Here is a 57,671-nt window from a genome sequence, read left to right on the forward strand (position 1 = left end):
CAATTACCGCGTTATCTTTAGATTTTAATTTATTTACACCGTTAGCAACAATACGCAAAGCATCAATATCTAAACCAGAATCTGTTTCATCTAAGATGGCTAATTTTGGCTCTAACATTGCCATTTGAAAGATTTCGTTACGTTTCTTTTCTCCACCAGAAAAACCTTCGTTTAAAGAACGAGATAAAAATTTACGATCTATTTCTAATAATTCAGATTTCTCACGAATCATTTTTAACATGTCTTTTGCAGGCATGTCTTCTAAACCTTTTGCTTTTCTTGTTTCGTTAATAGCTGTTTTTATAAAGTTTGTAACAGAAACACCAGGAATTTCTACTGGATATTGAAAAGATAAAAACACACCATTATGTGCTCTTTCTTCTGGTGCAAGTTCACTAATATCTTCACCATCTAATTCGATAGAACCATTAGTAACTTCATAGTCTTCTTTACCTGCAATAATATTAGCCAAAGTACTTTTTCCTGCACCGTTTGGTCCCATAATTGCATGAACTTCTCCTGCTTTTACTTCTAAATTCAATCCTTTTAAAATTGATTTATCGTCTATACTTGCTTGTAAATTTTCTATTTTTAACATCTTATTTATGCTATTGGCTTTTAGCTTTATGCTATCGGCATTATTTTTATAATTATATATTTTGTGATTGGTTATTATTGATTAACCAACACTTCCTTCTAAAGAAATTTCTAGTAATTTTTGAGCTTCAACAGCAAACTCCATTGGTAACTTATTTAAAACCTCTTTACTAAATCCGTTTACAATTAAAGCAATTGCTTTTTCTGTGTCGATACCACGTTGGTTACAGTAAAATAGTTGATCTTCACCAATTTTACTAGTTGTAGCCTCGTGTTCTATTTGTGCAGATTTGTTTTTAGTTTCTATATAAGGAAAAGTGTGTGCACCACATTCGTTACCCATTAATAAAGAATCGCACTGAGAGAAATTACGAGCGTTTTCTGCTCTAGAATTTATCTGTACTAAACCTCTATAAGAGTTTTGAGATTTTCCTGCAGAAATACCTTTAGAAATAATTGTAGACTTAGTGTTTTTACCTAAGTGAATCATTTTTGTACCAGTATCTGCTTGTTGATGGTTGTTTGTTACTGCAATTGAATAAAATTCGCCTACAGAATTGTTTCCTTTTAATACACAAGAAGGATATTTCCAAGTAACTGCAGAACCAGTTTCTACTTGTGTCCAAGAGATTTTTGCATTTGTTTCACACAAACCTCTTTTGGTTACAAAATTGTAAACACCACCTTTACCTTCTTTATTACCAGGATACCAGTTTTGCACTGTAGAGTATTTAATTTCTGCATCGTCCATTGCAATTAATTCTACAACAGCTGCATGTAATTGGTTTTCATCTCTACTTGGTGCTGTACATCCTTCTAAGTAAGAAACATAACTACCAGCATCTGCAACAACTAAGGTTCTTTCAAATTGTCCTGTTCCGCCTTCGTTAATTCTAAAATACGTAGACAATTCCATAGGGCATTTTACACCTTTAGGAATGTAGCAGAAAGATCCATCAGAAAAAACAGCCGAATTTAATGCTGCGTAAAAATTATCTTTAGTTGGTACAACAGTACCTAAATATTTTTTAACTAATTCTGGATGCTCTTGTATTGCTTCAGAAATTGGCATAAAAATAATTCCTTTTTCTGCAAGAGTTTCTTTAAAGGTTGTAGCAACAGAAACAGAATCCATTACAATATCTACTGCAACGTTTGCTAGTTTCTTTTGTTCATCTAAAGAGATTCCTAAACGCTTAAAAGTGTCTAACAACTCTGGGTCAACCTCGTCTAAAGAGTTTAATTTTGGTTTCTTTTTTGGTGCAGAATAGTATGCAATGTCTTGAAAATTTGGTTTTTCGTAATTTACATTAGCCCATTCTGGTTCTTCCATTTGTTCCCAAACTCTAAAAGCTTCTAATCGCCATTCGGTCATCCATTCTGGCTCATTTTTCTTTTTTGAGATTGCACGAACAACATCTTCATTTAAACCAACCGGAAATGTATCGCTTTCTATATCTGTATAAAACCCATACTTATATTCTTGGGTTTTTAATTCTTGTTCTAAATCTTCTTCGGTATACTTTGACATCTTTTTCTAAATTTTAAAGTGAAAAACTTTCTCCACAACCGCAAGTTCTATTTGCGTTAGGATTGTTAAAAACAAACCCTTTTCCGTTTAAACCACCAGAATATTCTAGAGTAGTTCCTACTAAATATAAAAAGCTTTTTTTGTCGACAATAATTTTAACGTCATTCTCTTCAAAAACTTTATCGTTTTCTTCTTTTTTATTATCAAAAGTTAAATCGTAAGATAAACCCGAACAACCACCACTTTTTACACCAACTCTTATATAGTCTGTTGCTGCATTAAAGCCGTCGTCTGTCATTAGTTCTACGACTTTCTTTTTTGCTGAGTCTGAAACTTTTATCATAATTTTAAATAGATTAAATCTAAACTGTCTGCAAATATACAATATAACTAGAAGAAAAACGAAGAAGTTGTATTATGAAACCTAATAAACCAATTGGTTTTATTGATTATTTTTGAAAGGCAGGATTGTTAACAAATTCGTAGTCTGTTAATGTAAGTAAAAAAGCCTTTAAGTCTGCTTTGTCTTTGGCTGTTAAATTAACGCCACCTTGGTTAATTTTTTTCATTAATGGATCTATTGTAGAAGATCTTTTTAACCCTTCTGAATAGTGATTGATAACTTCGTCTAAAGTTGTAAATCTACCATCGTGCATATAAGGTGCGGTAAATGCTAAGTTTCTGATAGACGGAGATTTAAATTTACCGTTATCATTAGGGTCTCCGGTGATTTTACCTAAGCCTAAATCAGTAAAATTTGTATCTAAACCATTGTTATGGAATTTATTATCTGTCCATAGTGGGTTGTTGTTACTACCGTGGCAATGAAAACAATCACCTCTTTCTTCATCCATAAAAACATTAAAACCATTTGTTTCGCTTTCTGTTAATGTGGCTTCACTTTTTAAGTATTTATCAAATTTAGAATTGCCAGAAATCAATGTTCTTTCAAATTGAGCAATTGCTTTGGTAACAAGAGTAGAATCTATTTTTTCTGAACCAAAAGCTTGCAAAAACAAATTTATATAGGTTTCGTTTTGATTCAATTTTTCTGCAATATTAACCCAGTTAGCGTGCATTTCTATAGGGTTTGTAACTGGTTCTAAAGCTTGAGTTTCTAAGCCAAATTCTTTACCATCCCAGGCAAAAAGTTCATCAAAATTCCATGCCAAATTAAATAACGGCATTGTGTTTCTTTTGCCAAAATTACCGCTTACACCTCTACTAAATTGTTTGTTATCTGTAAAAGCTTTTGCTGCGTTATGGCAAGTAGCACAAGATTGTGAATTATCTCTTGAAAGTATCTTATCAAAAAAAAGTCTTTTACCTAAAGCTATACCTTCTATTGTTAAGGGATTGTCTACAGGAAATATAGGAGCAATTAATTTATCAGAAAAAAGCTCTGGTATTTGTAAATTATATGCAATTGGTGTATATAAATCTTCTTCTTTGGATGCGCAATTCATCAAAAGTAAAAAAGAAAAAAAGTACACGAAATAGGTTTTCATTTTGTTAATTTATTTTGCCTAAAGTAAACACAGATTTACCATTTTCGCTTATCATTTTTTGAGCTTCAAAATTTGGCATTAAAACGGTGTGTAGTTCATTTAAATTCCATGTATTTGGGGTTTTAAACCATTCTGAAACATCCATTTTAATTTCTATAGTAGTGTTTTTTACAATTTCTACAGTGCCCAAATCTACTTCAAAAGAAGTGTCTTCAAATTTTAAATCGTTTGGGTTTGTTCTGTCAACAGCTCTTATTGCATGAAAATTAAAACCAGTTTCTTCATCATTATTATTTAAAAATTTACCATCAAATTGCATGTAATGATAACCACCACCAAGCATTGCCGGAACATTAAAGTTTACAGAATTTAATAATTGATATTCACCATCTTTATTGGCTATGTCTTGTAAGCCAAATGTAAATTTAAGATTGTAAGTACCAGGTGAAATATCTGTTAAAGAAATATTTGTGCCAGAATTTTCGCCGAAGTCTATTAAAAACTGATTATCGCCACCAACTAAACTTAGATTTGAAATTAAATAACGCAGCCTTTCGATACTTATTTTTTCTCCGTTTTCTGTAGTAAATTTAAGTTCGTTTAATTCTTGATTTGTAATTTCTTTACCGTTCCAGTTATGTGTAAAGTTTAGGGTTGTTATTATCTCTTCAGGAAAAACACAACAATCTTTTTCGTCTTTACAACCTGTTAAAAATAGTACAGAAACTAGTGCTAAATAAGTAATTCTTTTTATCATAATTTAATTATTAGTGCGTCTATAAAACCTTTGTTTTCTGGTATGTCTTTATCAAAGCTATTCGACTCGCCAACAGCAATAATACTAGTATTATTTAATACTGTAATATCGTATAAAAAATCGATTTTAGAACCGCCAAAGGTTTGTTGCCAAAGTAATTCGCCGGTATTATTTATTTTTATAATTAACGCATCATTTTGTCCTTTGTTTTCAAAACCGTTGTCTAAACTTCTAGAGCTTCCTGCAATTAAAAAACCGTTGTCTTTGGTTTTGGTAATTGCTCTTGCTACATCAAAATTTGTTGCGCCAATTGTTTTTTCCCAAATAAGATTACCATCTGTAGAAATTTTAAGAACCCAAATATCTGCTGCACCGTTATTTGTAGAAACATTTTTGTCGTTACTTCTTGTGTCTCCAACTATTATAAAATTGCCATCATTGGTTGTAGTGATTGCTCTTGCTTCATCGATTTCTGAGCCTCCAAAACTTTTTTCCCAAATAAGATTGCCAGAATTAGATATTTTAACAACCCAAAAATCATAAGTTCCTTTGTTATCAGAAATATTAAAATCATTGCTATCGCTAGACCCAACAATTATAAAATTATTAGCATCGGTTTCGACAACTCCTAACGGAGTATCTGTAAAGCTACCACCAAAATATCTGCTCCAAAGTAAATTACCAGAATTATCTGTTTTAATTGCCCAATAATCTCCGCCAGCATGCTTTACAGCGGTGGTTTTTGCATTTCCTTGTCCGTTAGACGCTGTTAGGTCTAAAACACCAGTAATTAAGAATCCGTTATCTTTTGTTTCTAACAGAGTTGTGCCATAATCTAAACCTAAATATCCAAAGCTTTTTTCTGATATTAAAATGCCAGAACTTGATAGTTTTATAAACCAAAAATCTTGAGAACCAGCATTTGTAGAAACATCAAAATCGTTACTTTTAGAATAACCTAGAATAGCAAATTCTCCGTTTTTTGTTTCTATAATATCGGCAGCTCTATCATCATCAGAACCACCAAATGTTTTTTGCCATTCTAGTTGATTATCCGAAGAAAATTTAGAGATAAAAAAATCGAATGAAGTGTTAGATTTATCTGTAATATCTAGATTATTACTTTGCGTATAACCTGCGGCAATAAAACCACCATCAGCTGTTTTTTCTACAGTAGTAAAAGCGTCGTTATTTGTACCGCCAATTGTGGTAATGCTTGTGTTGTTTACAACTATATTATCGTTTATAAATAGTCCGTCTTTTTCAGAGCAATTTAAAAGAAGTAAAAAGCAATATAATAGACAGATTTTTTTCATTTAAGTTTTGCTTTTTCTGATAACAAATAAACCTCTGTTAATATCGCTAATAATGATGTTGCCAGATGGTAAATAAGGATACACGTTCCAGGCTCCATTAAATGCAGTATTGTCGTTTTCTGGATAGGTATCAAAAAAACCGACTTCTGTAAAGCTTTTTGCATCGATATTAGAAATATCTATTATTCTAACACCTGCGGTATAACTTGCTTGAAAAAATAAATTGTCTTTTACATAACCGTTGTGATCTATAGCAGCTGTTGGACCAGAATAATCGAAATGATGCTTTGGGTTGTCTAAATCTGTAAAATCGAAAACAATAGTTCTTGTATTTAAGCCTTTATCTCTTTCATCTAGCTCGTCTCCTAAAATAAAATATCTAAAGTCTTCTGTAAACCAACCTTGGTGTGTGTACCCAATATTAGAATAACTAATAGAAGATATTTTAACAGGATTCTGTTTGTCTGTAACATCAGCAATTACAACTTCAGTTTCGTTACTTCCTATTAATATTTCTCTTCCAGAATAATCAGAATCTGGGCCGTTATAGGTTACGGCTTGCGCATCGTGAGCATAATCTTCGAAACCACCTTCGTTTACTGGCTTAAAAGGATTGTTAATATTGATAAACAAAGGGCCACCTTTATACGTTGCACTTCTAGAAGTACCAACAGGATATGCATAACCCGTATCTTCATTAATAACAATATTATGTGCGCTACCAAAAGAAGTAAAATCTCTGTCTGCTGTAAATTCTACCGGAATGTTAACCAAACCTCTTAGGTTATTTAGGTTAAAAATTTGCATTCCGTGATTGTCTGCTTCACTAACAATAAATGCAAAATCGTTATAAACTTTTACATCTCGCCAAAGACTGTTTTCTGTTCTAGTTTTTAAAAAACCAATAATTTTTGCATCTGCCGGATTGGTAATATCTATAAACGAAGTTCCTTTATTTGTACAAACAATAGCGTATTCGTTGTTTGTTACTGGATCTACCCAACCCCAAGAGTCGTTACCTTGTGTGTTTTCGCCTGCAATTTCATCTAAAGTAATGTGTGTAAGTAAATCGTAATCGTTGCAAGGAAACTCGCCCGCAAAACCGTCTTCACATTTTGCAATAGGATTTATAATAGTTTGTTTAACTTGATTTACAACCTCTTTTTTAGAACAACTAACTATAATTAAAACGAATATGAAAAAAGTTTTTTTTATCATTTTTAAATATTTATCAAGTAAAAACCTGCTTTAATTAGTATAACGTAATTATTATTTTTTAGTACATAAAAAGTATAAAATCAAAAATAGTGCTTTTATTTTTACTTCTCTGTTAAAGGAACTCTGTAATTTTTAAGAATGTAAGTATCTTTGCAGCATGTTAGAAGATAAAAATACCCAAAAAACATCATTAGCCGAACTTGGTGAGTTTGGTTTAATAAACCATATTACAAAATATTTTAAAGTAGAAAATGCCACAACAGTAAAAGCAATCGGAGACGATGCTGCTGTTTTAGATGCATCAGAAAAACAAACTTTAGTTACTACAGATTTGTTGATAGAAGGTGTGCATTTCGATTTAAGTTATATGCCTCTTAAACACCTAGGTTATAAGGCAATTATGGTTAATTTATCTGATGTGTATGCAATGAATGGTGTTGCAGAGCAAGTAACAGTTTCTATCGCAGTTTCTAACCGTTTTCCTTTAGAGGCAATAGAAGAGTTGTATGCAGGTATTCAGCTTGCATGTGATACTTATAAAGTAGATTTAATTGGTGGCGACACTACATCTTCTACCAAAGGAATTTTAATTTCTGTAACAGCAATTGGTAAAGCAACAAAAGAAGAAGTTGTGTATAGAAATGGCGCAAAAGAAACCGATTTAATAGTAGTTTCTGGCGATTTAGGTGCTGCATATTTAGGCTTGCAAGTTTTAGAAAGAGAAAAACAGGTTTTTAAAGTAGATCCAAATAATCAACCAGATTTAGATAATTATACCTATTTAATTGAAAGACAATTAAAACCAGAAGCACGTAAAGATGTTGCTGGTATTTTAAAAGAATTAGAAGTAAAACCTACTGCTATGATCGATATTTCTGATGGACTTTCATCTGAAATTATGCACATTTGTTCACAGTCTAAAGTTGGTTGTAAGATTTATGAAGACAAGTTACCTTTAGATCCACAAGTTATTTCTGCTTGCGAAGAATTTGAACTAGATTCTACAATGGTTGCTTTAAGTGGAGGTGAAGATTATGAGCTGCTTTTTACAGTACCAATTGCAGATTTTGATAAGATAAAAGGAAATCCTAATTTTTCTATTGTTGGTCATATCATTGCAGAAAATCAAGGTTTAAATCTTGTAACAAGAGCAAATCAAGAAATTGAATTAAAAGCCCAAGGCTGGAATCCTTTAAAAGGAGAATAAAAATATTTTATAAACAAAAAAGGCGCAAATTTAAAATTTGCGCCTTTTTTGTTTTAATTACTTCTTCTTTGCTCATCATTATTACTAAAAATTCTGTTTTTTACGTTTATTTTCTTGTTTCCGAAGTTATACGAAAGAGAGATTCTAAAATTTCTAGAACTCGCATTTTGACGGTAACTTTGATCGATATTATTTACAGTAGAATTGTAATCTCTTAAACTACCTGTGTTTAAAACATCGCTAAATAACATTGATAATTTGATGTTGTTTTTAAAGCTGTGTTGCAACCCAAGTGATAAATGAAACTGCTGCCCAAGACTAAACAAACCATCATTATGAAAAGAACTATACCAAGCATTGGCTTGTAATTTTGTGTTTTTACTCAATGAAAAAGTATGGTTAGACGCAGCGTAAAATTGAATTCCATCATTTACATCAGCATCTATATTTTTGGTTAATTCTGTAATGTGTGCCAAAAATCTAACATCATTTTGGGTTTTCCACCAAGAAATAGGGCTAAAAGAAAAACTTTCTTGTAACTGATACGTGTACTTTTTAAAATAATTTTCTCTAGTTACAATTTGATCTTGATTGGAAATGTCTGAGTTAAAAAACACGCCAAAACCATCTGTAGTAATATTTACAGAAAAACCTGTATTCCATTTGTTTTTGTATAGGTGAGAAATTTCAAAATTATCTGAAAAAGAAGGTTGTAAAAACGGATTACCAACACTGTAACTATTGTCATTAATGTAAAAACGAAAAGGATTTAAATCTCTAAAATTGGGTCTGTTGATTCTTTTTCCGTAAGAAAAATTGAAATTATTATTGTCGTTTTTAGCATACGATAAAAATAAGGTTGGAAAAAACTTACTGTAATTGTTTTTGTTTTCTTGATTTAAATCATCACTTATTCCAGTTGTTTTTGTGTCTTCAAAACGCAGCCCAAATTGTAGAGTAAGTTTATCATTTAGTTTTGTGTTTCCAGAAAAATAAGCAGCTAAAACATTTTCTTTATATTTAAAACTGGTAGATTGGTTAGAGTCTAAAACCGGCGACCCAGAAAGTGTGTCGAAAAATAAAATACCACTATTTGTATTGGTAAAACTTGCTTTAAATCCGTAAGAAAGATTTACTTTTTTAAGTGGTAAATCTATATCTAATTGAGAACTAAAGTTTTCTATTTTTTGATTAGAAATATTTAAGGCAGATGAACTTATGCCATTAGAATTATCGCTAACATCAAACTGTTCTGTGGTAAAATCTAGATTTCTATCCGAAGTAAATGTAAAATAATCTGCATCAAAAGAAAGTTGCTTGCCTAAAGTGTCTAGTTTTGAAATCAAATGAAAATTAACAGAATGATTATTGTTATCCACCTCATTTTGCGCTACGTTTTTTAAACTTTTTTCTAAATTATTATCGGTATCAAAAATATTAGAACTAGTTACAGCATCTATATTTGGTTCCGTTGTATTTCTTAAATATTGTACGCCTAAAGTTGTCTTCTCAGACAAGGCATAATCCAATAAAAAGCGTCCAGAAAGTTGGTCTGTTTGTTGTTTTCCAGCAATATCAATATCCCAAAGATTGGTTGGGTATTCTATAACTATCCCTTCTAAATTTTCAAAATAACCTTTGTTTGCATTGATACTTGCTGATAATGAAACCTTGTTTTTGTTGTAGAAAAAATTATTAGTAACTGTTGTAAAATTATATTTGTTTTGAATGTAGGAAATGGTTGTTGCATTTTTCCAAGAATTTTGAGTGCCCTTTTTTAAAATAATATTGATTAAACCACCATTACCAGAGGCATCGTATTTTGCTGGCGGATTTGTAATTACTTCAATTTTTACAATATCACTAGCAGATAATCCGCTTAAAAAGGCCACCAATTCATCGCCTGCCAAGGGAGACAACCTTCCGTTAATTAGTATCTGAGTAGCACCTTTACCTAAAATAGATAAGGTGTTGTTTTGTAATTGTACACCGGGAGTTATCCTTAAAACATCAACACCATTTCCACCAGTTGCAGCAATACTTTTTTCAACATTAAAAACAAGCCTATCTATTTTTCTTTCTAAAATCCTTTTTTCTGTTTTTACCACAATTTCATTTAGTGCTTGTGCGTTTTCTCTTAATATTATTGTTCCTAAGTTAAGATTGCCTTTAATATTTATTGTTTTTGAAAACGTTTTATATCCTAGAATGCTAATTTCTAAAATATAATTTCCTTGGTTTGTTTTTAACTCGAAAGTTCCATCGTTTTTTGTGGTTGCACCAGTTATTATTTTTTGCTGATTATCTTTTAAAATTACGTTAGCAAACGGAATAACATCTAAATTGTCTGCTACTTTACCTGTAATAGTTTGTGCAGTTAAGATTCCTGTAAAAAATAATGCAATTAAAATTTGTAACGTTTTTGTTTTCATGGTATTTATTTTTGATGATACAAATGTGCGATTGAAAACAATTTTGTGCGACCGAAAACACAAAGTCGAACTAATTTCTAGATAAGAAATTGGTTCGACTTTATTTTAAAAACGTTCGACTTTACGTTAAGTGTTTGATTTTAAGTATTTTTTCTAAATTGTGTAGGCGTTAAACTTGTATGTTTTTTAAAAGCAGTATTAAAAGAAGATTTTGAATTAAAACCAACTTGATATAAAATTTCTAGGACTGTAAGTTCTTTTTCCTTCGGATTTTTTAAAATCTCTTTCGCTTCCTCAATTCTATATTCGTTTACAAAATCGAAAAAATGCTGATTTAAATGTTGATTGATTAAAACCGACAATTCTCTCGAATTCATTTTTATCAATTCAGCCAAATCTCTAATTGTTAAAGACGGATTTAAATAAGGTTTTTCTGTCAACATAAAATCTTTTAAAAGAGCAATTTTAGGATTGATAGAAACTTCTTCTCTTGTGTTTTTAATTTCTTTAGATGTTTTTAAATCTACATTTATTCCTTTAAATAATCTAGGAGAATTAACCGCTTTTAAAAATAACCAACAGATAAAAAAGACGCCGAAAAGTAAAACAATAGTTCTTATGATGTCTATAGAATTGTCATTAGAATTTACTCGAATATAACTTTTAATAAACGTTAAAACTTGCCCTATAAATAGTAAAATAGATAATTGTTTTAACCAATTGAAGTTTTTAAAAGCATTCTTATCAGTGTAATTTTCTAGCAACAGTTTTCTATAACGTAAAATATAATAGATCTCTGCGGATAGATATGCAATTGATAATACATCGCCAAAATAACTAAGAAATTGTACTTCTGTATTATTAGAATAATTATTTATAAAGGCAGCTTTTTCTATTTCATTTGCTAAAAAAAAGTTAGGTAAAAGCACTAAAATAGTAAGAAGCCAAGGTAGTAAATGGATTAAATGTTTGCACTTTAACCTAAAGTTTGAGTAAATTACCGATAAAATGTATAAGAATAAAAGCGGATTTTTAAATAATGAAATTTTGTTTCTTAATATTTCTAATGTGTAAGGTATTTCTATAAATTGATGATAAAAAAACGCACTAATATCTATTGCTGTAACAATTAAAAAAGCTGCTAAAAGTTGGTTGCTTAATTTTTTTTCTGATTTTACAGAAAGTAAAAAAACAGAAAAAAGTAAAAATAAAATAACTATTATAACCGCTAAAAAACTAATTATGGAATCATAATTCATAATTTCAAATATAATCAAAAAATTAGGTTATTAGATTCTTACAAAGTCTTTTAAAGCGGCAATTAATTCGGTTGTGTTTTCTATATGACTCATATGTCCAGAAGGTAAAACCACATATTCTGAATTCGTTTTTTTAGCCTCTTCAATTAATGTATCAGCATTTAAAATCCGATCATTTTTACCAATAATCATCAACTTTTTAAAAGTACTTTCTTTTAAGAATTCTAAAGAATTTGGTCTGTTTTTCATTCCTTCGTTTGCAGCAATATATCCTTGCAAAGAAGTTTGTAACGCTTCGGTTTTAACTTGGTTAATTTCCTCTTTAAATTTTAATGTATTTTCTTGATGAAATAAATTAGAAACAGACATTTTTATCATGTTTTCAAAATTTTGTTGCACCATTTTATTGGCTCTAATTCTTAATTTTTTTCGTTCTTCAGAATCATCAGCAGTTGTAGAGTTCATCAAACAAATACCCTTTACATTTATTGTTTTCTCTTTTGCCATTGCCAAAGCAACATAACCACCTAAAGAATGACCAATAATAAAGTATTTTCTAATTCTTAAATGTTTTAAAACAGCATGAATTGTTTCTGCAAACAAATCCATAGAATGCACATAACCTAAGCAATCAGAATTACCATGACCTGGTAAATCAATAGTAATAATTCTGTTTTTTTTAGATAACTCATCAGTAATGGTTTTCCACATTTTAGCATTTTCTAAAAAGCCGTGTAATAAAACAATTGCAGTTCCTTTACCGGTATCAGAAAAAGAAATGTTTGCTTTTTTAAATTGAATAGAATCTTGCATCTCGCAAAAATATGTATATTTCGCTCGCTAAGACAATAATTACCATGAACAAAACAAAAGAAATTTGGATTGCAGGGTTTGCACTTTTTTCGCTTTTTTTCGGAGCCGGAAACTTAATTTTACCACCAAATTTAGGTGTAAATGCTGGTGAAGATTGGTGGATTGTTGTTTTGGGTTTTATAGCTACAGCTATTATAATTCCTATTTTGGCAATTTTTGCACATGCAAAATTACAAGGGACCTTGTATGATTTTGGTAAAAAAGTATCGCCAGTTTTTAGTACACTTTTTTGTTTTTTAATATACATTATTGCCATTGCAATACCATCGCCAAGAACAGCTGCCGTAACGCATGAAATGGCAATTCAGCCATTTTTCGATTCGCCAGCAATACTAACAAGTATTATTTACTTTGTTTTAGTGTTTTTATTTTCTGTAAATAGATCTAGAATAATTGGTTTAATAGGTAAATTTTTAACACCAATAATTGTTATAATTTTATTTGTAATTATTGGTATTTCTTTTTTTGTGTCTTCAGGAACTTTAGAAGTTACTTCATTTAAAAACCCTTTTATTGATGGCGTTTTAGAAGGATATCAAACTTTTGATGCTATTGCAGGTGTAGTTGTTGGTGCAGTTATTATTATCTCTTTAGATTATAGTAATCATAACAGTTTTGGTGAAAGAAAAAGGTTGATAAGAAAAGCAGGGTTAATAGCAGGTATTGGATTGTTATTAATTTACGGAGGTTTAATTTTAAGCGGTGCATTATTTGCAAGTTCTTTTGCAGAAAATGCCTCTAGAATAGATGTTTTATCGGGTTTAAGTACACAAACTTTAGGTAGCTTTGGTACCACTTTTTTAAGTGTTTTGGTAGCTTTGGCATGTTTTACTACGGCGGTTGGTATAGTAACGGGTACTGCAGATTATATAAAAGGAATTTGTAATAATTCTAAAGCAGCATATGTAGCAACAGCCGCAATATGTTCTGTAATTGGAATTATAGTTGGTAGCTACAATGTAGGTTTTATTATAGATGTTGCTGTGCCAGCGTTAATGTTTTTATATCCTATAACTATTATGTTAATTTTATTAAATGTTGTGCCAGAAAAATATACGTCTAAAATAGTTTTTAGAGCGGTTATCTTGGTAACATTTATATTTAGTATTCCAGATTTTTTAGGCTTTATAATTCCTCGAGAAAACTTAACAGGTATTAAAAGTATCATTCCTTTAGCAGAACACAGTTTGGGTTGGGTTTTGCCTGCTATTTTGGTTTTTGTAATATTTAATGTTAAGAAATTTGGCAAAGCTTAAGCGTTTTTAAAGTAAAGTATAAACGTTACATTTTACAACACAAAATAGAAAGTTTGTTAAAACTTCTACGACCAACACATTATGGCAGTTCAAGATATTGTAAAGCATACTTTTAAAGATATATTTTCTGTAAGCACAGTTCGGTTCGACAAAGCTTGTACAATCGATCATTCGGTACAACAAAATGCTTATGCAATTTATTGGATTCAAGAAGGTAGCGGAACGTATAATATCGATTTTAAACAATATCAATTTGATGATAATGTACTTTTTTTCTTATCTCCAGGACAAGTTTTTACAGTAGATTCAGAACAAATAAAAACTGCCTACAAACTTACTTTTGTAAAAGATTTTTACTGCATACAAACCCACGATGCAGAGGTTGCCTGTAACGGAATTTTATTTAACAATATTTACGAAACTCCGTTTGTAAAACCATGTAAAAAAGACACCGATAAATTAGACTTTATATTAACAAGCTTACTCGAAGAGTTTCAGCAAAACGAAACAGCGCAGTACGATATGTTACAAGCCTATTTAAAGCAATTTATTATTTCTGCTGTTCGTGTAAAAAAAGAAAACCATGTTGTTAAAGAAGATGTCGAAACACGCCTTTTTAAAGACTTTAGTTTGTTGGTAGAGCAAAATTACAAAACACTTCATTCTGTAACAGATTATGCAAAAAGACTAGGTCTTTCGCCAAAATCAATCACAAAGCATTTTCAAAAAGCAGGTACAACTTCTCCATCAGAATTTATAAAAAACAGAATTTTGCTAGAGGCAAAACGCTTGTTAATTTACACCGATAAAACCGTAAAAGAAATCGCATTCGAATTAGGTTTTAATGATCCAGCATATTTTACCCGATTCTTTACAAAGGCAATTTCAAAATCGCCACTTCAGTTTAAAAAAGACTACTAAAATTATTTTTTTTGGCGTGCCCTTTCAGGTCAGGCTTTCGAAACTCGCTTTTTAAAGTTTTATCAAACTTTAAAAGAGCTCAAACAAATTTCTCAATCCTTCACGCATGCATTTTTATTGGCTTTATTTCAAAGTCCAAACAGTAAGAACTTTTGTCCAATTTTAGAGCTTAATGTTGGTGATACCTTTGCAGTGTCAATCAATAAGAACTAAAAATTAAACATATGAAATCAATAGAAAACACACAATGTCCAAACTGTTGGGGTTACCAAACTTACGACGAGCAAAATCAAAACCAGCAACTTTGCGAATGCAAATAAATTATTTAAAAAAATTACAAATCATCTAAAAATAGAAATTATGAGTACATATAATGTTCCAACAAAAAACGAAGTATCAGAAAACAACCAAGCAATATTTAATCAATTAGAAAAAGGTTTAGGTTTTGTACCAAACTTATACGCAGCATTTGCACATAGCGAAACTGCTTTGGGTAATTTTTTAGCAATAGGAAATGGTAAAACAAGCTTTTCTGCTAAAGAAAAAGAAGTAATAAACTTAGCCGTAAGTCAAGTAAACGAATGTGTTTATTGTTTGTCTGCCCACACAGCCATCGGTAAAATGAATGGTTTTACAGAAGCACAAATTTTAGAATTAAGAGCAGGTAAAGCCTCTTTTGATGCAAAATTAAATGCATTGGCAAACTTTGCTAAAAGTACAGCAGAAAACAGAGGTGCTGCAACACCAGAAACAGTAGAAAACTTATATGCACAAGGGTATACAAAAGGAAATTTAGCAGATGCAATAATCTTAATTGGCGAAATTACAATTACAAATTATTTTCATAAAACAACAGATGTAGCTGTAGATTTTCCGTTAGCAGAAGCTTTATAAATAGTAAAACAATAATTTAATAACTTTAATAAACAACAATCATGAAAAAAGTAATCGCAATTTTAGTATTAGTAATAGGTTTTGCATTTAACACAAATGCACAAGAAGTAAAAACAGTTTCTTTAGAACAAACAAAAGGAGAGTTTACACAAAAACAAATTACGTTATCTGAAGGTACTTATATTTTTGAAATAGCTAACAACAACGTAGGGCACAATGTAGGTTTTGTTTTAGCGCCAAAAGCAGATGTTAAAGCACACATTAAAAACGCTTATGTAACAGCACAAGTAAAAGATAACAGCAAAGAAACTTCTAAAAAAGTGACACTTAAAAAAGGAGAATACGTTTATTTCTGTCCTTTAAACCCAACGCCACAATACACATTAATAGTAGAGTAGTTTTTTAATTCAATTAGTTAAAAAGGCGAACAGAAATGTTCGCCTTTTTTTGTTTTTTAGTTATTTAAATTGAAGTTTAAATAGATAGAAACTGCTTGTTTTGGGGTAACGTTACCACCAAATAAATTATGCGAAATTGGTAGCGTATAATTGGCACCAAAAATAAAATCTTTAGTAGTTATTTCTGCACCCAAAGTTCCGTTAAAAACGTTACCATCTGTATTTGGTACTTCTTCTTTATACTGTTTTATTTTATTATAAATATTACCAGAAAAGCCTACAAAAGGCAATAACATATATTTTTCTTTAGAAATAGCATAAAAAAAGTTAGAAGCGTAACTAAACTGGTTTCCGAACTTGTATTCGTTTTTGTTCTTGTTTTTAAAATAGTAAGTTAAACTAGTATTTACACCAAATTTATTTGCACCATAACTGTGTGCAAGCCCCAAAATACCGTCTAAACTACCAGTTCCTAATTGAAAACCAGGATTTACTCTATCGGCTAAAACTTGTTCAAATTTACCTGTTGGCAATTTGGCACCTAAACCAATTTCTAAAGAATGTCCAGAAGGTTCTCGGGTAATATTTGTGTATAATTTAGATTTTTCTTCATCTACTTTTTTATAAAATTTAAACTTGTACCAACTCATTATTGTTGCGTCTCCAAAGCCGTTTATACTTTCGTTTCTATCTGTATATTCTCTATTTAAATCTTGATATGGTAAAATTGCACTCACATATAAATTTTCATTTATTGGCAACTTTCCCCATAATTGATACGTATGAAAGTTCTCTGTACTTGTTGGAGAATTATCAAAAATACCATCTTTCGATTGAAATTTTTGATAAATATATCTTACGCCTACAAAGCTCGCATTGTTTAAAGTACCCAAACCAAAACTACCGCTACTTGTAGAGCAACCGCATAAATCACAGAAATAATACTCGAAAGAATGGTTGTTGTGTTTGCTGCATATTTCTTTGCCTGTATTAGCAAAACTAGCAATCGTAATTAATACAAATGTTAACAGTATTATTGTTTTTTTTATCTTAAAATTCTGCAAAACGTTTATCATTTAAAAAGGTGTTATCTGTTAATGTGTTTAAAAAAGCAAGTAAAGCTGTTTTTTCTTGGGATGATAGATCGATACCTAAATTGCCATTAGATTTTACTAGCAAAGTATCTACAACGCCACCATTTTGTGTCATTCCATCAGAATAAAAATCTAATACGGCTTCTAAATTTCCAAATCGTCCATCGTGCATGTACGGAAAAGATTTTGCTACATTTCTTAAGCTTGGTACTCTAAATTTGTAAAAATCGTCTTTTAGACCAGAAACTCTTTTTCTTCCTTCTTCCTCTGGGAATTTAGGGTTAGTTGGTAATCCGTTATTTCTATAACTTTGGTCTGTAAAAAGAGCTCCAGAATGGCAAGCTGCACATTTGTTATTAAAAATTTCTAAACCGTTAATTTCTAGTTCTGTAAATGTGGCGTTTTCTTCGTTTCTAATCACTTTATCGTATTTAGAATCTCCAGAAATCATGGTTACCATAAATTGCGATAAAGCTTTTAACATACGTTCTGATGTAGCTTCCCTATCACCAAAAGCATTTGTAAAAAGAACCTCATATTCTTGATAGGAGTTCAATTTAGAAAGCACAGATGGTATGTTTTCATTCATTTCTACATCACTAGTAATTGGTATAATTGGTTGTAGATCTAAATGAATTGCGGCGCCATCCCAAGTAAACTCGCTAAAAAAAGCTAAATTTTGAATGGGTTGTGCATTTCTAAAACCAACTTTACCATCCACGCCATGACTAACTGTGTGGCCATGATGTGTAAAAGCAGAAGCTTGTTCGTGACAAAATCCGCAAGAAATTACTCCGTCGGAAGCCAATCGTCCTTCATAAAACAATTTTTTACCAAGAGCGATACCTTCTTCGGTTAGTAGGTTTTGACTTAAATCGTACAATAATCCCGGAAAATTACTTGGAATTTTTAATTCAACTTTTTTAGGAATTAGCACATATTCTTCTTCGTTTTTTGCACAAGAAAAAAGTGTAATAAAACCTAAATATAATAGTATAAATTTTTTCATAATTGATAGAAAACCGTTGTTAAGATTTTTACTTAACAACGGTTTTATTGATTTAATTATAAACATGATCTATAACAAACATAGTACTTACATTTGTTGCTATTTGTGGCGATTTAACACCGTCTACGTGTATTTGTGCAGCATCATCTAGCAAAAATTTTGTGGTACCGTCTAAAATGTTAGAAACATCAGAAACAACATGTATTACTGGTGTTAAGTCTGTTCTTACTCTTGCAGAGTTTGTTAAATCTAAAGAAACTTCCTTGTAGTTATCTACCGCAGTTCCATGGCTTCCCATATGAAAAGCAAATGCAGTTTCTGTAGTTGTGTTTTCTGATGTGTAAGTTCCTTCGAAAACCATAAATTTATAGCCTGCTTGCCAGCTCCACATCATGCCAGCTTCTTGTGCTTTTGCTAAGAAATCTCCTTGCCCTGTTGCACCTTCTAAATACTTTTCTTGATCGACACCAATACCAAAAGTAACTTTTGTATAATCATCTTCTGGTACATTTTTTAATGTTATAAATTGAGATGAATTTGTGTTTTCATCAACAATAAAATAAGACTCGTTTTTTGGATAGGTAAAAATGGTTCCGGTTGCAGTTTCTAAGCGAATGTTGCTAACAATATATTTAACCTTGTTAATCTTAATTTTTTCGGTATCATTTGCAGAATAAGGAGTGGTTTCTAAAAGTAAATCAGAACTGTTGTATGCATTATCAAACTCTAATGTTACGTTTCCTTGGCCGGTTAAAACTTCTTCTGAAGACGAGCATGCAGCTAAAGTTGCTACAAATAAGAATGCAGCAATATATTTTGAAATTTTCATTTATAATAGATGTTTCTTCTTCCTTAGAATTTTAAGGAAGATATTTTTAAAATAATTTATGTGAATATTTTACTTAGAAAACACAGGAAGTTTGTTTTGATATAAATCTAAATATTTGGCTGTAAAATTTTCTGTTTCTTGATGATAAACAGGAAAAAATGCCTCTGATACAATTTGTAAGCCAGCAACATTATCTTTCTCTAAATTAACTTGTGGTGCTATCTTTTTTGCTAAATGACATTTACCATTACATTGTAATTCTGGAGCATCTTTATTAACACAATATTTTTCTATTATATAATCTATATTCAGCTCAAAATAACCAATATATGCAAGATGATACGCTGGCCTAAAAGCAAAAGCGATAAATAATAATATGCAAAATGTCTTTTTCAGAAGAAAATTATTTACTATAAAGATAATTTGGACTTTTTTATTTTACCAATTTTAAGCGTTAAAAAGTACCAAACTTGCTATTTAATTTTATAAAATGCTTTAATTTAGCATTTCAAATCGATTTTAGATTGTTAAACTACTATTTATATCCTCATAAAAATTCTAAAGAATGGGTAACTTTTGTGCATGGCGCAGGAGGAAGTAGCTCTATTTGGTACAAACAAATTAGAGATTTTAAAAAGCATTTTAATGTTTTAATTTTAGACTTACGTGGTCATGGCAATAGCAAACCAAAATTAAAAGATACGTTTAAAGCAAAATATACTTTCGATTCTATAACTGCAGACATCGAAGAGGTAATCGATTTTCTTAAGATAAAAAAATCGCACTTTGTAGGAATTTCTTTAGGTACAATTTTAATAAGAAACCTTGCAGAAAAAAGACCATCTTTGGTAAAAAGTATGATAATGGGTGGTGCTATTATTAAAATGAATTTTCGCTCGCAAGTGCTAATGAAAGTTGGTAATATTTTTAAATCGGTAGTGCCTTACATGCTTCTTTATAAGTTATTTGCATTTATTATAATGCCAAAAAAGAATCATAAGAAATCGAGATTGCTTTTTGTTAATGAAGCTAAAAAATTGTATCAAAAAGAGTTTTTACGTTGGTTTAAATTAACATCAGAAATTAACCCTTTGTTACGCTTTTTTAGAGCTAAAGAAATTAAAATTCCTACACTTTATGTAATGGGGTCAGAAGATCATTTGTTTTTACCTTCTATAAAAAACATTGTTTCTAAACATGTAAGCTCTTCGCTTTATGTGATAGAAAATTGCGGGCATGTGGTAAATGTAGACCAACCAGAAACCTTCAATGCAAAAACAATTAATTTTATTACATCTTTATAAAAATTAGATAATCTTTAAATAAAAAATACATATTTAGTTGTTTTTTATGAAGTATATTTGCTTTGTAAAAGAATTTATTATGAATAAGATAATTACGTTTGGTGAGGTTTTAATGAGAATTTCTCCTTTAGGAAATAAAAAATTTATTCAAGCTAACAATGTAGAATTTTATTTTGGAGGTACAGAAGTAAATGTTGGTATTTCGATAGCAAATTTTGGCGGAGATGTAAAACACATAAGTTGTATTTCTAATGATTTTATTGGCGATACAGCTATTTCTTACTTAAATAAATTCGATTTAGACACCTCTGCAATTGTTAGATCTGGCAGACCTTTAGGAGTTTACTTTTTAGAAGTTGGTGCAGTTATGAGACCAAGTAAAATATCTTATAATAGATCGCATTCTTCTTTTTCTGAAATTTTACCAGAAATGGTAAACTGGGAAAAATCTTTAGAACAAGGTAAATGGTTTCATTGGACAGGTATAACGCCGGCTTTATGCAAAGGAGCTAAAGAAACTTTAAAAGAAGGTTTGATTTTAGCGAAAGAAAAAGGAATGATTATTTCTGCTGACCCAACATATAGAAGTGCTTTGTGGAAATACGGGGAAGAGGCCAAAGATGTCTTAACAGATTTGCTACAATATTCTACCATATTTATTGGCGGCGTAAATGAAATAAATGAAGTTTTAGGAACTAGTTTTGGGTATTCTAACGACGAATTTACAGAAGCGAGCAAGTTATTAATCGAAAAATTTCCGAATATAGAAAAGGTGTTTGATAAAATTAGAACTTCTATAAATTCTTCTTGGCACAAAATTAGAGCAAGAATGTGGAACGGTGTTGAGTTTAAAGAAACACAAGATTTAGATATTACACACGTTGTAGATAGAATAGGAACCGGTGATGCTTTTGCTGCAGGTTTAATACACGGTTTGCAAAAGTTTGATGATTATAAAGCAATGGAATTTGGTGCCGCAGCTTGTGCGATAAAACACACCTATTTGGGTGATGTAAATTATGCAAATGAAAGCGATGTAATCTCTATTTTAGAGGGAAATACTTCGGGTAGATTAAATAGATAAAATAATTGATGATAAAATGAAAAAGGCGAGTTTTAACAACTCGCCTTTTTGTATTTCTTTAGTTCATTAAATCTTCTATTTCATCTGCTTCAATAGGTATATTACCCATTAAATTAAAAGGTTCTCCTTTTTCTTGAATTACAACATCATCTTCTAATCGAATTCCGAAACCTTCTTCTGGAATATAAATACCAGGTTCTACAGTAAACACATTATTTGCTTGCATAGGCTCGTGTAATAAACCATAATCATGCGTGTCTAAACCAATATGATGACTTGTACCATGCATAAAATACTTTTTATAAGCAGGCCAATTTTTATCTTCATTTTGTACATCTGCCTTGTCTAATAAACCAAGTTTAAGTAATTCAGAAGTCATAATTTCTCCTACTTCAACATGATAGTCTTTCCAAATTGTTCCCGGTACTAAAAGTTTTGTAGCCTCTTTTTTAACATAATTTACAGCATTGTAAACAGCTTTTTGTCTATCAGTAAAACGACCAGAAACGGGTACAGTTCTAGATAAATCACTTTTATAATTTGCATATTCTGCGGCAATATCAAACAAAATTAAATCGCCACTTTTACATTGCTGATTGTTTTCTATATAATGTAAAACATTTGCGTTGTTACCAGATGCAATAATTGGCGTGTAAGCAAAACCTTTAGACCTATTTCTTACAAATTCATGCAACAATTCTGCTTCAATTTCATATTCCCAAACTCCGGGTTTTATAAAGTCTAAAATTCTACGAAATCCTTTTTCTGTAATATTACAAGCTTTCTGCATCAAATCTAGTTCAATAGAATCTTTTACAGAACGTAATCTTTGTAAAATAGGATTGCTTTTTGCCACAGAATGCGCAGGGTATTTTGCCAACAACCATTTTGTAAAACGGTCTTCTCTTGTTTCTGTTGCTACATTTGCTCTATAATGTTCGTTTGTGTTAATGTAAAAAGTATCTGCATAAGAAGCCATTTCGAATAATACTTTTTCTAAGTCTTGTAACCAATAAACATTTTTAATACCAGAGGTTGATAAGGCTGCTTCTTTAGTTAGTTTTTCACCTTCCCAAACTGCAATATGATCATTTGTTTCTGTTAAAAATAAAACTTCTCTTAGGTTTTCATTGGGACAATCTGGAAACAACATTAAAACACTTTCTTCTTGGTCTACACCACTTAAATAGAAAATATCTCTGTGTTGCTCGAAAGGCATTGTGCTATCTGCACCAATTGGGTAAATATCGTTAGAGTTAAAAATAGCTAAACTATTTGGTTTCATATTAGCCGCAAAATTTTTACGGTTTTTAATAAATAAATTAGCGTCTATTTTATCGTATTTCATACTAGTGATTTTTAGTGATACACAAAGGTAGCAATAATAAAGAGGAACTTAAAAAATGACCAATTAGAATAAAAAAAATCCCAAATTCTATATTAAGAAAATGGGATTGTAATTTTTAAATCAAACTTAATCTAAAATCGTTTTTTTTTAGGTGCACCGGTTCTACCTCTTCCAGAAGTTGCGCCTGCAGGTTTGTTGCCTTTAAAATGGGGTTTCCTTTTTGGTTTTTTTTGATCAGAAGAACCTCCAGGGTTTCCATTAGAAGGCCTTTGTTTTTTCTTTTTACCAAAAGAACTTTTACTTTGTGTTGCAGCTCTTTTAGGTGGTGCAGTATCTGTTGGTTCAAAACCTTCTACAACAGTAGATTTTAACTTCTCTTTTAAAAGTTTTTCAATTTCATTTTGATATTCTGTTTCTTCGCTACAAACCAAAGAAATTGCTTCTCCGGCAGCACCAGCTCTACCAGTTCTACCGATTCTGTGTACATAATCTTCGGGTACATTTGGTAGTTCGAAATTTATAACGTGTGGTAGTAACGGAATGTCTAATCCTCTTGCAGCAATATCTGTTGCAACTAAAACTTTTATGGTGTTTTCTTTAAAGTTTTTTAAAGCTTTTGTTCTTGCGCCTTGACTTTTATTACCATGTATGGCTGCTGCAGTAATTTTAGATTGAATTAACTTTTGCGTTAACTTATTTGCACCATGCTTTGTTCTTGTAAAAATTAAAACTTGGTTCCAATTATTGTCTTTTATCAACTTAATTGTAAACTCTGTTTTTCTTTTTTTATCAACTTTAAAAACCTTGTGAGTTACTTTTTTGGCGGTAGAATTTTGTGGTGCTGTTTCTACAGAAACAGGATTTTCTAAAATACCCGATGCCAATTTTTTAATCTCTTTAGAAAATGTAGCAGAAAACAATAAGTTTTGTCTCTTAGCAGGCATAAAACTAATAAGTTTGTTAATGTCTCTAACAAAACCCATGTCTAACATTCTATCTGCTTCATCTAAAATTAGAACATCAATTCTTTTAAACGACACCGCTTTTTGATCGTGTAAATCTAACAATCTACCTGGTGTTGCTACTAAAATATCTACACCTCTTCTTAAAGTTGCTATTTGAGGTTTTGCATTTACACCACCAAAAACTACTGCAGATTTTATATTAACATACTTGCTGTACTCTTTTATATTGTCGTGAACTTGTGCAGCCAATTCTCTTGTTGGTGTTAGCACTAAAGCTCTTAATGGTCTGTATTTTGGGTGTTTTGTGTCTGATAAATATTGTAAAACAGGCAATGTAAAACCAGCTGTTTTACCGGTTCCTGTTTGTGCGGAAGCTAAAATATCTTTGCCTTCTAATATATGCGGAATCGCTTTTTCTTGTATTGGAGATGGTTTGGTATATCCTTTTTCTTCAACTGCCTTTACCAACGCTGGAGATAAACCTAAATCTGAAAATGTCATAAAAATAATTTACAGCAACAATTTTATTTAATTGTTGCCGGCGCAAAGATACGTTGTTTTAACTGGAAGCAATTTGTTTGGCACAAATCGTTTTTATGTTAATTTTTTTGATATTGATTATACAAATAGTAATTTCAACGTTTCAAACTCAATTCAAATCAAACTTATTACTTATGAAATCTATTTTTAAGCTTTTATTACTTTGCTTTTCTGCAAGTATTGTTGCTCAGAATACTACAGAAGCAAATGTTGTTCAGAAATCTCTAGACAAAAAATTAGAGATGATGAAAACATCACTAGTTAAAAATGTAAAATTTACTAATATAGGACCAACAGTTATGAGTGGTCGTGTTTCTGATGTTTCTGTTAATCCTAAAAATCCTACAGAATTTTATGTTGGTTATGCTTCTGGCGGACTTTGGTACACAAACAATAACGGTACAACTTTTACACCAGTTTTAGACAATTCACCTACGCAAAATATTGGTGATATTGCTGTAGATTGGAACAACGGAACTATTTGGGTAGGAACCGGAGAGAAAAACTCTTCTCGATCTAGTTATGCAGGTATTGGAATGTTAAAATCTACGGATAAAGGTAAAACTTGGCAAAATGTAGGATTGTTAGATTCGCATCATATTAGTAGAATTTTAATAAATCCAGAGAATTCTAATGAGGTAATTGTTGGAGTTATTGGGCATTTATATTCGCCTAATGAAGAAAGAGGGATTTTTAAAACTGTTGATGGCGGTAAAACATGGACAAAATCTTTATTTATAAATAACGATACAGGTGTTATTGATGTAGCTGTGGCGCCAGAAAATTTTAATGTAATGTATGCTGCTTCTTGGGAAAGAGAACGTAAAGCATGGAATTTTGACGGAGATGGAAGTAATTCTGCAATCTATAAAAGTACAGATGCTGGTAGTTCTTGGACCAAAATTTCAGACAAATCTGGTTTTCCTACAGGAAACGGAGTTGGTAGAATTGGTTTGGCTGTTTTTAACGAAAACACAGTATATGCTTTGCATGATAGTCAATTCCGAAGAAAAAAAGACACTTCTAAAAAACCATCAGACGAGTTAACTAAAGAAGATTTTAAAACAATGTCTTCTGCAGCATTTTTAGAATTGTCTGATAAAAAATTAAATACTTATTTAAAAAATAATGGTTTTCAAGAAAAATACAGAGCACAAAATGTAAAACAAATGGTGCGTGTTGGTTCTGTAAAACCAATAGATTTAGCAAAATACTTAGAAGACGCAAATTCTATGTTATTTGATACTCAGGTAATAGGTGCAGAGGTTTTTAAAACTACAAATGGTGGCAAGTCTTGGAAAAAAACTCACGATAATTTCTTAGATGGTGTTTATAGTTCTTACGGATATTATTTCGGTGAAATTAGAGTAGACTTACAAGATGAAAACGGAATTTACGTATTAGGTGTTCCAATTATAAAATCTAAAGATGGTGGTAAAACTTTTACTTCTATCAGTAAAGAAAATGTACATTCAGATCATCAAGCATTGTGGGTAAATCCAAAAAAATCAGGACACATTTTAAACGGAAATGATGGTGGTTTAAACTTGTCTTATGATGACGGTGAAAACTGGATTAAATTAAACGATCCAGCAGTTGGTCAATTCTATTCTGTATATGCAGATAATCAGAAAAACTACAAAGTTTACGGTGGTTTACAAGATAATGGTGTTTGGGTTGCTAGTAATAATGCAAGAATTAATAAAGGTTGGCAACAATCTGGTCAAAACCCTTACAAGTCTATTATGGGTGGCGACGGTATGCAAGTGCAAGTAGATGATAGAAATCCTAATATTGTTTATACAGGTTATCAGTTTGGTAATTATTCTAGAATAGATACAGAAACCGGAAGAAGCAAATATATTCAGCCAAAACATACTTTAGGCGAAAATCCGTATAGATTTAACTGGCAAACACCAATTCATTTATCAAAACATAACCAAGATATTTTATATTTAGGAGGTAATAAATTACACAGATCTTTAGATCAAGGTAACAATTGGGAAACAATTTCTGGAGATTTAACTACGGGTGGTAAAAAAGGAAATGTTGCTTACGGTACATTAACGTCTATTTCAGAAAGTCCTTTTCAATTCGGACTTTTATATGTTGGTTCTGATGATGGTTATATTAATGTAACTAAAAATGGTGGAGGTTCTTGGGCAAGAATTTCTAATAATTTGCCGCAAAATTTATGGGTTACAAGAGTAATTGCATCAAAATTTAAAAAAGAACGCGTTTATGCAACTTTAAACGGCTATAGATCTGATGATTTTACACCTTATGTTTTCGTTTCAGAAAATTATGGTCAAACATGGACAAATATTGGTAACGCTATCCCAACATCTTCTGTAAACGTAATTAAAGAAGATCCGGCTAACGAAAACATTTTATACGTTGGTACAGATAATGGTTTGTATATTTCTTTTGATAGAGGAAATTCTTGGGAAGCATTTGCAAATAATTTACCAAACGTAGCAGTGCACGATTTAGTGATTCAGCCAACAGCTAAACACTTAATTGTAGGTACGCATGGTAGAAGTTTATATAAAGCAGATGTTAGTGCGTTGCAGAATATAGATAAAAGTGTAATGTCTGCTGCTACACATATTTTCGATGTTAAAAGTGTAAGAAAAAGTGGTTCTTGGGGGCGTTCTTGGAGTATGTGGAGAGACGCTTTTACTCCAGAAATTACAATTCCTTTTTATTCGAATTCTGATAAAAAAGTTACTTTAGATATTTACACAAATGATATTAAAGTAAACACTATAGTTCTTGATGCTACAAAAGGTTATAATGAAGCTTTTTTTGATGTTTCTTTTTCTAAAAAAGGAAAGAAAGCTTATGAAAAGGTTAATAAAAAATCGACTTTAAAAGTAGCTAAAAACGGAGTTGTATATTTGCCTAAAGGAAAATATACTGTAAAAAGTGCTACTTCTAAAAGCGAATTTGAAATAAAATAATCAATTAATTTCTTTCAATTTAAAAAAACGGTTTAGAAGTCTATAAGAGATTTTTAAATCGTTTTTTTAGTATATTTCAAGCATGAAAAAAATAACCTTTTTAATCTTCTTTTTGTTAACACTTTCTACTACTGCTCAATCAGATTTTAAAAGTTTTTTAAAACTATCTGGTCCAATAAAAAGATGGGTTTTATTTCATCCTTTTAAGGCAAAAACTTCTCTAAAGATTTCAAAAGAAACAAATAAGGTTGCAGATTCTATTAGAAAAACCAATTTGTTAGATAAAGATGCTGCAGGTGGGCAAGTAGATGCTTTTAGGCACGCGTATTGGATGGCAAGATTACGCCAAGAAATAGGTGAAAGAGCAGCAAGATCGTTAGGTAAAGCGCATGAAAAAGAAAACTATATTACTTATAAAAAACTTAAATTAGAAGATGGTGTTGTGCCAGATGAAATTTCTACAGATATGGATTTACACAACAACGAAGAAGGTTTAAAGTTGATAACAAAAGGAAGTACTGTTTCTAAAAGAAGTTTAATTTATAGAATTGTAAATGCAATTTACAATGGCAAAATGAAAATTATTAAGAAAGATGCAAATGGTAATTTTTTAACGTGCAACCAAAAAATAATTTCTAAAGAATCTTTAAAAGGCAAATGGAAAAATAACAAATGCTTGGTGCCTTCTAATTCTAAAAAGAGCAGAAAATAACAAAATCATTGTTTTCTGTTAAAAGCAAAACAGTTTTATTTATAATTATTCTAAATACAAACGAAAACGTTGTAATTTTCTTGTACTACGTTTTGTTAAGCCGTATTTTTGTATTATAAATTAAACTAACATATACAATGAGCGGATTTTTTAAATCTTCAATTGGAAGAAAAGTAGCAATGGCGCTATCGGCGTTTTTCTTAATGTTCTTCTTACTTCAGCATTTAGCAATTAATGTTTTATCAGTTTTTAGTCCAGATACTTTTAACGAAGTTTCTCACTTTATGGGTACAAACCCAGTGGTACAATTTGCATTACAACCAGTATTAATTTTTGCAGTTGTTTTTCACTTTGTAATGGGTTTTATCTTAGAACTAAGAAACAGAAAAGCGCAAGGTGTGTCTTATGCAAAGAATAATGGTGCTGCAAATTCATCTTGGATGAGTAGAAACATGATTTGGAGTGGAATTACAATTTTAGCATTTATTGTTTTACACTTTATCGATTTTTGGTTTCCAGAAATCAACACAAAATACATACAAGGAGATTGGTCTGGTATGATGGAAGGTGTAGAAGGTTTTCGTTATTACGAAGAACTAGTGCACAAATTTGTGAACCCAATTAGAGTAGTTGCTTATGTTGTTGCTTTTGTTTTCTTAGGATTACATTTAGCACACGGTTTTACATCTGCATTTCAATCTATGGGAGGAACAGCAGGAAGAAAGAAAACATTACAAACTATCGGTAAAGTATACTCAATTTTAGTACCAGCAGGTTTTATTTTTGTAGCTCTTTATCATTACTTAAACCATTAATCGAATACAATTATGGCTTTAGATTCAAAAGTACCTCAAGGTCCATTAAAAGATAAATGGACAGATTATAAAAACAAAATTAACTTAGTAAACCCAGCAAACAAAAGACACATCGATGTTATTGTTGTTGGTACAGGTTTAGCAGGTGGTTCTGCCTCTGCAACTTTAGCAGAATTAGGCTACAATGTAAAATCTTTTGCATATCAAGATTCTCCAAGAAGAGCGCACTCTATTGCGGCTCAAGGAGGTATTAATGCAGCAAAAAACTATCAAGGAGATGGTGATTCTACTTACAGATTATTTTACGATACTGTAAAAGGAGGAGATTACCGTTCTAGAGAAGCTAACGTTTACAGACTTGCAGAGGTTTCTGCAAATATTATAGATCAATGTGTAGCACAAGGAGTTCCTTTTGCACGTGATTATGGTGGTCTTTTAGACAACCGTTCTTTTGGTGGAGTTTTAGTTTCTAGAACTTTTTATGCAAAAGGACAAACAGGACAACAATTATTATTAGGTGCATATTCTGCAATGAACCGTCAAATTGCTCGTGGTAAGATTGAAATGTTCAATCGTCATGAAATGTTAGATGTTGTTATTGTAGATGGTAAAGCAAGAGGAATTATTGCACGTAACTTGGTTACAGGAGAAATAGAACGTCATTCTGCACACGCAGTAGTTATTGCTTCTGGTGGTTATGGTAATGTATATTTCTTATCTACTAATGCAATGGGTTCTAATGTTACTGCCGGATGGAAAGTACATAAAAAAGGAGCATATTTTGCAAACCCATGTTATACACAAATTCACCCAACATGTATTCCTAGATCAGGAGATTATCAGTCTAAATTAACATTGATGTCTGAATCTTTAAGAAATGATGGACGAATTTGGGTTCCTAAAAACATGGAAGATGTTTTAGCAATTAGAGAAGGTCGTAAAAAACCAACCGATTTGTCTGAAGACGAAAGAGATTATTATTTAGAAAGACGTTACCCTGCATTTGGTAACTTAGTACCACGTGATGTTGCTTCTAGAGCAGCAAAAGAGCGTTGTGATGCTGGTTACGGTGTAAATGCAACAGGTGAAGCTGTATATTTAGATTTTGCATCTGCAATAACGCGTTATGGTAAAGAACAAGCAAAAATTCAAAATATAAACAATCCTTCTGATGCTAAGATTTACGAATTAGGACAAAAGATTGTTGAGGCTAAATATGGTAACTTATTTCAGATGTACGAGAAAATCGTTGATGAAAATCCATATGAAACACCAATGATGATATATCCAGCGGTACACTACACAATGGGTGGTGTTTGGGTAGATTATAATTTAATGACTACGATACCTGGTTGTTACGCAATTGGAGAAGCAAACTTCTCTGATCATGGTGCAAACAGATTAGGTGCTTCTGCACTAATGCAAGGTTTAGCAGATGGTTACTTTGTGTTACCTTATACTATTGGAGATTATTTAGCTGATGATATTAGAACAGGAAAAATATCTACAGATACACCAGAGTTTGAAGCAGCAGAAAAAGAAGTTGCAGATAGAATAAAATTCTTTATCAACAATAAAGGAACACATTCTGTAGATTATTACCACAAAAAATTAGGTAAAATTATGTGGGAAAAATGTGGAATGTCTAGAAATAAAGCTGGTTTAGAAGAAGCTATTGTAGAAATATCTGAATTAAGAAAAGATTTCTGGAAAAACGTAATTGTACCAGGAACAGATACAGAATACAACGAACAATTAGCAAAAGCAGGTAGAGTTGCAGATTTCTTAGAATTAGGAGAATTATTTGCAAAAGATGCTTTAGTAAGAGAAGAATCTGCTGGTGGTCACTTTAGAGAAGAGCATCAAACAGAAGAAGGAGAAGCAAAGAGATTAAAAGAATTTCAATTTGTTTCTGCTTGGGAATATAAAGGAGAACCAAAAGACGCAGTATTGCATAAAGAAGAATTGGTTTACGAGAACATAGAAGTTAAAGAAAGAAGTTATAAATAAGATAGACATTATGAATTTAACACTTAAGATTTGGAGACAGAAAGACTCATCTACAAAGGGTCAAATGGTAGATTATAAGGTTACTGAAATATCAGAACATATGTCTTTCTTAGAAATGATGGATGTTTTAAATGAACAATTAGTAAATGCTGGTGAAGAACCAGTTGCTTTTGATCATGATTGTAGAGAAGGTATCTGTGGTATGTGTTCTATGTATATTAACGGAGAAGCTCATGGGCCAGATAGAGGCGTTACCACGTGTCAATTACACATGCGTATGTTTAAAGACGGCGATACTATAACAATAGAGCCATTTAGAGCAGCTGCTTTTCCGGTGGTTAAAGATTTAGTTGTAGACAGATCTTCTTTTGATAGAATACAACATGCAGGTGGTTACATTTCTGTAAATACATCTGGTAATACACAAGATGCAAACTCTATTCCTATCTCTAAGCATGCAGCAGATGAGGCTATGGATGCTGCAACTTGTATTGGTTGTGGTGCTTGCGTTGCAACGTGTAAAAACTCTTCTGCAATGTTATTTGTAGGTGCTAAAGTATCTCAATATGCTTTATTACCACAAGGGCAAGTAGAAGCTGCAGATCGTGTGCAAAACATGGTTGCACAAATGGATTTAGAAGGTTTTGGAAACTGTACAAATACAGGTGCTTGTGAGGTTGAGTGTCCTAAAGGAATTTCTTTAGACAACATTGCAAGAATGAATAGAGAATTGATGAAAGCAAATATTTAAAAATTAAGCTTTTTGTAATTAAAAACCCCAAAACTATTTAAATAGTTTTGGGGTTTTTATTTTAGAAATTTAATTCTATATCTTTAAAAAAATCTTTTGGAGAAATTTTAAGTTTTAGCAAGATAATTAGCAACCGTTCTAAATCTAGCTTTGTTTTTCCTTTTTCTACTTTAAAATAGCCACTTTCAGAAATTCCGATAGCATCTGCTAACTCTACTTGAGAAACGCCAGCATTACTTCTTAAAGTCACTATTTTCTGCAGAATTTTACTGTGTGTAGCATTAATTATATCTTTTTCAATCATTTTTTTATAATATGCAATAGAAATGAATCAATAATATGTGTAAACTACAATTACTTAAAAAAGTAGTTAAGATCTACATCTAAAATTTCTGCTATTTCTAGCATTCGTCTAAAATTTAAATCTGTTTTTCCTTTTTCTATTTTGTAATAACCACTTAAAGTTATTTCAAGTTTATTTGCTAAATCGGTTTGGGTAAGACCTAATTTTTTTCTTCTGTAGATTATCATATTTAAAATATTATTAATCTGATGATCTACACTTTGCAGTGAGCTGTTTTCATTCATTTTTTATAGCATTTTTTAGTTTTTCTAATTTAGTTTTTTGGCTAAACAGTTGTTTTTTAGTCTTTTTCTTTTTTCAAAAGTAAGAAAAAAAAATGTATTTAACTTTCCAAATTGGACTAGCTGAAAACAGTATGTTTTTAGTATCCCTGAATTCAGCTAGTCCAAATCGGGTGGGTAGTTTTTTAGGATTATTAAAAAATAAGTTTCATCTTTGGGTGAGAGAAAAATGCTGTGAAAAAGAAAAGTTTCTCTACAATATAGTTTTAAATAGCCTTTTTAGGCAATTTAGAAGCCCTAAATAAATAAACCTTTATCGTTTAAATTCATAAAATAAAAAGATCATTTCACTACAAAAGAGATGATAACAGACTTTAGTATGCTGTTTATTTTATTGAAGAAAATAGAATTAAAAAGAAAACCTCTGCTTGCAGATTTAAGAAATATAAAAATTACTAAATAAATGTATCACTTAAAACAAATGCTTATGTAAATAAACAATAACAATCAGAGGAAGTCTTACAAAAGTACTGCTTTTTCTACAAGTTTTTGAAGAATTTTTAACTTGTTTATTCATTTAAAACTCTAAAAAATTATTAATTAAATAAACCTAAATAAAAAAATAGGTTATAAATTTTATATTATGAAAAAAGTAATATTAAGCCTAGTATTTGTACTAGCAACAGGAACAATGATGAATGCGAAAAACATGTCTGTAGATGCAATACAAGATATAGACTGTGATCAATTTGCTAATGTTTCACAAGCTATAGTTTTAATGAATGGAGGATCATATGGAGATTCTTTAATAGCTTTCGATAATGCATATTCTGGATGTGTTGATTATAACATTGATAATTTAATTGAAATGGAAGAGCCTGAAGAATTCGATTAATTTAAATAAAAAAGTGAATCTGAGAATATTGAAAATAAAGTATAACCTTAATTTTCGCTATTTTCAGATTTTTTATTAATAAAATAATTGATTATGAATAAAGTTATACGGTTGTTATTCTTTTGTACATTAGGTGTTTATTCTCAAAATAAAGGAATTATAACCTACAGTGTATCTAAAGTAAAAATTGATACTCAAAAATATTTTGAAGGAAAAAAGGATAATCCTGAACTAAAAAAAATGGTAAATTCCTTTATTAATACTAAGGATGAATTAATATACTTATTATATTTCAATGCAGATGAATCTATATTTTTTAAAAGTAAAAAATTAAACTTACCTAACAGAAAAGAAAAACTTCTAGATATATTGGCAGGTAATGGGGTGTATTATGTAAACCTAAATGATAAAAAAGTCTTACATCAAAAAGAATTTGGAGGAGAATTATTTTTAGTGCAATCTAATTTTTTTAAATGGACTTTAACACAAGACGTTAAAATAATAAAAAATTATAAATGCTATAAAGCTATAGGGGTAAAAACAGTTGAAAACAGTAAAGGTATTTTTAAAAAGAAAGTTGTAGCCTGGTATGCACCTTCTATTAATATTAATTTTGGACCAAAAGAATATACTGGATTGGCGGGTGCTATTTTAGAGTTAAACGATAGTGACCTTATGTATTCAGTTAGAAAAATTGATCTAAATACTAAAAAAGAAATTAAAATTAAAAAACCAAAAAAAGGAAAAAAATTAACAGATGTTGAGTTTGAATTGATGACTAAAAAACTCTTTTATGAAAGAAATTGGAAACAAAGAAATTAATTATAAAAAAGTTACATAAATATTCTAATACCTGTTTTTATTAATATTTTGTCTTACAATTTTAAGCTTACCAAATATGTAACTCTTCAAAGTGGTTTATAAGATAGTATGCAAACTCTAAATATGTTGTAAAATATAGAAGCCTAGAATATTAATTGAAACCATTTACTTTTTATTTCGTTCTTAATAATAAAAAGCCGTTCGTTTTATGAAAAAGAAAACCATTTTAACACTTATCATTTTTATAAACACCATTGTTTTTTCGCAAAACATAAGTGGTAAAGTTACTTATGTTGTTTCTATGGAATCTTTAACGAAAGAAAAAATAGATTCAATTTCTAAATCTTTTAAAAAGAAAAACATAAAAATGGGTAAATGGATGCGTAATATATTTGAAAATACGCCCAATGTAAGTGCATACTTAGAATTTTCTAATGATGAATCTTTGTATTATGTGGAAAATGAAATGCAAAATGATGGAAAACCTGTTTTTAATGTGAATAGAACTTTTGCAGGAGGAGAAGATAGATATTATAAGAATATTAAAACAAAAGAATTTTATCATGAAAGTGATGTTTTTGATGAACTTTCATTAATAGAAATCCCTATTAAAAAATGGAAATTAACACAGGAATCTAAAATTATAGGAGGTTATTTGTGTTACAAAGCAATAGATTTAAGTTATAAAAGCAATAGTACCTTTGCTTGGTTTACACCAGAAATACCAGTAAGTTTTGGACCTAAAAAGTTTGTAGATTTACCTGGTTTGGTGCTTGAGGTACAGTTAAAAAGAAGAAAAATTATTGCAAGTAAAATAATACTTAATCCTAAAGAGGAAATAAATATTAACAAACCTACAAAAGGCAAAAGAGTAACCGCAGAAGAAGCTAAAAAAAGGTATTCTAATTTTTGGAACAGTTTACAAAAACAATAAAAGTTTATATGAAAAAGATAAGTCTATTAGTATTGTTTTTTGGTGTATCTATTTCATTTTTCGCCCAAAAAATAACACTTTCTGGAGCTGTAAAAGATAGTTTACAAAACCCAATGCCGTATGCAAATGTTATAGCAAAGCCCAAAGATGTCTCTAAAAATCTAAAATTTGCAATAACAGATAATGACGGTTATTATAAACTGCTTTTAGAAAAAGGAGATACTATTAACATTAGTATTTCTTATTTAGGTTACAAACCTATAGAATATCAGTTTATTGCTTTTAAAAACACTAAAAAAGATTTTGTATTACAACAATCTTCAGAAAGTTTAGATGAAATTGTTATTGAAATGCCAGTAACAGTTAGAGGTGATACCACAACCTATAAAACAGATAAATTTACAGATGGTTCTGAACGCAAACTTAAAAATGTTTTAAAAAAATTACCAGGTGTAGAAGTCGATAAAAACGGTAGTGTTACTGTACAAGGCAAAAAGGTAACCAAAATGTTGGTAGATGGCAAAAAGTTTTTTGGTGGTAATTCTAAATTGGCCGTAGAAAATATTCCTGCAAATGCTGTGGGTAATGTAGAGGTAATAGATAATTATAATGAAGTAGCTTTTTTAAAAGGATTAACAGATTCTGATGAAATGGCAATGAATATCAAACTAAAAGAAGATAAAAAACGGTTTCTTTTTGGTGATGTAGAAGTTGGTAAAGGCAATGAAGATTTTTATAAGACCAGTGCTAATTTATTTTATTATGCGCCTAAAATAAACGTAAATTTGATAGGAAACATAAATAATGTAAACGAAAAAACTTTCACGACTAAAGATTATATAAGTTTTTCTGGTGGTGTAAATGCCATTTTTAGCGGTAATTTTAATTTTAAAGGAGGCGCTTTTTCGCAGTTTATGCAAAGCAATGATGTATTAAAAAGCAAACAAAAGTTTGGCGCACTTAACATTACAAAAACGGCAACTTCTAAATTAGATGTTTCTGGTTTTGCCATTTTTTCTGGTACAGAAACTACCAATTTTAAAGAAGATTTTAATCAGTATACGACTTTTACAGAAGCAAGAACTAACAAAACAATTGCAGATAATTTATTAGGAATTGGAAATTTAAACTTAGAGTATACACCTAATTCTAAAGAAAAATGGTATGTAAGAACGCAGGTAAAAAGAACGAATAACACTATTGATAATAGCTTAAATTCTATAGTAAACGCTACTTCAAATTTAATTACAACAGATAAAAGTTTAAAAGCTACGTACATTAATCAGAATATAGAATGGCACAAAAGACAAAATGATGCACATACGTTTTCTTCTGTGTTTAGTTATGTTTTAGATAAAAACAATCAAAATGCTTTTTGGGAAACCGAAAACCCAATTTTACAAGGTTTAATTCCTACGGATAATAACCAAGATTTATTAAGAATTTTACAAGATAAAGATACTCAAGAGCAAAATATAGATTTTGTTTTTAAGCATTTTTGGGAACTGAATAATGCGAATCATATTTATACAACTGGTGGTAATAAGTTTTTAAATGAAGATTTTTCTACGGATGATAGTCAAAAACTAGATAACGGAACAATCAATAATTTTTCTTCTGCTGGTTTTGGGAACAACCTAAATTTTAAATTGAATGATTTGTTTGTAGGAATGCATTACAAGTTTAGAACAGGCATTTTCACCTTTAAACAAGGTGCTTTTTTACATAATTATAATTGGCAGTTAAATCAGCAAACACAAACCACAAAAAATAAATGGGTGGTTTTGCCAGACTTTTTAGCAAAAATTGAGTTTAATAAATCGAAAAAAATTACTATTAATTACAATTTAAAAACTTCTTTTTCTGATGCGAGTAGGTTTGCCAATCGTTTTTATTTACAATCGTATAATTCTGTTTTTAAAGGAAATGAAAATTTAGAAAACAATTTGTATCATGCAGCACGTATTTATTATAGTAGGTTTAGTTTGTACAGAGGTTTAATGCTGTTTGCCAATTTAAATTACAATAAACAAATAAAAGGTGTTAGAAATACGGTTGCTTTTGATGTAAATAATACAGAAGAAACGCAAAGAATCAATCAGTTTTTAAAAGCGAAATTATTTAACAATCCGTCAGAAGATTTAAGAGGAACTGTACATCTAGAAAAAAGTATAAAAAACATAAAATACAAGTTTGATGTTGGTTTTAAAAACGCTAGTTATGTGCAAGAAATAGACAACAACCTACAAACCAATAAAAATAATAGTTATAATTACGAAGTTGGTTTCGAAACAATGTTTGATAATTTACCTACCCTAGAATTTGGTATAAGTAGAGATATTGGGCGTTTTATTTCTAGTAACAACACTTCTAAATTTATTACCATAGAACCTTTTGTAACCGTAGATTACGATTTTTTAGACGGCTTTATTTTCAATTTTGATTATAGAAAAAGCATCTACGAAAATAAAGATTTGGGTCAGAAAAATATTTATGAAATAGCAAATACAACCTTGTCTTATAAAAAAGAAGACAGTGCTTGGTCTTATAAAATATCTGCACAAAATTTATTTAATGCACAATTTAAACAAAGCAATCGTTTTTCAGATTATGTAGTTTCAGATTCTAAAACCTTTATTTTACCAAGAATTATAATGTTTAGTATTGGGTATAATTTGTAATTTCAGTTATCAATAAAATTATTGTTAACTGTGTATTGCTATTGAATACCACTTACTTTCTTCCAAAATCTGCAGGAATTTCCCCCCAAGCTTTAGTTTCCCATTTTAAAATTGGGTTTTTAAAAGTATTTTCTTTCAACCATTTTTCTGCTCTTTTAATCAACTCTAAGATGTCTTTGTTAGAAGCATCAAAATGCATGTTGGTTTTACATCTTTTTTGTTTAATCCAACTCATGGCAATTTTAGAATCAGAATAAATAGGAATATCTTCTTTGTTTTTGCTTTTTAAAAGTGCAATACCATGTACCAAAGCTAAAAACTCGCCAATATTATTGGTTCCTTTAGCGTAAGGTCCTTTTCTAAAAATTTCTTGTTTATTGTGCGTTAAAACACCTCTGTATTCCATTTTACCGGGGTTTCCTGCACAAGCAGCGTCTACAGAAATACTCTCTAAATTTGGTTTACCGTATTTTGTTTTATCAGCAGTAGAAAGTGTCGGTTTTTTGGTGTTTTTACCAATATAATCAGTAAAATTTTTAGAAAACGCAACTTCAGCATCATCTAAGCTTGCAAAAGATTTGTATTGTGCACCTTCAAAGCCGTCTATTTGTTTTTTACAAACATTCCAAGACGTATAAATTCCTTTTTTACGTCCGTTCCAAACCACATAAAACTTTTTTTTACTCATTTGTAGCTAAAATAACTTCTTCTATAACCTTCGGAAAGTAGCGTTGTTCTAATAAATGAATCTTTTCTGCAATCGTTTCTGGTGTATCTTGCTCGTTTAAAGCTGTTTTTGATTGAAAAATGATGGCACCTTCGTCGTAATTTTCATTTACATAGTGAATTGTAATACCTGTTTCGGTTTCGTTATTATCTTTTACGGCTTTATGAACATGCATTCCATACATTCCTTTTCCGCCATATTTTGGTAATAATGCTGGGTGAATATTGATGATTTTCTTAGGAAAAGCATCGACTATTTTTTGTGGAATTCTCCATAAAAAACCAGCTAGAATTATATAATCTGCTTGGTTTTTTAAAATATTTAAGACCGTATCTGTTTTAGAAAAATCGTTTCTATTAAAGTGTAAACAATTAATATTTAAGTTTTTACATCGTTCAAAAACTTTGGCATGCTCATTGTTACACAACACTTTAGTAACCTTAGCGGTTTTAGTATGATTAAAAAACTTAATAATGTTTTCTGCGTTCGAACCCGAACCAGAAGCAAAAACAACAATACGCTTCATATCTATATATCTAAGCTACAAAAAAAAGAATAATTATTAACAAACTGATTGTTTTGAGTAAAGATTAAATTATTTTATTTACTTTTAATAATCATTTTTGGGACAAAAATTAGTTATAATTAATAAGATTTGTATTTTTGCCCCGATTTAAAATTTAAAATTAAAAAATTATGTCAGACATTGCATCAAGAGTAAAAGCGATTATCGTAGACAAATTAGGCGTTGACGATAACGAAGTAACAACAGAAGCTAGCTTCACAAATGATTTAGGAGCAGACTCTTTAGATACTGTTGAGTTAATTATGGAATTCGAAAAAGAATTTGATATCCAAATTCCAGATGATCAAGCAGAAAACATTGGTACTGTAGGTCAAGCGGTTAGTTATATAGAAGAAGCAAAAAAGTAAGAATTATATGCAATTAAAACGAGTTGTAGTCACTGGACTTGGCGCATTAACGCCAATTGGTAATAATATTGAAGAATATTGGAACGCCTTAGTTAACGGAGTTAGCGGAGCAGCACCTATCACTTACTTTGATGCTGCCAAGTTCAAAACTCGTTTCGCATGTGAACTTAAGGGCTTTAAGGTTAATGATTTTATTGACAGAAAAGAAGCCCGTAGAATGGATCGATTTACGCAATATGCAATGGTAGCTTCGGATGAAGCAATTGCAGATGCAGATTTAGATCTAGAAAACATTAACAAATTACGAGTTGGTGTAATTTGGGGTGCTGGTATTGGAGGTTTAGAAACTTTTCAAAATGAAGCTATAAATTTTGGTGCTGGAGACGGTACACCAAGATTTAATCCTTTCTTTATACCAAAAATGATTGCAGACATTGCGCCAGGACATATTTCTATTAAAAACGGATTTATGGGGCCAAATTATACTACAGTTTCTGCCTGTGCATCTTCTGCAAACGCAATGATAGATGCTTTAAATTACATTAGATTAGGCCACTGCGACGTTATTGTTACAGGTGGTTCTGAAGCTGCTGTAACATATGCAGGTGTTGGTGGTTTTAACGCAATGCACGCTTTGTCAACTAGAAATGAATCTCCAGAATCTGCATCGAGACCTTTTGACGCAGAAAGAGATGGTTTTGTTTTAGGAGAAGGAGCCGGAGCAATTATTTTAGAAGAGTACGAGCATGCAAAAGCAAGAGGAGCAAAAATATATGCAGAAGTAATTGGAGGCGGTATGTCTTCGGATGCTTATCATATGACAGCGCCACATCCAGAAGGTTTGGGTGTAATTGCAGTAATGAAAAATTGTTTAGAAAATTCTGGTATCAAACCAGAAGACGTAGATCATATCAATACACACGGTACATCTACACCACTTGGTGATGTTGCAGAGTTAAAAGCAATATCAGAAGTTTTTGGAGACCACGCTAAGAATATCAATATCAATTCTACAAAATCTATGACTGGGCACTTATTAGGTGCAGCAGGTGCTATAGAATCGATTGCTTCTATTTTAGCAATGAAAAATAGTTTGGTGCCGCCAACAATTAATCATTCTAATGCAGATGAAAATATAAACCAAGAACTTAATTTAACTTTAAATAAACCTCAAGAAAGAGAAATTAAAGTTGCAATGAGTAATACTTTTGGTTTTGGTGGTCACAATGCTTGTGTAGCGTTTAAGAAATTAGATGAGTAGTTTATGAATAGTTTTATTCGTAAAATAGTTCAACAGCATTCTAAAGAAGATGCAGAATTTCATAACGAATTAAGAAAACTACTAAATTTTTCTCCAAGAAAAATAAATCAATACAAAAAAGCATTTACCCATAGATCTGTTCAAATGTTAGACAGAAAAGGGAACCCTATTAACTACGAAAGATTAGAGTTTTTAGGAGATTCTATCTTAGGATCTGTAATTGCTGCTTATTTATATAAAAAAGTTCCTACAGGTACAGAAGGGTATTTAACACAAATGCGCTCTAAAATTGTTAGTAGAGAGCATTTAAATGAGTTGGGTAAAGACTTAAATTTAATAAGATTTGTAAAAAGTAATATCGATCAATCTAATGTTGGCGATAATATTCATGGTAATATTTTTGAAGCATTAATTGGTGCTATTTATTTAGACAAAGGATATAATTTTTGTCAGAAATTTATATACCATAATGTAATTGTACCTTACGTAGATATCGAAAAACTAGAAGGTAAAATTACTAGTTATAAAGGTTTGATTATAGAGTGGTGCCAAAAGCAAAAGAAAATTTACAGCTTCGATACTTACGAAGATTCTGGTAACGACCCCGTAAAACATTTTAGTGTTAAAGTAAGTATAGATGGTGAGCAAGTTGCTAAAGGTAGAGCTACATCAAAGAAAAAAGCAGAAGAGCAAGCATCTAAAAGAGTCTATTTTGCTTTTCAAAAGCAAATTTCTCTAGATTAAAGCGATAACGTTTTCGTTAAAATAACTTAGAATACTCGTAAACTATTAGTAATTTAGCAAGATTAAATACTAAAAGTAAATTTACGATATATGCAAATTCATGCTTTAGGTTTAGAAGATTTTTGTGAAGAAGAATACTCTTTAATAGGTATTCATACAGCATTAGAAGACTACAGGCTTGCATATTTACTAAATAAAAATTTAAGCATAAAATTTTCTAAATCGACCAAAAATTTAGAGTTCGAAAAAGATAATAATTTAGCATCATTTTCTATCTATAATTTTTCAAGTAAAAAATACGATTACGATTGGTTTTTAATTGCAAATAGCTTTAAAAATGAGAACCAAACACAGTCTAACGAGTTACTTTTAACTACAGAAACTAGAACTTACTTAATTCCGGAAAAGAAGAAAGTAGATTTTTTTATTAAAATTTCTGGAGAAGTAGGCGATGCTTATGTTATAAATACAGTAAAAAAAATAAAAGAAATTGAGCAAGTAATAACATCTTATTCAATAGATAAAAACACACTAAAGTCTAAAGACTTTTTAATATTTTAATATGACAGATTATAAAAAAACTAAAATCGTTGCAACGTTAGGACCCGCTACAGGTACTAAAGAAATTTTAACAAATTTAGCAAAAGAAGGTGTAAACGTCTTCAGAATTAATTTTTCTCATGCAGAATATGAAAATGTAAAGAAGACTGTTAAGACTATAAGAGAAATTAACGAAGAAAATGATTTCAACGTAGCTATTCTTGCAGATTTACAAGGACCAAAACTTCGAGTTGGTGTTATGGAAGATGGTGTAGTTTTAGAAGACGGAGATCTATTTACATTTACTACAGAAAAATGTACAGGTACTAAAGAAAAAGCTTTTATGACCTATCAACGTTTTCCTAAAGATGTAAAAGTAGGAGAACAAATTTTAGTAGACGATGGTAAATTATTATTCGAAGTAGTATCTACAGATAAAGATAAAGAAGTAGTTGTTAAAACGATAGTTGGTGGTCCTTTAAAATCTAAAAAAGGAGTAAACTTACCAAATACAGCAATTTCTTTACCAGCTTTAACAGAAAAAGATAAAGAAGATGCAGTTTTTGCATTAAGTTTAAATGTAGATTGGATGGCATTATCTTTTGTTAGAACGCCAGAAGATTTAAGGATGTTAAGAGATTTAATCGATCAACATTCAGAATATAGAGTTCCTGTAATTGCAAAAATAGAAAAGCCAGAAGCTGTTGCAAATATAGATGCATTAATACCTTATTGTGATGGTTTAATGGTAGCTCGTGGAGATTTAGGAGTAGAAATTCCTATGCAAGATGTACCGTTAATTCAAAAGAAATTAGTTAGAAGAGCAAAAAGAGCAAGAATACCTGTAATTATTGCAACGCAAATGATGGAAACAATGATCGATAACTCTGTACCAACAAGAGCAGAGGTAAATGATGTTGCAAATTCTATTATGGATGGTGCAGATGCAGTAATGCTTTCTGGAGAAACTTCTGTTGGTAAACATCCAATTAGAGTTATTCAAAAAATGGCAGAAATTATCAAATCTGTAGAAAATTCTAGAATGATAAAAGTGCCACATGAAGCACCACATATTAGAACGAATAGATTTATTACAAAAGCAGTTTGTCATCACGCAGCATTAATGGCAAATGATATCGATGCAGCGGCAATTTCTACATTAACAAATAGTGGTTATACAGCGTTTCAAATATCTGCTTGGAGACCACAATCGTCAATTTTAGCCTTTTCATCAGAAAGAAGAATTTTAGGAAAACTAAACTTACTTTGGGGTGTTAAAGCATTTTATTACGATAAAAATTTAAGTACAGATGATACTGTTGTAGATATTAATAAACTATCTAAAGATAAAGGATACGTAAAAGAAGGCGATTTAATGATTAACCTTACTTCTATGCCAGTAGAAGCAAAAGGTATGGTAAATACATTAAGAGTGTCAGAAATAGACTAAAAAGCTATTCTTTTAAAGAAAACGAAAAGCATTTTGAGAAATCGAAATGCTTTTTTGTTTTTAAAAATTATTATAGAATTTTATTACTGTTTTTTCTTATTTTAAAAATAGCGCAAAAATCTTTTTTTAAATAAAATGTATTAAACGATTCAATAAAAAAAAATTAAAGCAGCCTTAATTTGGGCTAAGCTATTTTGAAAATATTTATATTTTCTGAAGTCTAAATCACTTTAAAAAACAAGTTTCTTAGAGATAATAATAGCATCATTAGTAACAAAAGGCATTGGCATCATTTCTTGGGTTCTTGGCTTTATGTTAAAGTTTTTGTTGGTTAACAAATCATAAGAAATTTCATTTAAAATAATATCTAATTTCTCGTTCACATCAATAGTAAAAGAAATTGTTAATTCTTTGTCATTATTTCCAAAATGATAAATTAAAAATGTACCAGGTTTTGCTTTGTATTTTTTACCATCATTAACCAACACATCATTTACTTTAAATTGATGTAAACTAATGTTGTTTTTGGTTATAAATTCGAACTTATTAACTTTTCTTGTAGGTAAAAGGGTTAACTCTAAAAATCGTTTTGAGCCAATAATTGTATCTAAGTCTGTAATTAAATTTGCACTTTCTATATTTTTAAAACTAGTTTTTTTAGCAAATTTAAAACGTGTGTTGTATTTACTTTTTGTGTCGGCATTTTCAAGTCCGCCCTCAGAGTAATCAGTATTAAAAATTTGTTTAGTATAAGCGTCTAAAATGGTATTGTAAGTTCCGTAATAAGCAGTTTTATCATCAGAATTCTGAATGTAAACGATGCTGTTAGGTTTCTTGTTTTCTGTTGAAAATCCGCTATTATACGTTGCCAAACCAAAAAACACAATAGCTAATATGCCACTTATTTTCTGAGTAAAAAAAGCTTTCTTTTGATGAAAACTAAGAATCATCAAACCAAAAACCAACACAATAAAAATTGCGCTAACAAAGACTGTTTTTAAACCTAAACCAACAGGAAACATTTTAACCAAGGGAGCAAAAATATAAAGAGTTGGTATCGATAAAATGGTAAATAATATTCTTTTAGAACCTTCTTTTAAGTCTAAGAAAATTGCAATTGCTAAAATTAGTAAGGCACTAATAACCGGAATAATAAAAAAGCCAGCACCCTTTAGTGTGTAAGCAATAATTAAATTAATAATTAACCAGAAAAACAAGGGCGCTACTAATAAGTTTGTAGGTTTTAATTCTTTGGCACTACGTTTATAGATTGTAAATAATAACCAAAGATTTAAAAATACAAAGGCCGTAATATATTGATAACCATTGTAAGTAAAACCGTGTAAAATATCTTTGTACTGCGGATGTATAATTTGTAATAATTGCCATAATCCGAAAGAAATTAATCCGCATAAAACCAATGAAATTAAAAACGGTACAAAACCTTTAAAAATTCCTTTTGCATCTATTTTATTAAGTGAAATTCCGAAGAAAAGCAAAACAATAAAAACAATTAAACAACCTATTGTTAATGGTTTTACCCAAGAAAACGGAAATGTAAGCATTTTAATAAACGGAAAATTTACATACACAAAATCCTCTTCAGAATTTAAATTTGATAGACTTGCGTTTGCAAAATAATTTAAAGAGGTTGTAAAATAATCTGCTTGATGCAATAGGGTTTCTCGGTCTAATCTTTCATAAGAATCTTGTGCTGTATGGTAATCAAAATGATCGCCAATAAAAGCAAAGTTAAATCCGTTAATATTTCCACTTTCTCTAAAAACAGTTAAATCTGTATCGTTTGGTAGTTTTTTATAAATAGAATACATTAAAGAATTTGCTGCCGGAAAATTGGGTTTTGTAGCCAAAAACTCTGATAGTAATTTGCTGTTTTTACCATTTGTTTCCATTAGCATATAGCTTGGTCCGCCACTTCCTCTAGCTTCAAAATTTAAAACCAAACCAACGTTTTTAGCCCAAGAATGTTGGTCTACGAATGCTTGCGCACCTAATAAACCTAGTTCTTCTGCATCAGAAATTAAAATAATAATATCATTTTTTGGGGTAGTTCCTTTTGCTAAAAAAGCTCTAATTCCTTCTAAAATAGTAACTACGCCAGAGCCAGCATCACTTGCAGCTAAAGAAGAGTGTGGGTTTGCGTCGTAATGAGTAAGTAGAAGTAAAGCTTTATTAGAATTTGTGCCTTTAATTTTAGCGATAATATTTTCTGCAGTAGTAGCGGCAAACCATTTTTTGTTTATAGCAGTTTGGGTCTGAATTTGTGGTTCTAATCCCATTTTTTGCAATTCTGTTACAATGTAATTCTGTACATTTTTATGTTCATCAGAACCAACATAATGGGCTTTTGTACTAATGTTTTTTAAATGATGTAAGGCATTGTCTAAAGAAAAAGATGTTTCGTTTGTATTTTTAGAAGTATTTATAGAGGGTTTTAAACTACTAAAACTCCAAAAAATTACACCTAAAATTAGTAGGGTAGAAACAATCGTAGAAAATTTATTCATGCTAAAATTTTATTTCTATAAAAGTAGTGAATTAAAAAAAATTATCATCAAAAGTAAAACCGATTAAAAATTTTGCTAACTTTAGTACAACTAAAAATCTAATATTATGGGAATTAAGAGCTTTCAAGGTAAAAGAGAAACCAATCAAATTAAAGAAGAAACACAAATTTTAGTGTCGGATTATATGACTACAAATTTGGTAACCTTTAAAGCAGAAGATTCTTTAGATTATGTGATAGAACAGTTGATTACTAATAAAATTTCTGGTGGACCTGTGGTAAATGAAAAGAATGAGCTTATTGGTATTATTTCTGAAACGGATTGTATAAAACATATTTCTGAAAGTAAGTACTACAATATGCCTGCAGATACAAATAATACTGTTGGTAAATATATGGTTACAGATGTAGATACTATTGATAAAAACATGAATATTTTTGATGCAGCATTTAAATTTATTTCATCTAGAAGAAGAAGATTTCCTGTAATTGAAAACGGTAAACTTATAGGGCAATTAAGTCAAAAAGATGTATTAAAAGCTGCTATTAGTGTAGAGGGTAATACTTGGTAAATGTTATCTTCTTTTGCTAAAATTAATTGAAGGTAAATCTGTTATTATCAATTTTTGATTTTCGGTACTTACCAGTTCTGCAATCTTAGAATATGGGTAACCATTAACAGGTTCTTTAAGGTTTTTCTATTTGGCGATGCCAGCAACTGTAACTGTTTCTTCTAACTCTATAATTGCCTCTGTGTATCTTAAAGATTTATTAAAACCCAAAAAACCTTCACTTTTAATATTATAGTTTTTTAAAAGTTCTAAAAATTCTTTTGTAGGGCTGTTAAATGTACCTGATGAAGTTTTTTTATCTACAACTAAATAACTTTTAAAGTTTTTTGGTTTTAAGCTAGGTCTCACAATTACGTGTTCACCTTTACTTTTTATAAAAAATTCTTGAATTTTAGATTCTTTAATTAAAGTTTTCCAATGAGAATTCTTGCCGTTGCTTCTTTTTTCTTCTATTATAATTTTATAATAGACGCATTTTCTTTTACTAAAAGGCGCAATAAGTGGTTGTTTTACATGCAATGCTTTACCGGTAACTTTTGTAAAACTATTAGTTTTTAAACCACCAACAGGCTTATTTGGCGTTTTAGCAAGAGTTCTTATAATTACTTGTTTATTACTAAAGTAATAGATAGCAATTGCCAGTATTATTAAAGCGATTAATACAATAAAAATCATAGTGTCTTTTTGTAAGTTAGTAGCTCTAACTTACAAAAAGTTACACTTCTTATTTATCTTTTCTAATTAATAAAAAAGTTTCATTTTCTAAAGCTAAATAGCCTTCATTGTAAATGTAATGGTATAAGTTGCCCGTTTTTGTTTTATAAATTGATGTAAAAAACTGAAAATCGAAACCCTTATCATACAATTTAGTTCGACTAACTTTAGTTTTACCAGTAGAATTTAAATCAGAAAGTATTTTATAATTTTTTCGAAGTCTATTATTAATATTTCTGATTAAATTTTTACTGTCTTTATTAATTCGGTTATTGTAGGAGTTTCTACAATAATCAGAACAGAATTTTTTATCGATTCTGCCCTTTAGCAGCTCGTTACACTCTAAACACTCTTTTTTTTCCATTAATAGCAATCTTATTACACTTTTACTTCACCCCAATTTTCGCCAGATTTAATTCTTCTTAACTGCATTGTAGTAATACCAAATTGACTTGCAATAATTCTTAATCTGGTTCTTCTGTTAGGGTCTAACAACTTTTTCTTAATAATTCTAACTTTACCTTCTGTTAATTTTGCGCCAGGTTTAATACCAAATTTTGCAATTCTTTTAGGGTTCGTTATTTGGTGTTTTGTTAATTCTTTTTGATTTACCCACTTTAAATTTTGATAGTAATTATCTTTTAAATCGTGGTTTAAATGAATTACAAATTTTTGATCTTCTTCTTTTTTTAGAAATAATAAACCAACAACTCTGTGCACATAAGCATTTGCTTTTCTCTTACTACCTATTTTTGGGTATGTAAAGGTTTCAAAATTGTTAATTTGACCAATTCTAAGAAGTTCGAAGACACCCTCTTCAATTTCTCTTTTTACTCTTCCGTAATTAGAAACGTAAAGTTTTTCTCTAGCAACATCATAATTTTCTTTTTCAAATAGCTTCCATTGTTCACTTCTGTACGATTTCATGTCTATAAGATTTTCATTTAGTAAATATACTAAAAATTATCCGTTTACAAACGACTACAAGTAATTACAACCGAAAGTAATTGTTTTAAAACCGAATAAGCAAGCGGTACTGTCGCAATTTTGCAATGTCTAAACGAGTAGACAAAATAAATTATAAACTTGCATTACATAATAAATGCACAAAACTTATCTTATGAATACGTTAAGAAACAAAGTACAGTTAATTGGTAGATTAGGTCAAGAGCCAGAAATAGTAACTTTTAAAGATGGCAACAAAATGGCAAAATTTTCTATGGCTACAGATGATAGTTATAAAGACAAAGAAGGTAACAAAGTAGAGCGTGCTTATTGGCATAACATTATTATTAAAGGCGGACTTGTAAAAGTTGTAGAAAACTATATAAACAAAGGGCAAGAAATTGCGGTAGAAGGTAAGTTAACCAACAGAACTTATAATACAGAATCAGGAGAAAAACGATACGTAACAGAGATTTTAGTAAGCGAATTATTGATGTTAGGAAGTAATTCTTAAAGGATATTAAAATATTGAAAAAAATAAAATCTACTTAATTTGAGTAGATTTTATTTTATCTTGGCATATCATTTGACATACTAAGACTAAACTAGAAAAAAATGAAAGTCATGAAAATCTTAACAATCTTAACCATATTATTTGGTTTTTCTCAATGTGGTAGTAGTTCAATAATTAAAAACCCTGCTTTTAAAGTAGAAAAAGCATTTTATAATAACTGGGTAGGCGGTCAAAAAGGTGTTGCTGGTACAAAACTTGAAATTCAATTAGAAAATGCTTTAGAAATAGAGTTTGATTCGATTTATTTTCAAAATAAAATAGCCAAAGCAGAGGTTGTTGTAAATGGAAATAAAGTACAATTGATTGGTCATTTTTCTACAAATGTAAATATAAAAAGAGATGTTATTTTAGATTCAAACCCTACTAAAGAATTAGAAAATACTTTGCCAACTGCTAAAAAGTTTCCTTTTCAATTAGAAAAAAACGAGGCAATAATCAGTTTTAATAAAGATGGTAAATCTGTTTTTTACAAAGTGAAGAATATAAAAGAAGTTCAATCTCGCGCTTTTCCTACGGCTCAAAAAAATAATTAAAACACTGGTTTTTAGTTTTTTGATGTTTAAAATAATTTTTGGCACGCAATTTGAATATTTCTAACTGTAACTTTAAAACTACAGCTTATGAAATCTTTAAAACTACTTTTTACATTTATTTTAACAGGAGCATTTTTAGGCTCATGTACCACAGTTTTCGAAGACAATTTTATAGAGAACGAAATCTCTTTAGAAGAAGTTGTATCTAATTACGATTTGTGGTACGTAGATTATCACAGAACTATTGGTAACGGAGACATTCCGTTTGTTGCTAAAGCTTTTACTTTATCATTTTTAGATGGCGTTTTATATGCAAATAATAATATAGCAGATATTGGTTTTACAGGAAATGGTTTAGGTATAGATGTTGGTACATATGACACGTATACAGGTCTTTTAGAAACAAGACACGATTTAGACGGAAGAAATGATTTTGAAGTAACTATAACTTCTAACAACGAAATTAGATTGTATAATTACAGACAAAATGTTACTTATTTTCTAATTGGTTACCAGACAAATACTTTTGATTATGACAAGTTGTTCTATGAAAACATAGAGTATTTTTTACAAGAGTATCAAGCTTGGGAGAAAACAAGTACAACAGGCGGAGTGCCTAATGCATTTGATTTAGAAAATTACTTGCAATTTACTCCAGAAAACACAACTACTTTTTATAGTTCTCAAGACAACTTTGGCACACAAATTGCAAATATAAATTGGAGTTACGTTGGAGATTATGAAGTGTTTGATGTAACCGGTTTCGAAGATCTTAAAATATTAACACTTAATTATGATGGCGGAGATATAGAAGAGTTTGAATTAAGCGTTATAAATGATGGAAAGATTAGTCTTTACAACATAGAGTCTGAAACAACATATGTTTTTAATGGTAGAGGTTTTGTACAATATTTAAAAACTGACGCATCAGAAAAAAGTGCAAAATCTATTGTAAGGAATTCGAATAGAAAACGTACTAAAATAGTAAGAAAAACAAAAATTAGAAGAAATTTAAAATAAAGTTTGGTTAGTTGATTTTTGGTTGGTTATTGCTTAATAACCAATTGAAAGAGAAACCGTCCTGAGGAGGACGGTTTTTTCTTTGTTAATAATTGCTAAAAAGTATCTTTATCGTTTAATTTTAAGCCAAAAAGATTTCATAATTTTATACTAAGTTTTAGCTTAAAATAAAAAAACATGAAATTAACAGCATTTATTACTGGCGCAACATCTGGTATTGGCGAAGCAACTGCAAAAATCTTTGCAAAAAATAATATTAGATTAATACTTTGTGGTAGAAGGTTAGATAGATTAGAATCTTTACAAAAAGAATTAAGCATTATTACAGATGTTACTATTTTACAATTTGATGTTTCTAATAGAGCTGCCGTAGAAAAAGCAGTTGCATCACTTTCAGAAAATTTTAAGCAGATAGATATTTTAATTAATAATGCGGGTAATGCACATGGTTTATCTACAATACAAGAAGGTAGTTTAGATGATTGGGATGCAATGTTAGATATTAATGTAAAAGGATTATTGTATGTTTCTAAAGCTATATTTCCGCAAATGATAGAAAGAAACAATGGTTTTATAGTAAATATCGGTTCAATTGCTGGTAAAGAAGTATATCCGAACGGAAATGTGTATTGCGCCTCTAAACATGCTGTAAATGCTTTAAATAAATCTATGAGAATAGATTTGAATAAACACAATATTCGTGTTTCTGCAATTCATCCAGGAGCCGTAGAGACAGAATTTTCAGAAGTTCGCTTTAAAGGAGATTCTAAAAAAGCAGCAGCAGTTTATAGCGGTTACAAAGCTTTACAAGCAGAAGATATTGCAGATATTATTCATTTTGTTGTAACAAGACCATATCATGTTAATATAGAAGATTTAGTAGTATACCCAACAGCACAAGCAAGTGCTACAATTTTAAATAAAGAATAAAAAATGTCAAAATCAGAAATAATAATAGGTTGCATGTCTTGGGGAGATTGGGGTAAACAGTTTTCGACAAAAGAGCAATCAGAAATGATTCAATTTTGTGTAGAAAACGGAAATTCTACATTTGACCATGCAGATATTTACGGTCATTTTACTACGGAAGCTGCGTTTGGTAAAGGTTTTAAAGAAAGCGGAATTCATAGAAAAGATATAAAGTTAATTTCTAAGTGCGGAATTCAGTTAGTAACAGAATCTAGAAATAACAAACTAAAACATTATAATTACAGCAAAGAATATATTGTTTGGAGTGCAGAACAGTCTTTAAAAAATTTACAAACAGATTATTTAGATACTTTTTTATTGCACAGACCAAGTCCGTTAATGCATCCTAATGAAATTGCAGAAGCAATTACTGAATTAAAAGAAAGCGGAAAAATTATCAATTTCGGAGTATCAAACTTTATGCCTTCTCAGATTAATTTAATTACAGAAAAATCTCCTGTAGAAGTTAATCAAATAGAATTTTCTTTAACACAACACACAGCAATGCATAATGGTAGTTTAGATCAAATGCTGCAAAAAGACATTCAACCAATGTGTTGGAGTCCTTTAGGAACTGTTTTTAAAGAGCAAACTGAACAGACAACTCGTATTAAAAAAGTTTTAACTCAGTTAGCAGAAAAATATAATGTAGCAGAAGATGTTCTATTATTAGCTTGGATTTTAAAGCATCCTGCAAATATTTCGCCAGTAATTGGTACAACAAATAGAGACCGACTTTTAAATGCAAACAAAGCTTTAAGCATAGAGTTAGAATTACAAGATTGGTTCTTATTATTAGAAGCTAGTAAAGGAGAAGAAGTGGCATAAAATGATAAACAAACGCCTTTTAATTAAAAACTTACTTTCTCATAATGATGAGAATAGTTTTTATGATAAAAAGCAAAGATTATCTTTAAATAGAAAAGACGGGAAAGCGAAATTTTTAAAACATATATGTGCACTTTCTAATTCGAATCCTTTTAATAATTCTTACATTGTTATTGGGGTAGAAGATGAAGAAAATAAGATTTTAGGTGTAGATTTTTTTGATGACAGTAAAATACAAAATCTTGTAAATGCTTATGTAACAAATCCGCCAAAAATTGCATATGAAAATGTTCGTTTTCCTAGTTTACCTCGACATAAAGTTATTGGTTTGGTTACAATTTATCCAAATAACTTAATAGCTTCTCTATCAAAAAAAACATGGAAATATAATAAAGGAACCATTTTTTATCGAAGTGGAAGTATTTCGATGCCTTTTCTTGGCGAAAATTTCGAATTAAGGGATAGAAACAAAGATGTTGTTGCAGCTATAGAAAAAAATGCAAGTAATAATATTGAGTTAACTTTAAATGGAGTTTTCGATTTTATAAACAATCACAAATCTAAATACAATCCTCAATACAAAGTTTTTAATGAACAATTTGTGCTTTGTTGGGCAGGAGAAAAAAAAGTAATTAATAACGAAATTTACTATTCTAGAGTAGATATAGAATTAATTAACGAGCAAGTTCAGTTGTTTTTCTCTGCTTTAGATGATGTTAAAATTACGTATAATAATAATTCATTTATTATAACAGAATTTATTTTTCTAGGATTAGAAAAGCAAGAAAAATATTATCCGTTAGAAAAAACAATAATTCATTTTAAAGAAAATGGCAGACACGATATTGTAAATGACTTTTTGTTTGAACCACCTGTTTTTAATAATAAAGTTATGATACATATTTATAATAATTGCAATTTAATTGTTAGAAAATTATCAGAAAATAGACGGTTATCTGTTACAGAACACGAAGATGTTTTAAGATTGCCAACTAATTATTTAATTTGTTATTTACATGGTTTTCTAGATGCTGAAGAAAATTTAAAAAAAGCTAAAAGCTATATTAAAAGTTTAGAAAATAAATCTACTTATATAAAATATAAAGAAACTTTGCGTGTTATTAGAAAATTAAAATACGCATAGTAACTTGTATAAAACTATCAATTACCGTTATGGTAATATGGCTTTCATATTTATTGTAATGCAATTTTGTTAAATATTCATTTATACTTCTTTTTTTCTCTATAATCATAAAAATTAATCACTTATGTGAAATAATTAATATTCTACATTTATAAATTAAGTATAAATACTTAGTTTTGTTTTTAAAATACGTAATTATGAAAACAATAATTGTTGTAGGAAATGGTATGGTTGGTTATAAGTTTTGTGAAAAATTTGTAAACCAATCTCAAAACAAAGAATTTAAAATTATTGTTTTTGGTGAAGAACCAAGACCTGCATACGACAGGGTTCATTTAAGCGAATATTTTGAAAACAAAGATGCTAAAGCCTTAGAAATGGCTCCACTTGCTTGGTATGAACAAAATAATATCGATTTAATTACAAATACTAGAGTTACAGATATCAGCAGGAATTCTAAAACAATAACTACTACTGATGATACTAAATATACTTACGATTATTTAGTATTGGCAACAGGATCTTCTGCATTTGTGCCACCCATAAAAGGCATAGAAAAAGAGGGTGTTTTTGTGTATAGAACAATCGAAGATTTAGAGGCCACTATGAATTATGTAGCCAAATTAAAATCTACAGGAACACAGAAAAAAGCAGCTATTTTAGGAGGTGGTTTATTGGGTTTAGAAGCTGCAAAGGCCTTAGTAGATATGGGTTTGGAAACTGCTGTTGTAGAATTTGCGCCTAGATTAATGCCAAGACAATTAAATAATGATGCCAGTAAATCACTTCAAAAAAAACTAGAAGCATTAGGTATTGAAATTTTACTTAGTAAAGCTACACAACAATTAATAGGAGAGAAATTTATAACAGGAATGCAATTTTCTGAAGAGGAAACTGTTCCTTTTGATATGTTATTGGTTTCAGCAGGAATTAGACCAAGAGATGAATTGGCTAAAACCTGCAATTTAGAAGTAGGTAAAAGAGGAGGTATTCTAGTATCTAATGATATGAGAACCTCAGATGAAGCCATTTTTGCAATTGGAGAATGTGCCTTATTAAATAGCATGATTTATGGTTTGGTGGCTCCTGGTTACGATATGGCAGAAATTGCTGTAGTTCAAATTTTAGGAGATAAAGAAGCAACAATGCCAACTGCAATAGACATGTCTACAAAATTAAAATTAAGTGGTATAGATGTAGCTAGTTTTGGAGACGCTTTAAATGAAAATGATGGATTGGAAATTGTGTACGAAAACGCATTTGAAGGTGTTTATAAAAGTATTATTGTAAATAAAGAAGGTACTTCTTTGTTAGGAGGAATAATGGTTGGAGATGCTTCAGATTATAGCATGTTGCATCAAATTTTCTTAAACGGAATGAAAATTCCAGAAAACCCAGCACAATTAATTTTACCAGCTACAGATGGTGCTGCAACTTTAGGAGATGTCATGGATTTACCAGACGATGCTCAAGTTTGTTCTTGCGAAAGTGTAACTAAAGGTCAAATTTGTGGAGTTATAGAAAATGGAGAAGCTAAAGATTTAGCAGACGTAGTTTCTTGTACAAAAGCAGGTACAGGTTGTGGAGGTTGTAAACCTATGGTAGCAGATTTAACCACAGCAACTCTTAAATCTTTAGGAATCACCGTAAAAGATACAGTTTGCGAACATTTTGATTTTAACAGACAAGATTTATATAAAATTATAGAAGTAAAAGGCTATACTACTTTTAATGAAGTTTTAGATAATCATGGTAATGGAGGTCATGGTTGTGAATTGTGTAAACCTTTAATAGCTTCTTTAATGGCAACAATTCATGCAGATACTGCCAATAAAGAATATGCCATACAAGATTCTAACGATCGTTTTTTGGCAAACATTCAAAGAAATGGAACCTATTCTGTAGTACCTAGAGTTCCTGGAGGAGAAATTACACCAGATAAATTAATTGCTTTAGGGCAAATTGCCAAAAAGTACGATTTATATACCAAAGTAACTGGTGGTGTAAGAATAGATTTATTTGGGGCAACCTTAAATCAGTTGCCATTAATTTGGAAAGAATTAATAGCACATGGATTTGAAAGTGGGCATGCCTATGGTAAATCTTTAAGAACTGTAAAAACCTGTGTAGGTTCTACTTGGTGTAGATATGGTATGGCAGAAAGTGTAAGTTTTGGTATAGAATTAGAAAACAGATATAGAGGAATTAGAGCGCCTCATAAAATTAAAGGTGGTGTTTCTGGTTGTATTAGAGAGTGTGCAGAGGCAAGAGGTAAAGATTTTGGGTTAATTGCTGTAGAAGGTGGTTGGAATTTGTATTTAGGAGGAAATGGTGGTGCAAACCCACGTCATGCAGAATTATTTGCAGAACAAATAGATAATGAAACTGTTGTAAAATATTTAGATAGATATTTAATGTTTTACATGCGTACTGCAAAACCTTTGCAAAGAACTGCTGCGTGGCAAGAACGTTTAGAAGGCGGTTTAGACTATTTAAAAGAAGTAATTATAGACGATAAATTGGGTATTGCACAAGATTTAGAAACAGAAATGCAAACCTTAGTAAATAAGTTTGAATGTGAGTGGACACAAGCTGTAAACGACCCAGAAGTAATGAAACGTTTTAACCACTTTGTAAATAGCGATGAAGAGGATGATAACATAGCATTTGTATCTTTAAGAGATCAAAAAATGCCACAGCCTTGGGTTTAAAAATTTGCAAAATGTTACAAAAACATTGTAAGTGTATTAAAAGAAACAAAGCATCAGTTTAGCTAAAGGTTGGTAAATAGTTGCGTTAGGGATTGAAACGACATCCTTTTTTGTGTCAGTTCGAGTTTTTTGTGAAGAAATGAACAAAAAGTATCTAGAACAAACATAAAAGATATAGTGTAAAGCCCGACCTTTAGGTAACGCCAAAATAAATAACAATTATGCAAGAAATAGTAGACAATTATAAATCAGTATTAGATAAAGATGTTAAAATTTGGTTTAAAGCAGCCTCTGTAAAAGATTTTCCAACAGATGGTGGGGCTTGCGTTAAGTATAAAGATAAACAAATTGCAGTTTTTAATTTTGCTAGAATAAACAAATGGTATGCTTGCCAAAATGTTTGTCCGCATAAAATGGAAATGGTATTAAGTAGAGGTATGATTGGTGATGATAAAGGCTTGCCAAAAGTAGCTTGCCCACTGCATAAAAAAACATTTTCTTTAGAAAATGGAGAAAATTTAAACGGAGACTTAGAGGCTATTGCCACGTATCCTGTAAAAATTGAGGCAGAAAATGTGTATATTGGCTTTCAAGAATAAAAGAAAAAAATGAAGCCAACAAAATTTGAGACTGCGATCGCCTTAATAGATAAAAAAAATGCAGAAGATCCTAATATTTATACTGTTTCTGGTTTAGATTACCCAAAAGAATTATTGTATTCTCAAAGAATGTCTAGAAAGCTTCTTCAATTCGACTCTAATGCATCAAAAGCATTGCAAATAGCAGCTAGAGCACAACATATATGTAGATGGATAATTCCACGAAATGAATTTCCAATGGATAGGATTGGTTATTTAAAATGGCGAGAAACATTAAAAAAAATGCATGCAAAAACTACAGTAGATATTTTACAAAAAGTAGGTTTTGATGAGCAGTTTATAAATCGTGTAGAAAAGATTATTCTTAAAAAAATGATTAAAAAGAATGATGAATCTCAAACTATTGAAGACGTGATATGTTTGGTTTTTTTAGATTATTATTTTGATGAATTTGCCGTAAAACATTCCGATGAAAAAGTAATTGACATTTTACAAAAAACTTGGGTAAAAATGTCTGATAAAGGTAGAGAAGCTGCGTTGCAATTATCTTTTTCTGATAAAGGTCTTAATTTGGTTAAAAAAGCTATTTCATAGATATTTTTGCAATGAAAAATAGCGGAAACTCTTTAGATCAGCGTACGTTTTCTAAACTAAGCCGTTTATATATTATTGCTTTAAGTACTATTGCTCTTTCTGTAATTATAAGTCAGTTTTTTGTAAGAGATCATTTAAATAATCAAGAAAGTGATTCTACAGTTATAAACGTTGCTGGTAGGCAAAGAATGTTAAGTCAAAAGCTAACAAAAGAAATTGTTTCTTTGTCTGTTTCTTTAGAAGAAAAAAAACGAAAAGAACTTAAGAGCAAAATAAAAAAAACACTCGCTTTATGGAGTTTATCGCATAATGCTTTACAGAAAGGAAGTGATTCTTTAGGACTTCCTGCCAAAAATAGCACCGTCATAAAAGAAAAGTTTTTAGTGCTTAACCCTATTTTTGATACTATTCAAAAAGTAGCTAAATCGATTATAACCAAATTAGAAAAATCACCAATAATTTCTATTGAAGAATTAACTGTAGATATAAGTAAAGTTACAAAGAAAGAAAGTGATTTTTTATTGATTATGGATGATATTGTAAATCAATATGATAAAGAAGCAGATATAAAAGTTACTTGGTTAAGAAAGTTCGAGTTTTTTTTAATGATATTAACTTTGTTAATTCTTTTAGCCGAGTTTTTATTCATTTTTTGGCCGACTGCAAAATCTGTTAAATCTATTTTATCAGAACTTTTATCAGCAGAAAAAAAAGCGAAAAGAATGGCTTTTGAAGCAGATCAATTAAGTATTGCTAAAGAAAAGTCAATAAAAGAATT

55 protein-coding genes (2 of these 55 only partly in view) are annotated in these 57,671 nt (G+C 30.2%); 32 read left to right on the forward strand and 23 right to left on the reverse strand.

Features of this window, described 5'->3' with window-relative positions; all coding sequences use genetic code 11:
* The 7 genes from sufC to WG950_RS09450 all read right to left on the reverse strand — a co-directional run.
* Positions 1 to 598: the 5' portion of a Fe-S cluster assembly ATPase SufC gene (gene sufC, locus WG950_RS09420; RefSeq protein WP_077810620.1), read on the reverse strand. 152 nt of this gene lie to the left of the window's left edge; 598 of the gene's 750 nt are visible here — the first part of the coding sequence; its start codon is at positions 596 to 598; its stop codon lies off the left edge, out of view.
* 81 nt (positions 599 to 679) lie between these two features.
* Positions 680 to 2,128 (reverse strand): Fe-S cluster assembly protein SufB, encoded by a 1,449-nt coding sequence (sufB, locus tag WG950_RS09425; protein ID WP_079737745.1) that lies wholly within the window; start codon positions 2,126 to 2,128, stop codon positions 680 to 682.
* A gap of 13 nt (positions 2,129 to 2,141) precedes the next feature.
* Positions 2,142 to 2,471: a HesB/IscA family protein gene (locus tag WG950_RS09430; RefSeq protein WP_077810618.1), complete on the reverse strand. Its 330-nt coding sequence runs from the start codon at positions 2,469 to 2,471 to the stop codon at positions 2,142 to 2,144.
* Positions 2,472 to 2,577: 106 nt separating this feature from the next.
* Positions 2,578 to 3,636 carry a cytochrome-c peroxidase gene (locus WG950_RS09435; protein WP_340931908.1) on the reverse strand — a complete coding sequence of 353 codons (1,059 nt, stop codon included), beginning with the start codon at positions 3,634 to 3,636 and terminating at the stop codon, positions 2,578 to 2,580.
* 4 nt (positions 3,637 to 3,640) lie between these two features.
* Entirely contained in the window at positions 3,641 to 4,393 is a 753-nt protein-coding gene (locus tag WG950_RS09440; protein WP_340931910.1) for an MbnP family protein, read from the reverse strand.
* Positions 4,390 to 5,709, reverse strand: a complete 1,320-nt coding sequence (locus WG950_RS09445) for a hypothetical protein (protein ID WP_340931911.1) — start codon at positions 5,707 to 5,709, stop codon at positions 4,390 to 4,392. Before WG950_RS09445 ends, WG950_RS09440 begins: the two co-directional genes overlap by 4 nt.
* A complete protein-coding gene (locus WG950_RS09450) occupies positions 5,710 to 6,927 on the reverse strand; it encodes a choice-of-anchor B family protein (RefSeq protein ID WP_340931912.1) in 1,218 nt (405 codons plus the stop codon).
* A gap of 157 nt (positions 6,928 to 7,084) precedes the next feature.
* On the opposite strand from WG950_RS09450, the gene thiL reads away from it, so the two are divergent.
* Positions 7,085 to 8,134, forward strand: coding sequence for a thiamine-phosphate kinase (gene thiL / locus WG950_RS09455; RefSeq protein ID WP_340931914.1), 1,050 nt, complete (start codon positions 7,085 to 7,087; stop codon positions 8,132 to 8,134).
* A 53-nt stretch (positions 8,135 to 8,187) separates the two neighbouring features.
* Here thiL and WG950_RS09460 read toward each other — a convergent pair whose 3' ends face one another.
* The 3 genes from WG950_RS09460 to WG950_RS09470 all read right to left on the reverse strand — a co-directional run bounded on the left by WG950_RS09460 (position 8,188) and on the right by WG950_RS09470 (position 12,638).
* Entirely contained in the window at positions 8,188 to 10,566 is a 2,379-nt protein-coding gene (locus tag WG950_RS09460; protein ID WP_340931916.1) for a TonB-dependent receptor domain-containing protein, read from the reverse strand.
* 140 nt (positions 10,567 to 10,706) lie between these two features.
* Entirely contained in the window at positions 10,707 to 11,825 is a 1,119-nt protein-coding gene (locus tag WG950_RS09465) for an AraC family transcriptional regulator (RefSeq protein WP_340931918.1), read from the reverse strand.
* A gap of 30 nt (positions 11,826 to 11,855) precedes the next feature.
* Positions 11,856 to 12,638, reverse strand: coding sequence for an alpha/beta hydrolase (locus WG950_RS09470; protein ID WP_340931919.1), 783 nt, complete (start codon positions 12,636 to 12,638; stop codon positions 11,856 to 11,858).
* 44 nt (positions 12,639 to 12,682) lie between these two features.
* On the opposite strand from WG950_RS09470, the gene brnQ reads away from it, so the two are divergent.
* From brnQ to WG950_RS09490, 4 genes are all read left to right on the forward strand, one after another.
* Positions 12,683 to 13,954: a branched-chain amino acid transport system II carrier protein gene (gene brnQ, locus WG950_RS09475; protein ID WP_340931920.1), complete on the forward strand. Its 1,272-nt coding sequence runs from the start codon at positions 12,683 to 12,685 to the stop codon at positions 13,952 to 13,954.
* An 81-nt stretch (positions 13,955 to 14,035) separates the two neighbouring features.
* Positions 14,036 to 14,875 carry a helix-turn-helix domain-containing protein gene (locus WG950_RS09480; protein ID WP_079737736.1) on the forward strand — a complete coding sequence of 280 codons (840 nt, stop codon included), beginning with the start codon at positions 14,036 to 14,038 and terminating at the stop codon, positions 14,873 to 14,875.
* A gap of 360 nt (positions 14,876 to 15,235) precedes the next feature.
* On the forward strand, positions 15,236 to 15,769 hold the full coding sequence (locus tag WG950_RS09485) for a carboxymuconolactone decarboxylase family protein (RefSeq protein WP_340931922.1): 534 nt from the start codon (positions 15,236 to 15,238) through the stop codon (positions 15,767 to 15,769).
* Between the two features lie 41 nt (positions 15,770 to 15,810).
* Positions 15,811 to 16,167 carry a cupredoxin domain-containing protein gene (locus WG950_RS09490; RefSeq protein WP_079737734.1) on the forward strand — a complete coding sequence of 119 codons (357 nt, stop codon included), beginning with the start codon at positions 15,811 to 15,813 and terminating at the stop codon, positions 16,165 to 16,167.
* A gap of 56 nt (positions 16,168 to 16,223) precedes the next feature.
* Here WG950_RS09490 and WG950_RS09495 read toward each other — a convergent pair whose 3' ends face one another.
* Genes WG950_RS09495 through WG950_RS09505 form a run of 3 tightly spaced genes read right to left on the reverse strand, consistent with a single transcriptional unit; the run spans position 16,224 to position 19,099 of the window.
* Positions 16,224 to 17,243 carry a hypothetical protein gene (locus WG950_RS09495; protein WP_340931925.1) on the reverse strand — a complete coding sequence of 340 codons (1,020 nt, stop codon included), beginning with the start codon at positions 17,241 to 17,243 and terminating at the stop codon, positions 16,224 to 16,226.
* Complete coding sequence (locus WG950_RS09500; RefSeq protein ID WP_340931927.1) at positions 17,218 to 18,270, reverse strand: cytochrome-c peroxidase; 1,053 nt, start codon at positions 18,268 to 18,270, stop codon at positions 17,218 to 17,220. Before WG950_RS09500 ends, WG950_RS09495 begins: the two co-directional genes overlap by 26 nt.
* A 52-nt stretch (positions 18,271 to 18,322) precedes the next feature.
* Positions 18,323 to 19,099 (reverse strand): MbnP family protein, encoded by a 777-nt coding sequence (locus WG950_RS09505; protein ID WP_340931929.1) that lies wholly within the window; start codon positions 19,097 to 19,099, stop codon positions 18,323 to 18,325.
* A gap of 524 nt (positions 19,100 to 19,623) precedes the next feature.
* Here WG950_RS09505 and WG950_RS09510 point away from each other — a divergent pair.
* Both WG950_RS09510 and WG950_RS09515 read left to right on the forward strand, forming a co-directional pair.
* Positions 19,624 to 20,403: an alpha/beta fold hydrolase gene (locus tag WG950_RS09510; RefSeq protein WP_077810604.1), complete on the forward strand. Its 780-nt coding sequence runs from the start codon at positions 19,624 to 19,626 to the stop codon at positions 20,401 to 20,403.
* 79 nt (positions 20,404 to 20,482) lie between these two features.
* Complete coding sequence (locus WG950_RS09515; RefSeq protein ID WP_340931931.1) at positions 20,483 to 21,487, forward strand: sugar kinase; 1,005 nt, start codon at positions 20,483 to 20,485, stop codon at positions 21,485 to 21,487.
* 58 nt (positions 21,488 to 21,545) lie between these two features.
* Here WG950_RS09515 and WG950_RS09520 read toward each other — a convergent pair whose 3' ends face one another.
* Positions 21,546 to 22,835, reverse strand: a complete 1,290-nt coding sequence (locus tag WG950_RS09520) for an aminopeptidase P family protein (RefSeq protein ID WP_340931933.1) — start codon at positions 22,833 to 22,835, stop codon at positions 21,546 to 21,548.
* A 131-nt stretch (positions 22,836 to 22,966) separates the two neighbouring features.
* Positions 22,967 to 24,301, reverse strand: a complete 1,335-nt coding sequence (locus WG950_RS09525) for a DEAD/DEAH box helicase (protein WP_340931934.1) — start codon at positions 24,299 to 24,301, stop codon at positions 22,967 to 22,969.
* A 173-nt stretch (positions 24,302 to 24,474) separates the two neighbouring features.
* Here WG950_RS09525 and WG950_RS09530 point away from each other — a divergent pair, with 173 nt between their 5' ends.
* The 5 genes from WG950_RS09530 (at position 24,475) to WG950_RS09550 (ending at position 31,591) form a co-directional block, all read left to right on the forward strand.
* Positions 24,475 to 27,303 (forward strand): VPS10 domain-containing protein, encoded by a 2,829-nt coding sequence (locus WG950_RS09530; RefSeq protein ID WP_340931935.1) that lies wholly within the window; start codon positions 24,475 to 24,477, stop codon positions 27,301 to 27,303.
* Between the two features lie 82 nt (positions 27,304 to 27,385).
* A complete protein-coding gene (locus WG950_RS09535; RefSeq protein WP_340931936.1) occupies positions 27,386 to 28,015 on the forward strand; it encodes a DUF6973 domain-containing protein in 630 nt (209 codons plus the stop codon).
* 137 nt (positions 28,016 to 28,152) lie between these two features.
* The gene (locus WG950_RS09540) at positions 28,153 to 28,830 is read left to right on the forward strand and encodes a succinate dehydrogenase cytochrome b subunit (RefSeq protein ID WP_340931938.1); all 678 of its coding nucleotides are present in this window, start codon (positions 28,153 to 28,155) and stop codon (positions 28,828 to 28,830) included.
* Between the two features lie 12 nt (positions 28,831 to 28,842).
* Positions 28,843 to 30,840 (forward strand): fumarate reductase/succinate dehydrogenase flavoprotein subunit, encoded by a 1,998-nt coding sequence (locus WG950_RS09545; protein ID WP_077810597.1) that lies wholly within the window; start codon positions 28,843 to 28,845, stop codon positions 30,838 to 30,840.
* A 10-nt stretch (positions 30,841 to 30,850) separates the two neighbouring features.
* A complete protein-coding gene (locus WG950_RS09550) occupies positions 30,851 to 31,591 on the forward strand; it encodes a succinate dehydrogenase/fumarate reductase iron-sulfur subunit (protein ID WP_077810596.1) in 741 nt (246 codons plus the stop codon).
* Positions 31,592 to 31,652: 61 nt separating this feature from the next.
* On the opposite strand, the gene WG950_RS09555 is transcribed toward WG950_RS09550, so the two are convergent.
* Entirely contained in the window at positions 31,653 to 31,895 is a 243-nt protein-coding gene (locus tag WG950_RS09555; protein WP_077810595.1) for a helix-turn-helix domain-containing protein, read from the reverse strand.
* A gap of 50 nt (positions 31,896 to 31,945) precedes the next feature.
* On the reverse strand, positions 31,946 to 32,179 hold the full coding sequence (locus WG950_RS09560) for a helix-turn-helix domain-containing protein (protein WP_079737724.1): 234 nt from the start codon (positions 32,177 to 32,179) through the stop codon (positions 31,946 to 31,948).
* A gap of 640 nt (positions 32,180 to 32,819) precedes the next feature.
* On the opposite strand from WG950_RS09560, the gene WG950_RS09565 reads away from it, so the two are divergent.
* The 4 genes from WG950_RS09565 (at position 32,820) to WG950_RS09580 (ending at position 37,508) form a co-directional block, all read left to right on the forward strand.
* Entirely contained in the window at positions 32,820 to 33,071 is a 252-nt protein-coding gene (locus WG950_RS09565; protein WP_340931943.1) for a hypothetical protein, read from the forward strand.
* Between the two features lie 93 nt (positions 33,072 to 33,164).
* Entirely contained in the window at positions 33,165 to 33,893 is a 729-nt protein-coding gene (locus WG950_RS09570) for a GLPGLI family protein (protein ID WP_340931945.1), read from the forward strand.
* A 208-nt stretch (positions 33,894 to 34,101) separates the two neighbouring features.
* Complete coding sequence (locus tag WG950_RS09575) at positions 34,102 to 34,827, forward strand: GLPGLI family protein (protein ID WP_340931946.1); 726 nt, start codon at positions 34,102 to 34,104, stop codon at positions 34,825 to 34,827.
* 8 nt (positions 34,828 to 34,835) lie between these two features.
* Positions 34,836 to 37,508: a carboxypeptidase-like regulatory domain-containing protein gene (locus WG950_RS09580; protein WP_340931948.1), complete on the forward strand. Its 2,673-nt coding sequence runs from the start codon at positions 34,836 to 34,838 to the stop codon at positions 37,506 to 37,508.
* 52 nt (positions 37,509 to 37,560) lie between these two features.
* Here the strand turns inward: WG950_RS09580 and WG950_RS09585 are convergent, their stop codons facing one another.
* Both WG950_RS09585 and WG950_RS09590 read right to left on the reverse strand, forming a co-directional pair.
* Positions 37,561 to 38,196 carry a viroplasmin family protein gene (locus WG950_RS09585; RefSeq protein ID WP_077810580.1) on the reverse strand — a complete coding sequence of 212 codons (636 nt, stop codon included), beginning with the start codon at positions 38,194 to 38,196 and terminating at the stop codon, positions 37,561 to 37,563.
* Positions 38,189 to 38,761 (reverse strand): phosphoribosylglycinamide formyltransferase, encoded by a 573-nt coding sequence (locus tag WG950_RS09590; RefSeq protein ID WP_340931951.1) that lies wholly within the window; start codon positions 38,759 to 38,761, stop codon positions 38,189 to 38,191. The genes WG950_RS09585 and WG950_RS09590 overlap by 8 nt, the downstream gene beginning before the upstream one ends.
* Positions 38,762 to 38,931: 170 nt before the next feature.
* On the opposite strand from WG950_RS09590, the gene WG950_RS09595 reads away from it, so the two are divergent.
* The 5 genes from WG950_RS09595 (at position 38,932) to pyk (ending at position 43,163) form a co-directional block, all read left to right on the forward strand.
* A complete protein-coding gene (locus WG950_RS09595) occupies positions 38,932 to 39,168 on the forward strand; it encodes an acyl carrier protein (RefSeq protein WP_004569249.1) in 237 nt (78 codons plus the stop codon).
* A gap of 7 nt (positions 39,169 to 39,175) precedes the next feature.
* Positions 39,176 to 40,429 carry a beta-ketoacyl-ACP synthase II gene (gene fabF / locus WG950_RS09600; protein WP_340931952.1) on the forward strand — a complete coding sequence of 418 codons (1,254 nt, stop codon included), beginning with the start codon at positions 39,176 to 39,178 and terminating at the stop codon, positions 40,427 to 40,429.
* 3 nt (positions 40,430 to 40,432) lie between these two features.
* Positions 40,433 to 41,173 carry a ribonuclease III gene (gene rnc, locus WG950_RS09605; RefSeq protein WP_340931954.1) on the forward strand — a complete coding sequence of 247 codons (741 nt, stop codon included), beginning with the start codon at positions 40,433 to 40,435 and terminating at the stop codon, positions 41,171 to 41,173.
* Between the two features lie 90 nt (positions 41,174 to 41,263).
* On the forward strand, positions 41,264 to 41,734 hold the full coding sequence (locus tag WG950_RS09610; protein ID WP_079737711.1) for an IPExxxVDY family protein: 471 nt from the start codon (positions 41,264 to 41,266) through the stop codon (positions 41,732 to 41,734).
* A gap of 1 nt (position 41,735) precedes the next feature.
* On the forward strand, positions 41,736 to 43,163 hold the full coding sequence (gene pyk / locus WG950_RS09615; RefSeq protein WP_299064585.1) for a pyruvate kinase: 1,428 nt from the start codon (positions 41,736 to 41,738) through the stop codon (positions 43,161 to 43,163).
* Between the two features lie 230 nt (positions 43,164 to 43,393).
* Here pyk and WG950_RS09620 read toward each other — a convergent pair whose 3' ends face one another.
* Complete coding sequence (locus WG950_RS09620) at positions 43,394 to 45,691, reverse strand: M28 family peptidase (protein WP_340931955.1); 2,298 nt, start codon at positions 45,689 to 45,691, stop codon at positions 43,394 to 43,396.
* A 106-nt stretch (positions 45,692 to 45,797) separates the two neighbouring features.
* Between WG950_RS09620 and WG950_RS09625 the strand changes: the two genes are divergently transcribed.
* Positions 45,798 to 46,262: a CBS domain-containing protein gene (locus tag WG950_RS09625; protein WP_340931956.1), complete on the forward strand. Its 465-nt coding sequence runs from the start codon at positions 45,798 to 45,800 to the stop codon at positions 46,260 to 46,262.
* A 126-nt stretch (positions 46,263 to 46,388) separates the two neighbouring features.
* Here the strand turns inward: WG950_RS09625 and WG950_RS09630 are convergent, their stop codons facing one another.
* Genes WG950_RS09630 through WG950_RS09640 form a run of 3 tightly spaced genes read right to left on the reverse strand, consistent with a single transcriptional unit; the run spans position 46,389 to position 47,903 of the window.
* Positions 46,389 to 46,937 carry a hypothetical protein gene (locus WG950_RS09630; RefSeq protein WP_340931957.1) on the reverse strand — a complete coding sequence of 183 codons (549 nt, stop codon included), beginning with the start codon at positions 46,935 to 46,937 and terminating at the stop codon, positions 46,389 to 46,391.
* A gap of 49 nt (positions 46,938 to 46,986) precedes the next feature.
* Positions 46,987 to 47,340: a hypothetical protein gene (locus WG950_RS09635; RefSeq protein ID WP_077810571.1), complete on the reverse strand. Its 354-nt coding sequence runs from the start codon at positions 47,338 to 47,340 to the stop codon at positions 46,987 to 46,989.
* 14 nt (positions 47,341 to 47,354) lie between these two features.
* Entirely contained in the window at positions 47,355 to 47,903 is a 549-nt protein-coding gene (locus WG950_RS09640; RefSeq protein WP_077810570.1) for an HNH endonuclease, read from the reverse strand.
* A gap of 193 nt (positions 47,904 to 48,096) precedes the next feature.
* Between WG950_RS09640 and WG950_RS09645 the strand changes: the two genes are divergently transcribed.
* From WG950_RS09645 to WG950_RS09690, 10 genes are all read left to right on the forward strand, one after another.
* A complete protein-coding gene (locus WG950_RS09645; protein WP_340931959.1) occupies positions 48,097 to 48,435 on the forward strand; it encodes a single-stranded DNA-binding protein in 339 nt (112 codons plus the stop codon).
* A gap of 110 nt (positions 48,436 to 48,545) precedes the next feature.
* Complete coding sequence (locus WG950_RS09650; RefSeq protein WP_340931960.1) at positions 48,546 to 49,028, forward strand: hypothetical protein; 483 nt, start codon at positions 48,546 to 48,548, stop codon at positions 49,026 to 49,028.
* Between the two features lie 87 nt (positions 49,029 to 49,115).
* Positions 49,116 to 50,048: a hypothetical protein gene (locus WG950_RS09655; RefSeq protein WP_299064606.1), complete on the forward strand. Its 933-nt coding sequence runs from the start codon at positions 49,116 to 49,118 to the stop codon at positions 50,046 to 50,048.
* A 177-nt stretch (positions 50,049 to 50,225) separates the two neighbouring features.
* Complete coding sequence (locus WG950_RS09660; RefSeq protein WP_340931964.1) at positions 50,226 to 50,978, forward strand: SDR family NAD(P)-dependent oxidoreductase; 753 nt, start codon at positions 50,226 to 50,228, stop codon at positions 50,976 to 50,978.
* Positions 50,979 to 50,981: 3 nt separating this feature from the next.
* Positions 50,982 to 51,845 (forward strand): aldo/keto reductase, encoded by an 864-nt coding sequence (locus WG950_RS09665; RefSeq protein ID WP_340931965.1) that lies wholly within the window; start codon positions 50,982 to 50,984, stop codon positions 51,843 to 51,845.
* A gap of 1 nt (position 51,846) precedes the next feature.
* Positions 51,847 to 52,989, forward strand: a complete 1,143-nt coding sequence (locus WG950_RS09670; RefSeq protein ID WP_340931966.1) for an ATP-binding protein — start codon at positions 51,847 to 51,849, stop codon at positions 52,987 to 52,989.
* A gap of 197 nt (positions 52,990 to 53,186) precedes the next feature.
* On the forward strand, positions 53,187 to 55,700 hold the full coding sequence (gene nirB, locus WG950_RS09675; RefSeq protein WP_340931967.1) for a nitrite reductase large subunit NirB: 2,514 nt from the start codon (positions 53,187 to 53,189) through the stop codon (positions 55,698 to 55,700).
* A 221-nt stretch (positions 55,701 to 55,921) separates the two neighbouring features.
* Entirely contained in the window at positions 55,922 to 56,299 is a 378-nt protein-coding gene (nirD, locus tag WG950_RS09680; protein WP_340931968.1) for a nitrite reductase small subunit NirD, read from the forward strand.
* Between the two features lie 9 nt (positions 56,300 to 56,308).
* Positions 56,309 to 56,893, forward strand: coding sequence for a DUF4202 domain-containing protein (locus WG950_RS09685; protein ID WP_340931970.1), 585 nt, complete (start codon positions 56,309 to 56,311; stop codon positions 56,891 to 56,893).
* A gap of 11 nt (positions 56,894 to 56,904) precedes the next feature.
* Positions 56,905 to 57,671: the 5' portion of an ATP-binding protein gene (locus WG950_RS09690; protein ID WP_340931971.1), read on the forward strand. It continues 1,045 nt past the right edge of the window; only the first 767 of its 1,812 coding nucleotides appear in the window; the start codon lies at positions 56,905 to 56,907; the stop codon falls past the right edge of the window.

It is taken from the genome of Polaribacter marinaquae, assembly GCF_038019025.1.
Classification (GTDB): Bacteria; Bacteroidota; Bacteroidia; order Flavobacteriales; family Flavobacteriaceae; genus Polaribacter; species Polaribacter marinaquae.

Coding starts and splice junctions, on each gene's coding strand:
- WG950_RS09585 (WP_077810580.1), bottom strand. CDS start 38,196: ATGAGTAAAAAAAAGTTTTATGTGGTTTGGAACGGACGTAAAAAAGGA.
- WG950_RS09430 (WP_077810618.1), bottom strand. CDS start 2,471: ATGATAAAAGTTTCAGACTCAGCAAAAAAGAAAGTCGTAGAACTAATG.
- rnc (WP_340931954.1), top strand. CDS start 40,433: ATGAATAGTTTTATTCGTAAAATAGTTCAACAGCATTCTAAAGAAGAT.
- WG950_RS09580 (WP_340931948.1), top strand. CDS start 34,836: ATGAAAAAGATAAGTCTATTAGTATTGTTTTTTGGTGTATCTATTTCA.
- WG950_RS09620 (WP_340931955.1), bottom strand. CDS start 45,691: ATGAATAAATTTTCTACGATTGTTTCTACCCTACTAATTTTAGGTGTA.
- WG950_RS09485 (WP_340931922.1), top strand. CDS start 15,236: ATGAGTACATATAATGTTCCAACAAAAAACGAAGTATCAGAAAACAAC.
- nirB (WP_340931967.1), top strand. CDS start 53,187: ATGAAAACAATAATTGTTGTAGGAAATGGTATGGTTGGTTATAAGTTT.
- WG950_RS09440 (WP_340931910.1), bottom strand. CDS start 4,393: ATGATAAAAAGAATTACTTATTTAGCACTAGTTTCTGTACTATTTTTA.
- WG950_RS09685 (WP_340931970.1), top strand. CDS start 56,309: ATGAAGCCAACAAAATTTGAGACTGCGATCGCCTTAATAGATAAAAAA.
- WG950_RS09610 (WP_079737711.1), top strand. CDS start 41,264: ATGCAAATTCATGCTTTAGGTTTAGAAGATTTTTGTGAAGAAGAATAC.
- WG950_RS09500 (WP_340931927.1), bottom strand. CDS start 18,270: ATGAAAAAATTTATACTATTATATTTAGGTTTTATTACACTTTTTTCT.
- WG950_RS09670 (WP_340931966.1), top strand. CDS start 51,847: ATGATAAACAAACGCCTTTTAATTAAAAACTTACTTTCTCATAATGAT.
- WG950_RS09565 (WP_340931943.1), top strand. CDS start 32,820: ATGAAAAAAGTAATATTAAGCCTAGTATTTGTACTAGCAACAGGAACA.
- WG950_RS09640 (WP_077810570.1), bottom strand. CDS start 47,903: ATGAAATCGTACAGAAGTGAACAATGGAAGCTATTTGAAAAAGAAAAT.
- WG950_RS09560 (WP_079737724.1), bottom strand. CDS start 32,179: ATGAATGAAAACAGCTCACTGCAAAGTGTAGATCATCAGATTAATAAT.
- WG950_RS09590 (WP_340931951.1), bottom strand. CDS start 38,761: ATGAAGCGTATTGTTGTTTTTGCTTCTGGTTCGGGTTCGAACGCAGAA.
- WG950_RS09650 (WP_340931960.1), top strand. CDS start 48,546: ATGAAAATCTTAACAATCTTAACCATATTATTTGGTTTTTCTCAATGT.
- WG950_RS09630 (WP_340931957.1), bottom strand. CDS start 46,937: ATGATTTTTATTGTATTAATCGCTTTAATAATACTGGCAATTGCTATC.
- WG950_RS09530 (WP_340931935.1), top strand. CDS start 24,475: ATGAAATCTATTTTTAAGCTTTTATTACTTTGCTTTTCTGCAAGTATT.
- sufB (WP_079737745.1), bottom strand. CDS start 2,128: ATGTCAAAGTATACCGAAGAAGATTTAGAACAAGAATTAAAAACCCAA.
- WG950_RS09525 (WP_340931934.1), bottom strand. CDS start 24,301: ATGACATTTTCAGATTTAGGTTTATCTCCAGCGTTGGTAAAGGCAGTT.
- WG950_RS09435 (WP_340931908.1), bottom strand. CDS start 3,636: ATGAAAACCTATTTCGTGTACTTTTTTTCTTTTTTACTTTTGATGAAT.
- WG950_RS09595 (WP_004569249.1), top strand. CDS start 38,932: ATGTCAGACATTGCATCAAGAGTAAAAGCGATTATCGTAGACAAATTA.
- WG950_RS09505 (WP_340931929.1), bottom strand. CDS start 19,099: ATGAAAATTTCAAAATATATTGCTGCATTCTTATTTGTAGCAACTTTA.
- WG950_RS09545 (WP_077810597.1), top strand. CDS start 28,843: ATGGCTTTAGATTCAAAAGTACCTCAAGGTCCATTAAAAGATAAATGG.
- WG950_RS09665 (WP_340931965.1), top strand. CDS start 50,982: ATGTCAAAATCAGAAATAATAATAGGTTGCATGTCTTGGGGAGATTGG.
- WG950_RS09465 (WP_340931918.1), bottom strand. CDS start 11,825: ATGAATTATGATTCCATAATTAGTTTTTTAGCGGTTATAATAGTTATT.
- fabF (WP_340931952.1), top strand. CDS start 39,176: ATGCAATTAAAACGAGTTGTAGTCACTGGACTTGGCGCATTAACGCCA.
- WG950_RS09655 (WP_299064606.1), top strand. CDS start 49,116: ATGAAATCTTTAAAACTACTTTTTACATTTATTTTAACAGGAGCATTT.
- WG950_RS09495 (WP_340931925.1), bottom strand. CDS start 17,243: ATGATAAACGTTTTGCAGAATTTTAAGATAAAAAAAACAATAATACTG.
- WG950_RS09575 (WP_340931946.1), top strand. CDS start 34,102: ATGAAAAAGAAAACCATTTTAACACTTATCATTTTTATAAACACCATT.
- brnQ (WP_340931920.1), top strand. CDS start 12,683: ATGAACAAAACAAAAGAAATTTGGATTGCAGGGTTTGCACTTTTTTCG.
- WG950_RS09660 (WP_340931964.1), top strand. CDS start 50,226: ATGAAATTAACAGCATTTATTACTGGCGCAACATCTGGTATTGGCGAA.
- WG950_RS09625 (WP_340931956.1), top strand. CDS start 45,798: ATGGGAATTAAGAGCTTTCAAGGTAAAAGAGAAACCAATCAAATTAAA.
- WG950_RS09480 (WP_079737736.1), top strand. CDS start 14,036: ATGGCAGTTCAAGATATTGTAAAGCATACTTTTAAAGATATATTTTCT.
- nirD (WP_340931968.1), top strand. CDS start 55,922: ATGCAAGAAATAGTAGACAATTATAAATCAGTATTAGATAAAGATGTT.
- WG950_RS09645 (WP_340931959.1), top strand. CDS start 48,097: ATGAATACGTTAAGAAACAAAGTACAGTTAATTGGTAGATTAGGTCAA.
- thiL (WP_340931914.1), top strand. CDS start 7,085: ATGTTAGAAGATAAAAATACCCAAAAAACATCATTAGCCGAACTTGGT.
- pyk (WP_299064585.1), top strand. CDS start 41,736: ATGACAGATTATAAAAAAACTAAAATCGTTGCAACGTTAGGACCCGCT.
- WG950_RS09515 (WP_340931931.1), top strand. CDS start 20,483: ATGAATAAGATAATTACGTTTGGTGAGGTTTTAATGAGAATTTCTCCT.
- WG950_RS09450 (WP_340931912.1), bottom strand. CDS start 6,927: ATGATAAAAAAAACTTTTTTCATATTCGTTTTAATTATAGTTAGTTGT.
- WG950_RS09555 (WP_077810595.1), bottom strand. CDS start 31,895: ATGATTGAAAAAGATATAATTAATGCTACACACAGTAAAATTCTGCAG.
- WG950_RS09445 (WP_340931911.1), bottom strand. CDS start 5,709: ATGAAAAAAATCTGTCTATTATATTGCTTTTTACTTCTTTTAAATTGC.
- WG950_RS09570 (WP_340931945.1), top strand. CDS start 33,165: ATGAATAAAGTTATACGGTTGTTATTCTTTTGTACATTAGGTGTTTAT.
- WG950_RS09490 (WP_079737734.1), top strand. CDS start 15,811: ATGAAAAAAGTAATCGCAATTTTAGTATTAGTAATAGGTTTTGCATTT.
- WG950_RS09520 (WP_340931933.1), bottom strand. CDS start 22,835: ATGAAATACGATAAAATAGACGCTAATTTATTTATTAAAAACCGTAAA.
- WG950_RS09460 (WP_340931916.1), bottom strand. CDS start 10,566: ATGAAAACAAAAACGTTACAAATTTTAATTGCATTATTTTTTACAGGA.
- WG950_RS09635 (WP_077810571.1), bottom strand. CDS start 47,340: ATGGAAAAAAAAGAGTGTTTAGAGTGTAACGAGCTGCTAAAGGGCAGA.
- WG950_RS09470 (WP_340931919.1), bottom strand. CDS start 12,638: ATGCAAGATTCTATTCAATTTAAAAAAGCAAACATTTCTTTTTCTGAT.
- WG950_RS09540 (WP_340931938.1), top strand. CDS start 28,153: ATGAGCGGATTTTTTAAATCTTCAATTGGAAGAAAAGTAGCAATGGCG.
- WG950_RS09535 (WP_340931936.1), top strand. CDS start 27,386: ATGAAAAAAATAACCTTTTTAATCTTCTTTTTGTTAACACTTTCTACT.
- WG950_RS09550 (WP_077810596.1), top strand. CDS start 30,851: ATGAATTTAACACTTAAGATTTGGAGACAGAAAGACTCATCTACAAAG.